The following is a 57201-nucleotide window of genomic DNA, read 5'->3' as shown; positions in this document are numbered from 1 at the left end:
GGTCGGTGCCGCCGCCGATCTTTCGTCCGCCGGGCTGATCCAGGGGGCGGTCATCGGGAACCGGTCGGCCAAGATGGCCGCCGACATCGCGCTGCACGACCTCGTTGCCCGGCGGGCCGGAGTCTCGATAGTCGAGCACCTCAAGTCCCATGCGTCACGCCGCTCAGGTGTTTCCTGCACTTCTCGGGCAATGCAACACCTGAGAAGTGCAGGAGTACCCGGTGAACCGGGTATTCCAACGAGCCTGCTCACCGACATCACCCTCTCCGTAGGCACCCCCGTCGACCTCGCAGAGGCCGCGGCCGCGCGAGCCCGAGACGGCTTCACGACACTCAAGATCAAGGTCGGAACGGACGCGGCAGGCGACGCCGAGCGCGTGCTCGCGGTGCGCGAGGCGGCCCCGGGCTGCGTACTCCGTCTCGACGCCAACACCGGCTGGCGCGCGGACGAGGCGGTGATGGTGCTGACGACCCTGGCCGACCAGGGCGTCGAGCTCGAGTTCGTCGAGCAGCCGGTGGCCCGGCGGGACCTGGAGGCGATGGCGTACGTCCGTCGTCACCAGCCCTACAAGATCCTCGCTGACGAGTCGGTCTTCGACCTCGAGGACCTCGTCGACGTCATCCGCGCCGAAGCGGCCGATGCGGTCAACGTCAAGCTGGCCAAGTGCGGTGGGATCACGCCCGCGATCGAGCTGCTGGAGGTCGCCGGGCGCCACGGCCTCGGGCGGCTCGTCGGCTGCATGATGGAGTCGCACCTCGGCATCGGCGCAGCGGCAGCCCTGGTCGCCGCGACGGGCATCCCCGGCGAGCAGGATCTCGACGCGGGCTGGTGGGCGAGGACCAGCCCCTATGAAGGTGGCGTCGGCTACGACGGCCCCCGCATCCTCTTCCCCCAGGCCGACGGCCTCGGCATCGAAGGAGTCCTCCCATGACCACCGTCAACCAGCCCACCTTCGTCGTCGCCGAGCCCGCGCCCGACGCCGAGCACGAGACCGAGGTCGTCCCCGGTGAGGAGGTCGTCGTCCTGAAGACGCAGGGGGAGTGGGCGTACGTCGTGGTCCCCGCCCACGCCTCCTCGAAGGACGAGCGCGGCTATCCCGGCTGGCTGCCGACGAGCGCCCTCGCCATACCCGTGGACACCCTGCTCGCCAAGGCACGCACCTACCTCGGTGTCCCCTATGTCTGGGGCGGCACCACCGAGGCCGGCATCGACTGCTCGGGGCTGGTCTTCCGAGCCGCAGAGGCCATCGGCGTACGTCTGCCGCGGGACGCCCGCGACCAGGCCGCCGAGCTCGATCCGATCGACCTCGACGACGTCACCGCCGGCGACCTCTACTTCTTCGCGCGCCCGGACGGGCGGGTCATGCATGTCGCCATCGCCACGGCGTCTCCCGACCCAGATGGCACCCGCCCGATGATCCACGCCGACGGCGACAAGATGGTCGTGGTCGAGGAGCCGATGGCTTCAGATCGCCTCGCCACCCTGGTCGGCGCCGCCCGTCTGTGACGGCTGCGTGACTTATCGGCCGGCGCCGGTGAATTTCTCGCGCGCCAGAAGTGACAATTCGGCGTGGTGAGTTAACTTCGAACGTATGACTCGTACTGGGGCACTGAGTCCACAGAGCCGCGATCTCGCGATCGGCACGATGGTCGGTGCGGCGGGAGAGACCGAGCTCGACGTACTCGTCGTCGGCGGAGGTGTGACCGGCGCCGGCGTGGCGCTGGACGCCGTCACCAGAGGCCTTAGCACGGGCCTGGTGGAGCAGCGCGACCTGGCCTCCGGAACGAGCTCGCGCAGCTCGAAGCTCGTCCACGGCGGGCTCCGCTACCTCGAGATGCTCGACTTCGAGCTGGTCCGCGAGGCGCTCCAGGAGCGCGGCCTGCTGCTCAACACCCTGGCCCCGCACCTGGTCCGGCCGGTGCCGTTCCTGTATCCCCTGACCAACCCGGTCTGGGAGCGCGCCTACATCGGCGCGGGCCTCGCGCTCTACGACGGGATGGCGAGCTTCGGCCCGCTCTCCGGGCTCGGCAACTCCGGCCTCCCGCGCCACCGCCACCTGACCCGCCGGGGCGTTGCCAGGATCGCCCCCGACTTCAACACCGACGCGATCACCGGCGCGATCCAGTACTACGACGCCCAGGTCGACGACGCCCGCCTGGTGATGACGATCGCGCGCACCGCCGCCTCCCACGGCGCCCACATCGCGACCCGGGTCCAGGTGACCGGGTTCCTGCGCGAGGGTGAGCGGGTCGTCGGCGTCCGTGCCCGCGACCTCGAGCACGACCAGGATCTGGTCATCCGCGCCAAGACCGTCGTCAACGCCGCCGGCGTGTGGACCGACGACATCCAGGCGATGGTGGGCGGCCGCGGTGCCCTGCACGTCAAGGCGTCCAAGGGCATCCACCTCGTCGTCCCGCGCGACCGGATCCGCTCCGAGTCGGGCTTCATAGTCCGCACCGAGAAGTCGGTCCTCTTCGTGATCCCGTGGGGCCGCCACTGGATCATCGGCACCACCGACACCCCCTGGACCTACGACCTCGCCCACCCGGCGGCCTCCAAGACCGACATCGAGTACGTCCTGGAGCACGTCAACGCGATCCTGCGCGAGCCGCTCGATCTCGAGGACGTCGAGGGCGTGTACGCCGGGCTCCGCCCGCTCCTCACCGGCGAGTCCGACCAGACGGCGGGTCTCAGCCGCGAGCACACCGTGGTCACGCCGCTGCCGGGCCTGGTGCTGATCGCCGGCGGCAAGCTGACGACCTACCGGGTGATGGCCAAGGACGCCGTCGACGCCGCGGCCCACTCGCTCGGCACCACCACCAACATGACCCTGCGCGACTCGATCACCGACAAGGTGCGGCTCGTCGGGGCCGAGGGCTTCGAGACCCGCTCCAACCAGCGCGTTCTGCTCGCTCGTCGGTCCGGCCTGCACGTCGCCCGCATCGACCACCTCCTCGGCCGTCACGGCGGCCTGATCGACGACGTCCTCGACCTCATCCAGCAGCGCCGCCCGCTCGCGCTGCCGTTGGAGGGGGCCGACGACTACCTCGCCGCCGAGGTCGTCTACGCCGTCACCCACGAGGGCGCCCGCCACCTCGACGACGTGCTCGAGCGCCGCACCAGGATCTCGATGGAGACCTTCGACCGCGGCGTACGCGCTGCCCCGGCGGTCGCCAAGATCATGGCCGACGAGCTCGGCTGGGACGAGCAGCGCGCCAAGGAGGAGGTCGACCACTACCTGCGCCGCATCGAGGCCGAGCGCCGCTCCCAGCTCCAGGTCACCGACGAGGAGGCCGACCGCGCCCGGCACGAGGTCGAGGTCTGAGCCTGCGACCCTGCGACGAAGGAGCAGGGTCGCAACGCGAAGAGATCGAGCGAGCGTGCGGCTGAGCTTGCGAAGCCGCATCCGCGGGTCGAGATCGATTCAAGGCGAGCCGAATTGCCGTGGCGGACCAAGCGGTTGACGTAGCACTCTGACGCCATGTTCCTGGTCGCAGATCCCCCCGAGCCGCTGGCCACCGAAGACTTCGTGCTCGCCCCGCTCCGGCCCGAGCTGCTCGACCTGGACACCGAGGCCTACCTGGCCAGCCCGGACGTTATCCGCGACCACAGCTGTGGCCGGTGGCCGCTGGAGGGTTTCGGCACCGAGGACAACCTGCCGCTGGTGATCCGGCACTGGTCCGACCACCAGGCAAAACGCGCCTTCACCTATCTCTTCCTCGACCCCGCGGGCACCTCCTCGCTCGGCTGCCTCTACGTGCAGCCCCTGTTCCCCTACCTGGAGGCGATGGGGGCCGACGCCCAGACCCTGCTCCGGTACGCAGGTGGCTCCACCGCCCGGGTGAGCTACTGGCTCCGCCAGGACCGTGAGCCCGGGCTCGGCGCGTCGGTCGCCGAGCGGCTGGATGAGTGGCTGCGTACGAAATGGCCGTTGGACGCCTATCTCTACCGGGCCACGCCGGCGGAGGAGTGCACCGTGCACGCGCTCGATCGATTGCCCCTGGACCGCGTCGTGATCGACCTTCCGGCCGAGCAGCACGACTATCTGTGGTGGGCCGCGGACGTTCGTATCGTGAGTTAGTGGGACGACTGTCTGGCTTCCGAGACGCCCGTCACATACTCTCGGTACATGAGCGCATCCAACCCGACTTCTTCCGGCGGCCCGATCGTCGAGGGCCCGCTCGATCCCGAGCACGACGCCATGGCGTCCCTGGCCCTCGAGCCTGACTACGTCTCCCGCCTGACCGGCCGCATCGTGGCGACGACGGGGGAGAGCCGAGAGGTCATCAGTCCGCTCAACGGGGCGCCGCTGGCGCACATCCCGCAGTCGAGCGACGACGATGTCGCCGGCGCCTTCGCCAAGGCCTGGGTGGCGCAGGAGAAGTGGGCGGCGACGCCGGTCGCTGAGCGTGAGCGCATCCTGATGAGGCTGCACGACCTCGTCCTCGACCGGCAGGACGAGATCCTCGACCTGATCGTGCTCGAGTCGGGCAAGGCCCGGAAGCACGCCTTCGACGAGCCGCTGCACATCGCGCTGACCGCCCGCTACTACGGGCGCAGGAGCAGCAAGATCCTCGACACCGAGCGCAAGCTCGGCGTCATCCCGGTGCTCACCCGGGTCGAGCTCAACCACGTGCCGAAGGGCGTCGTCGGGATCATCAGCCCCTGGAACTACCCGTTCACGATGGCGCTGTGCGACGGCCTGGCCGCGATCGCCGCCGGCAACGCGGTGGTCATCAAGCCCGACTCCCAGACCATGCTCAGCGCGCTCCTCGGTGCCGAGCTGCTGGAGGAGGCCGGGCTCCCGGAGAACCTGTGGACCGTGGTCTCCGGCCCGGGGTCGAAGGTCGGCACCAGCATCATCCAGCGCGCCGACTACGTCTGCTTCACCGGCTCGACCAACACCGGCAAGATCGTCGCCAAGCAGGCCGCGGAGCGCCTGATCGGCGCCAGCCTCGAGCTCGGCGGCAAGAACCCGATGCTGATCCTGAAGGACGCCGACATCGAGAAGGCGGCCGAGGGCGCGACCCGCGCGGTCTTCTCCAACTCCGGCCAGCTGTGCGTGAGCGTCGAGCGGCTCTTCGTCGACGACCAGGTCTACGACCGGTTCGTGGAGCGCTTCGTCGCCCGCACCCAGGCGATGACCCTCGGCGCCACCCTCGGGTGGGAGAACGACATGGGCACGCTGATCTCGCAGGCCCAGGTCGACACCGCGACCGCCCACGTCGAGGACGCCGTCTCCAAGGGTGCGCGGGTGCTCACCGGCGGCAAGGCCCGCCCCGACCTGGCGCCGTTCTTCTTCGAGCCGACCATCCTCGAGGGCGTCACCCCGGAGATGACCTGCTTCGGCAACGAGACCTTCGGCCCGGTCGTCTCGATCTACCGCTTCCACAGCGAGGAGGAGGCGATCGAGCGCGCCAACGACGGCGAGTACGGCCTCAACGGCTCGATCTACAGCCGCGACACCGCCCGCGCCCGTCGCATCGCCCGCCAGATCAAGTGCGGCACGATCAACATCAACGAGGCCTTCGGCGCCACCTTCGCGAGCATCGATGCCCCGATGGGCGGCATGCGCGAGTCCGGCCAGGGTCGTCGCCAGGGTGTCGAGGGCATCCTGCGCTACACCGAGACCCAGTCGGTCGCCTCTCAGGCCGTCCTACGCTTCGCCCCGCAGTTCGGGATGAGCGACCAGGCGTACGCCAAGTTCATGACCGCCTCGCTGCGCGTGCTGAAGTCGCTGGGCCGGGCATGAGCGGGAGTCACTACGACGTCCTCGTCGTCGGGTCGGGCTTCGGAGGATCGGTCTCCGCGCTGCGGCTGACCGAGAAGGGCTACAAGGTCGGGGTGATCGAGGCCGGTCGCCGGTTCAGCGACGACGAGCTGCCCACCACCTCCTTCGACCTGCGCAAGTACCTCTGGGCGCCGGCGATCGGCTGCTACGGCATCCAGCGCATCGACATGGTCAAGGACGCCGTGATCATGGCCGGTGCCGGGGTCGGCGGCGGGTCGCTGGTCTACGCCAACACCCTCTACGAGCCGCTCGACCCGTTCTACGAGGACCCTTCCTGGAGCCACATCACCGACTGGAAGGACGAGCTCGCTCCCTACTACGAGCAGGCCAAGCGGATGCTCGGCGTCACCCTCTACCCGCACCTGACCCCCGCCGACGAGGTCATGCAGAAGGTCGCGGCCGAGGCCGGGCGCGGTGACACCTTCCACAAGGCGCCGGTCGGCGTCTTCTTCGGAGGCCCTGGCCAGGTGGAAGGGCAGGAGGTCGCGGACCCCTACTTCGGAGGGGAGGGCCCCGACCGGCGTACGTGCACGAACTGCGGCGAGTGCATGACCGGCTGTCGCCACAACGCGAAGAACACCCTGGTCAAGAACTACCTCTACCTGGCCGAGAAGAACGGCGCCGAGGTGCACCCGCTGACCACGGTGACCCGCGTCTACCCCGCCAAGACCGGAACCGGGTACGTCGTCGAGACCCGTTCCACCAAGGCCAAGCTGGGGCTGGGCCGGACGAAGCGGTTCACCGCCGACCAGGTGATCTTCTCGGCGGCCTCGCTCGGCACCCAGAAGCTGCTCCACAAGCTCAAGCGCACCGGCGACCTGCCGCAGATCTCCGACCGTCTCGGCGAGCTGACCCGCACCAACTCGGAGTCGATCCTCGGCGCGATCGCGCCCGACACGGCCATCGACTACACCGAGGGCGTGGCGATCACCTCCTCGTGGCACCCCGACGAGCACACGCACATCGAGCCGGTCCGCTACGGGCACGGCAGCAACGCGATCGCGGCGATGCAGACGGTGCTCACCGAAGGTGGTCCCCGGCGGTTCCAGCGCTGGCTCAAGGAGATGTGGCTGCAGCGGCGGTCGCTGCGTACGTTCTACGACTTCAAGCACTGGTCCGAGCGCACCGTCATCGCGCTGGTCATGCAGGCGCTCGACAACTCGATCACGACCTTCCCGAAGCGCACGATCTTCGGATGGCGGATGTCGTCGAGGCAGGGTCACGGCAAGCCCAACCCGACCTGGATCCCGGCCGGCCTCGACGCCGTGCGGAAGATGGCCGGGGTGATGAGCTCGGGTGAGAAGCCGGGGTATGCGGGCGGCACGATCGGCGAGCCGTTCAACAAGCCGATGACCGCCCACTTCATCGGTGGCTGCACGATCGGCGACTCGGTGGAGACCGGTGTCATCGACCCCTACCAGCGGCTCTACGGCTACCAGGGCCTGCACGTCGTCGACGGCTCCGCGATCTCCGCCAACCTGGGCGTGAACCCGTCGCTGACGATCACCGCGCAGGCCGAGCGGGCGATGGCGTTCTGGCCCAACAAGGACCAGGCCGACCCGCGTCCGGAGCTGGGCGCCGCGTACGCGCGGATACAGCCGGTCCGGCCGGCCGCCCCTGCGGTGCCGGCCACGGCGCCTGCCGCGCTGCAGCTGCCCATCGTTGATGTTCGGTGACCAGACTGTTGCCGTAATGACACCGGCAGCGCACGAACTTTCTGGCAGGAAGTTTTTAGTTGACCCGTAACCGTGGTTAAGAGGGTTCGTTGGAGTGATCAGACCCGGGATTGCTCCCTCCCTAATACATGCCGGGTCTTCAGTCCGGGACAGTGATGCCTCGGGCAATCAGGGCCCGGCCACCTCCCTCCCCGGCCGGGCCCTGGTGCATTTTCAAGCGAGCCGCGTGTCGAGACCTGAGTCGCGGGAGGCAGGTCGGGCCTGAGCAAGGCTGATTCGGCTCGTGGCGCGACCCGTCGTTAGGATTCGTGCATGACGCAGGCTCCTGGGGCGGAAGAGCACGATCTGGTTCTCGTGGTGGACTTCGGCGCGCAGTATGCGCAGCTGATCGCCCGCCGCGTCCGCGAGGCGAAGGTCTACTCCGAGATCGTGCCTCACTCGATGCCGGTCGAGGAGATGCTCGCCAAGAACCCGAAGGCGATCATCCTCTCCGGCGGCCCCTCGAGCGTGTACGCCGAGGGGGCTCCCGCCATCGACAACAGCCTGTTCACCGCGGGCACCCCGGTGTTCGGGATGTGCTACGGGTTCCAGCTGATGGCCCAGGGTCTGGGCGGGACCGTCGATGACAACGGCGCCCGGGAGTACGGCCGCACGCCCGTCACCGTCGGCGTGCCTGGCATCCTGCTCAAGGACATCCCGCCGGCCCACAACGTGTGGATGTCCCACGGCGACTCGGTCTCCGAGGCGCCCGAAGGCTTCACCGTGCTCGCGAGCACCGCGGACACCCCGGTCGCGGCCTTCGAGAACGTCGACAAGCAGCTGGCGGGCGTGCAGTGGCACCCCGAGGTGCTCCACTCCGAGCACGGGCAGCAGGTGCTCGAGCACTTCCTGTGGGACATAGCGCAGTGTCGTCAGACGTGGACGATCGGCAACATCGCCGAGGACCAGATCGAGCGGGTCCGCCAGCAGATCGGCGACCACCGCGCGATCTGCGCCCTCTCCGGCGGCGTCGACTCCGCGGTCGCGGCCGCCATCGTCGCCAAGGCGATCGGTGACCGGCTGACCTGCGTCTACGTCGACCACGGCCTGATGCGGAAGAACGAGTCGGTCGCGATCGAGAAGGCGTTCCGCGAGTCCACCGGCGCCGAGCTGAAGATCGTCGACGCCGAGAAGGAGTTCCTCGACGCGCTCGCCGGGGTCACCGACCCGGAGGAGAAGCGCAAGATCATCGGGCGTGAGTTCATCCGCTGCTTCGAGCGTGCCGAGGTCGAGATCCTGGGTGACTCCGACGAGAAGGTCGCCTTCCTCGTCCAGGGCACCCTCTACCCCGACGTCGTCGAGTCGGGTGGCGGTGCCGGCACCTCCAACATCAAGTCCCACCACAACGTCGGCGGTCTCCCCGAGGACCTCGAGTTCGAGCTGGTCGAGCCGCTGCGAGAGCTCTTCAAGGACGAGGTGCGCGCGGTCGGCTCCCAGCTCGGGCTGCCCGACGAGATCGTCCAGCGCCAGCCGTTCCCCGGCCCCGGTCTGGGCATCCGCATCATCGGCGAGGTCACCAAGGAGCGCCTCGACATCCTCCGCGAGGCCGACGCGATCGCCCGCGAGGAGATGACCCGCGCTGGTCTCGACCGCGACATCTGGCAGATGCCGGTCGTGCTGCTCGCCGACGTCCGCTCGGTCGGCGTCCAGGGCGACGGCCGCACCTACGGCCACCCCGTCGTGCTCCGTCCGGTGACCTCCGAGGACGCCATGACCGCCGACTGGGCCCGACTGCCCTACGACGTCATGGAGCGCATCTCCACCCGGATCACCAACGAGGTGAGCGAGATCAACCGGGTCACCGTCGACATCACCTCGAAGCCGCCGGGCACCATCGAGTGGGAATGAGTCGTCGAGCGGTCTCGGCCGTGGACAATGTCCACCATGACTGAGCCGGACCTCGCTCGACGACTCCTCGACGCCCATGTCGCCCACGAGATGGCGGCGATCCGTGGCGTACGTTTTCTCGATCTCGTCACCGGCGAGATCGACTTCGCGCTGCGCGCTGCCAGTGAGCTGACGCTCGATCAGGTGATGCCGCGCGACCTGATCAAGGAGGTCGCGCTGAAGTACGTCAGCACCTTCCGGCTCCCGGGCGCGATCCCGGAGGTCGCCGGTGCGCTCGCGACGAGACTGAGGGCGCACCCCGCCAACGACACCCAGCTGGGCAAGGTGGTCAGCCGGCCGCGGATCGCCGAGCTGGTCGACGCCCTCGTCGAGATGCGTACGCTGCGCCAGCAGGTCCTGCGCAGCCTGGCCGAGAACTCCGGGATCCAGGCCGGCGTCGGCACCTTGGTGCGCGGCACGGCCCGGGGGGCCGTTGACACCGGTCGTCGGCTCGCCGACAACCTTCCGGGCGGCTCCTTCGGCTTCTCGATCGCCGAGCGTGTTGCGGGCCGGATGGCGGACACGGTGAAGGGTACGCCGGTCGGCGCCGCCGTCGACCAGAGCGCCCGCGAGCTCGCCGAGCGGGGAGCCGGGGCGCTCCTCGGCTATCTGTCCGACACCGCGGCCAGCTCGGTGACCGACGAGGAGGTGCACGACGCGCTGCTGGAGGTCTGGGACGCGCTGGCGACCCGTCCGGTGCGCGAGATCGCCGACCTGGTCGACGACGAGCAGCTGGTCGCGCTCTTCGTCGGGCTCTACCAGGTCTGGCTCGACATCCGGGACTCCGAGTATCTGCAGGCCCTGGTCGACACGGGGGTCGACTTCTTCTTCGACACCTACGGGAGCTTCACCCTCGACCGGCTCCTGGAGGAGTGGGGCCTGGGCCGCGACGACCTGATCGAGGAGGCCCTCCGTTTCGGGCCGCCGGTCATCGAGGCGCTCGCCGAGGCCGGTGTCCTCGAGCAGCTGGTCCGTCGTCGGCTGTCGAGCTTCTACGACTCTCCGGAGGCCCAGGCTCTCCTGGGGTGACGCGAGGCGCGGCATTTTCCCGCCATGGCGGGGATCTGCTGGCTCACCGACGCGGAAGCACGGCCACTTTCCCGCCATGGCGGGAAAGTGCGGCGCCTGCGGGAGTTCACAGTCGCTCGGGAGGGTACCGGGACGGTGAACAAGCTCGAAGGAGGCACGACATGGCCGAGACGATCGTCGACGACAGGCTCTGGGAGAACTTCCACCGTGCGGTGAACATGACCTCGCGCGACCTGCGGCAGTGGCTCGCCGTGCAGGGGGCGGGGGAGACGACCGAGACCGAACCGGACCGGGCCGGCAGTGCGCTCGGTCACCGGGTGGCCGACATCCTGGGCAAGCGCCGCTCCGATCTCACCCCTGACGACGTGGACGTGATGCACCGGGTGGTCGACAAGGTCACCGACCTGCGCGGTGGCGACACCGGCCAGTGGGAGCCGACCGCGGGCGACGCGCACTGGCGGCGCCGGCTGATGAACGTCGGCCACGACCCGCTGAGCTCGTGAGTCTCGTGAGCGCTGCAGAGTGGGTGCCGGAGTCACCGACGCTGTCCGACCTGCGCAGCGCCGTGCAGAAGTGCCGTGGCTGCGAGCTCTACCGCGACACCACCCAGGGCGTGATGGGCCAGGGGCCCACGCCGGCTCCGTTGATGCTCCTCGGTGAGCAGCCGGGTGACCGGGAGGACCGCGAGGGCGAGCCGTTCGTAGGCCCCGCCGGCGGCATCCTCCACGAGGCGCTCGCTGATGCCGGGATCGATCCGGAGGCGGCGTACACGACGAACGTGGTCAAGCACTTCCGCCACCGCCTCTCGGGCAAGCGCCGCATCCATCAGTCGCCCACCAGCAAGCAGGTCGGCGCCTGCGCTCCGTGGCTGGCCGCCGAGCTGGCTCTGGTACGTCCCACCGGCGTCGTCCTGCTCGGCGGCACCGCCGGCAAGGCACTGTTCGGCTCCTCATTCCGCGTCGGTGAGGCCCGCGGCCACCTCCTCGAGTGGCCCGAGGCCATCGCGTCGGCGACCCTCGACCCCTGGGTCCTGGCGACCCCCCACCCCTCCGCCGTTCTTCGGGCGGAGGACGAGCGGCAGGCGACGTACGACGGCCTGGTCGCCGATCTGAAGGTCGCCGCCGCGGCCCTGAAGAAATGACCGCAGAGAAATAGCGAGAGGCGATGTCGAGATCGCCGGTGCACGCTCGACGGATGGGTAAGAGCATCACCACCCACCTCCGAGGAGATCGAGATGAGCACCAACGCACAACGAGCCGGCTGGGTCATCACCGTCCTGGTCACCCTGTTCCTCGGCTTCGACATCGTGACGCACCTGCTGCGGGTCGAGCCGGTCATGGACTTCAACGACAAGATCGGCGCGCCGGGCTGGTTCCCGGTGGTCTGTGGCGTCGTTCTCGGCCTGTCGCTGGTCGCGTACCACGTGCCGGCCACCCGGGCCATGGGAACGGTCCTGATCACCGCCTACCTCGGCGGCGCGGTCACCGTGAACCTGGTCTTCGGGCAGCCCGCCTTCAACACCGTCTTCGCCATCGCCACCGCCGTCCTCGTCTGGGCCGGTGCCTGGCCGCGCGACGCGCGGCTGCGAGCACTTGCTTCCGTGTGAGGAGGGGGAAGGTGGAGACGCCCGTACGCCGGCATGACCGGCTTACCGCGACTGAACTCGGGGCGACCGAGAATGTCGGTGGTCCGGACTACCGTTCCTGTGCGTGAGATGGAGCTACCCGGCGATGGCGGACGGCACGACTGTGCCGTTCCGTCCGTCGGAGCGCCCACATATCTCAGCGTGGATGAGCGCACACATCCTCGAGCGGCACCAAGCCACGTCCGAGTCCGAACGGGAGTGGCCCAGGAAGTCGAAGTTTCCCGCTGACTGGAGCGCAGTTCAGATCATCGCTGCGGTAGACCTCGCACTCGCAGACCCCGACCGTCCGCCGACGCGTCTCGGCGACAAGATTCGCTTCGAGCGGGTCGTCGACGGTCAGCTCGTCCGCGTGCAGGTGCGGGACGATATGGAGCCACCCGAGATCTGGAACGCCTACCCCGTGGACAGTGAGGGCTAGCATGGTTGTCATGAACGTCGAGGACTTCGCCTATGGCGTGCTGATGGAGGCACTGCCGTCCATCCCCGCTGATGTGCTCGAGGTCATCGCGGACGATATCGACGCTGGTGAATACCTGACGTCCTTGATCGAACTGATCGAGCGGGCCCCGGAGACCGTCTCTGTGGCAGTCGTCGATGCGCTGGAGGGCCATCTCGAGACCCTTCCCGAAGGGCCGCACCGCCGGGTTGGTGCCGATGCGGTGGCCCGACTCCGGCACCTCAAGAGCGCCTGACCTCACCGGAGGTCGTCGAGCGTCTATCGCCTAGCCGCGGCGCAGTCGCGTGAACGCTCCGAGCACGGTCTGCTCGGAGAGGATGAGGTAGTCGCGCAGCTCCTCAGCGGCCGCAGGTCCTCCCTGCTCGAGGAAGGTCTCGAGCAGGGAGCGGTTGCGTGTCACGAACGGCGCGTGCAGGGCCTCGGGGTTGTCGATCTCGAGGAACGCGAGCCGCAGCTCGGCGGCGATGTCGCGGAAGAGCCGCTCCAGACGCGGGCTGTCGGCGAGGGCGACGATGGCGTCGTGGAACGCCATGTTGGCGGTGCCGACGGTGCGCCAGTCGCGTGCTTCGAGGCTGGTCTCGCCCAGTTCCACGGCCTCTCGCATCGCGGCCACCGCCGGGTGCAGCGGGGAGCCCGCGGCCAGGGCGGCCGGCTCGACGTAGCGGCGCGCGCGGTAGATGTCGACGACGTCCGCCACGCCGGGGGAGGCGACCGAGACCCCGCGGTGGGGGATGTGCTCGATGAGCCCCTGCTCCGCGAGCACCCGGAACGCCTCGCGGAGCGTGTTGCGCGAGACGCCGAGCTTCTCGGCGAGGGAGATCTCCGACAGCCGGGTGCCGGGCGCGAACTCGCCGTCGATGATCCGCCGGCGCAGGGCGTTCGTCAGGGTGTCCTCGACATCGGGCATGACCGCATCCTAGGGGAGTCGCATCCGCGGACAATCGAAACACGATTTTAACGGACCCGACTATCATTGTTGAACAATCGATGTCATCCTGTACTACACAAAGAATGTGGCCCCGACCACATGGCCCGCAGATGGCAGGAGTCCCCCATGACTGACACGACCAGCGCCGAGCGTGCGAAGAGCTTCGCCCGCTCCCGCCGAGGACCGATCCTCGGCGCCATCTTCCTGATGGCCACCTCGGCCATCGGCCCCGGTTTCATCACCCAGACCGCGACGTTCACCGCCCAGCTCGGTGCGGCGTTCGCGTTCGCGATCCTGGCCTCGATCCTGATCGACTTCGCGCTGCAGATGAACGTGTGGCGCCTGATCACCGTCTCGGGCAAGCGGGCCGGGGACCTGGCCAACGAGGCGGTGCCGTTCTCGGGACACGTGCTCGCGACGCTGATCGTGATCGGCGGCTTGGCGTTCAACATCGGCAACATCGCCGGCGCCGGCCTGGGCCTGAACGCGCTGCTGGGCCTCGACCCGAAGGTCGGCGGACTGCTCTCGGCGCTGCTCGCGATCGGCATCTTCATGTACAAGCGGGCCGGCCGCGTCGTCGACGTGGTCGTGCTCGCACTCGGCCTGCTGATGATCGGCCTCACCCTCTTCGTCGCGATCGCGTCGCAGCCTCCTGTCGGCGACGCGCTGCGCCAGACCTTCGCGCCCGACACCCTCAACTTCGCGACCATCACCACGATCGTGGGCGGCACCGTCGGCGGCTACATCACCTACGCGGGAGCCCACCGCTACCTCGACTCCGGCCTGGTCGGCGCCGAGCACGTGCCGGCCGTCCACCGTGCCTCGATGAGCGGCATCCTCGTCACCGGGATCATGCGCTACGTACTCTTCCTGGCGATCCTCGGCGTCGTGGCCTCCGGTGTCACCCTCGACTTCTCGAGCCAGGCGGCCAACCCGGCCGGTCAGGCCTTCGGCGCCGTGCTCGGCGACGCGGGCATCCGTATCTTCGGTGCGATCTTCTGGGCCGCGGCGATCACGTCGGTCATCGGCGCCGCGTACACCTCGGCCACCTTCATCTCGACCTTCTCCAAGAAGCTGGGATCGGGGTGGCCGCTGCAGGTCGCGACGGTCGCCTTCATCCTGGTCTCCCTCGTCCTCTACCTGCTGATCGGTGCGGCGCCCGCGGCCATCCTGGTCTTCGTCGGCGGCTTCAACGGTCTGATCCTCCCGATCGGCATGACGATCTTCATGTACGTCGGCTGGTTCCGTCAGCGCGACGTCCTGCACGGCTACCGCTACCCGGTGTGGCTGCTGGCCCTGGGGACGCTCGCGACCCTGCTCAGCTGGTACATGGGCATCGTCTCGATCGGCCCGATCTTCGCCTTCATCGGCATTGGAGCGTGAGCACCGTGAACAACAAGGCAACCATCGACCTGAACTCCGACCTCGGCGAGAACGCCCCCGACCGGGTGGTCGCCGACGATGCGGCCATGCTCGGGATCGTCTCGAGCGCCAACGTCGCCTGCGGGTTCCACGCGGGCACCCCCGAAGGGATCCGTGCGACGCTGGCCGATGCCGTCGCCAAGGGCGTCACCATCGGCGCGCACCCGGCATATCGCGACTATGAGGGCTTCGGGCGTCGCGCCATGGACATCGAGTCCGCGACGCTGCAGGCGCACGTGGAGTACCAGCTCGGCGCCCTGATCAGCCTGACCACGGCGGTCGGCGGCGCGGTCCGCTACGTGAAGCCGCACGGCGCGCTCTACAACACGATCGCCCGCGACGAGCGGCAGGCGCGCAGCGTGGTGGCCGCGGTCAAGGCGATCGACCCGTCCCTCGTGCTGCTGGGGCTCGCCGGCGGTGTCGTCCTCGACGTGGCCGAGAAGGCCGGGCTCGTGACGGCCGCCGAGGCCTTCGCCGACCGCGCCTACACGCCGGGCGGCGAGCTGGTCTCGCGCGCCGAGCCGGGCGCGGTCCTGCACGACGCCGAAGCGGTCGCCGCCCGCATGCTGCGGCTCGCGCGCGAAGGTGTCATCGAGGCGATCGACGGCACCGACGTGGCCGTACGCGCCGACTCGATCTGCGTGCACGGCGACAGTGACGGGGCGATCCGGATGGCCGCGGCCATCCGGGAGCTGTTCGAGGCCGAGGGCATGGTCATCGCTCCCTTCGCCGGAGCGTCTGCATGACCGCCAGCGCCACCCAGCTGAAGGAGGCCCGCGCCGCGCGCGCCTCCTACCGGGCGGGCGAGGTCGCGCCCACGAGCGGAGTCGCCCACGGCCTGGTGCAGGCGAACCTCATCTCCGTGCCGGCCGACTGGGCCTTCGAGGTGCTGCTCTTCGCGCAGCGCAACCCGAAGCCGTGTCCGGTGCTCGAGGTGCTCGACCCGGGCGCCTACGAGTCGTCCCTGGCGCCCGGCTCCGACCTGCGCACCGACATCCCGGCGTACCGGATCTGGCGGGATGGCGAGCTGACCGAGGAGGTCACCGATGCGGGCGCTGCCTGGGAGGAGCACCCCGACCTGGTCTCGTTCCTGATCGGCTGCAGCTTCACCTTCGAGGCGGGCCTGGCCGACGCCGGGATCCCGATCCGTCACCAGGAGCTCGGCCGCAACGTGCCGATGTACCGCACCTCGCGGGCGTGCGCGCCGGCCGGACGTCTGCGCGGCGACATGGTGGTCTCGATGCGCCCGATCCCGGCCGACCGGGTCGCCGATGCCGTACGCATCTCCGGGCGCTACCCGGCGGTGCACGGTGCGCCCGTGCACGTCGGTGACCCGGCCTCGCTCGGCATCGCCGACCTGGCCGCTCCCGAGTTCGGCGACCCGCCCGAGGTGCGGAACGGCGAGGTGCCGGTCTTCTGGGCCTGCGGAGTCACGCCGCAGGCGGCGATCATGGCCTCGCGCCCGCCGTTCGCGCTCACCCACGCGCCCGGCCACATGTTCATCACCGACGTACGGGATGCGGAGTATCTGGCGTGAGGCGCGTTCTCATCGCATCGGACCAGGCGCTGCTGGTCGAGGAGGAGGACCTCGAGGGCGCGATGCGGCTGCACGCCGCCCTCGTGGCCGCACCTCCGACCGGCGTCGTCGAGCTGGTGCCCGCGGCCCGGACGGTGCTCGTCCGGTTCGACCCCACGCTCGTCGACGAGGCGACGCTCGCCAAGGAGCTGTCGCACGTCGAGGCCGTCCACGGCGGTCTTCCGACCGCGGGCTCGGTGACGATCGGCGTGCACTACGACGGGCAGGATCTCGATGAGGTCGCCGAGCTGCTCGGGGTCAGCGCCGAGGAGGTCGTCGCGCGCCACGCCGCCGCGACCTGGCGGGTGGCCTTCACCGGCTACGCGCCCGGGTTCGGCTACCTGGTCGGCGACGACCCGCTCTTCGACGTACCGCGCCGCTCCTCGCCGCGCACCCGGATCCCGGCCGGCTCGGTCGGGCTGGCCGGGACGTTCTCCGGCGTCTACCCGAGGGAGAGCCCCGGCGGCTGGCAGCTGATCGGGCGTACGGACGCGCCGATGTGGGACCTGCACCGGGACCCGCCCGCGCTCCTCGCGCCCGGGATGACCGTGCGGTTCGAGCGGGTCGAGCGGGAGTCCGTCATCTCGACAAGCTCGATACAACGCTCGGTCGCCGCGTCGGCCGCACCGGCTGACGCCGCGGAGCACGCCTTCGCCGTCGAGGTCGTACGCCCCGGTCTGCAGCTGGTCGTCGAGGACCTCGGCCGCCCGGGCCATGCCGCGCTCGGCGTCTCCGCATCGGGAACGGCCGACCGCCGCGCCCTGCGGGCCGCGAACCGCGCCGTCGGCAACGCTCCCGGCGCGGCAGGTTTCGAGCTCGCCGGCGGCGGCGCGGTCCTGCGCTTCACCGGCCCTGCGGTCGTCGCGGTGGCCGGCGCGGTCGCCGAGACGACGATCGTACGCAGCGACGGCCCGCCGCTCCCGGTCGAGCACGGCGCCGCCACCGCGCTCGAGGACGGCGAGGAGCTGCGGTTCGGCGCGGTGAGTGCGGGCCTGCGTGCGGTGATCGCCGTGCGCGGCGGCCTGGACCTTCCGGACGCGCTCGGCAGCCTCTCCAGCGACACGCTCGCTGGCCTCGGCCCGGGCGATCTCGGTGGGCGCCCCCTGTGTGCTGGCGACGTCGTCCCGCTGCGAGGTCCCGCGGCAGCACCGTACGCGGTGGAACCCGGCGCCACGCCCGACGACCAGCTGCCCGCTCCCGGTGACACCGTCGTGCTGCGGATCGTGCTCGGCCCGCGTGAGGACTGGTTCACGGCGGCAGGAGTCCGCACCCTCGTCGAGCAGGAGTGGACCGTCACGCCGCGCTCCGACCGCGTCGGCGTACGTCTGGAAGGAGCCGTCCCGCTCGAGCGCGCCGTGTCCGGCGAGCTGCCGAGCGAAGGGGCGGTGACCGGCGCCATCCAGGTGCCGCCCGACGGACAGCCGGTGCTGTTCCTTCCGGACCACCCGCTCACCGGGGGCTATCCGATCATCGGCGCGGTCATCGACCGCGACCTGGACCTGGCCGGGCAGCTGCCGCCCGGGGTCCGCATCCGCTTCCGACCCGTCGCGCCAGATGCGCCGGCGGCCGAGACCCGAGGAGACTGACATGCGCAGGGTGCTCATCGCCAACAGGGGAGAGATCGCCGTCCGCGTCGTGCGGGCGGTCGCCGAGGCCGGCCTGGTGTCGGTCGCCGTCTACGCCGACCAGGACGCCGATGCGCTGCACGTGCGGCTCGCCGACGAGGCGTACGTCCTGGGTGGCTCCACCGCCGCCGACTCCTATCTCAGTATCGAGTGGCTCCTGGCCGCGGCTCAGGCCTCCGGTGCCGACGCGGTGCATCCCGGCTACGGGTTCCTCTCGGAGAGCGCCGAGTTCGCGCGCGCCGTCGAGGCCGCCGGCCTGACCTGGATCGGCCCGAGTCCGGAGAGCATCGACAAGCTCGGCGACAAGATCACCGCGCGCCGGATCGCGCAGAGCGTGGGCGCCCCGCTGGTGGCGGGCACCGACCGGCCGCTGGAGTCCGCCGACGAGGCGGTCGCGTTCGCGCGCGAGCACGGCCTGCCCATCGCCATCAAGGCCGCCTTCGGTGGCGGCGGGCGCGGTCTGAAGGTGGCCCGAGAGCTCGAGGACGTCGCCGACGCCTTCGAGTCCGCCTCGCGTGAGGCGCTGGCCGCCTTCGGCCGCGGGGAGTGCTTCGTCGAGCGGTTCCTCGAGCGTCCGCGGCACATCGAGGCGCAGGTGCTGGGCGACGGCAACGGCCATGTGGTCGTCGTCGGCGACCGGGACTGCTCGCTGCAGCGGCGCAACCAGAAGCTCGTCGAGGAGGCACCCGCCCCGGGCCTGACCGACGAGCAGCGCCGCCGCATCCACGACGCCGCGCGGGACATCTGCGCGGCGGTCTCCTACCGCGGTGCCGGCACCGTCGAGTTCCTGATGGGGGCCGACGGGGTGATCTCGTTCCTCGAGGTGAACACTCGGCTGCAGGTCGAGCACCCGATCACCGAGGCGGTCACCGGGGTCGACCTCGTCGCCGAGCAGCTGAAGATCGCCGCAGGCGAAGGCCTCTCCTTCTCGTCCACCCCGGAGCCCGTCGGGCATGCGATCGAGCTGCGGATCAACGCCGAGGACCCGGGCCGCGGCTTCCTGCCGAGCCCCGGCGTCGTGACCGGCCTGCGCGTCCCCGCCGGGCCCGGAGTGCGCTGGGATGCCGGGATCGAGGCGGGCGACACGGTGCAGAGCGCCTTCGACTCGCTGATCGCCAAGCTGATCGTGGACGCGCCTGACCGCGACACCGCCCTCGTACGTGCCCGCCGCGCGCTCCGCGAGCTCTCGGTCGAGGGGGTCGCGACCGTCATCCCGTTCGATCGGGTGCTGCTCGAGGACCCGGCGTTCTCGACCGACGGGTTCGCGGTGCACACGCAGTGGATCGAGACCACGCTGATGCCCCGCCTCGACGCGCAGCGGCGACCCGAGCGGGCGCCCGAACAGCCGCTCCGGCGGGTGCCGATCGAGATCGATGGTCGCCGGGTGATGCTGGGACTTCCCGACGACCTGCTGCGCGGTCTCGCCGCGGGCGGGTCCGCACCGGTGGGCGGCGCACCGGTAGCGGCCGCCGCCGACCCGTCCGTGCTCGAGGCACCCGTTCCCGGCGTACTCGTCGAATGGCTCGTCGCCGACGGCGAGAAGGTCACCGAGGGTCAGGACGTCGCGGTCCTCGACGCCATGAAGATGGAGACCCGGGTCACCGCACATCGTGCGGGCGTGCTCGCCCGCGGCACCGACGTGGGCGGCACGGTCGCGATCGGTGACGTGCTCGGGAAGATCGAGTAGCTCTAGGCGGTGTGGTCGAGGATCGCCGGGACGGCCGTGTCCCAGGTGTAGGGCGGCGGCGGCTCGTGGCCGACGTCGTCGAGGGTGAGCAGCGTCGCGTCGGGGATCTCGCGGGCGAGGACCTCGCCGTGGCCGACCGGCATCAGCGGGTCGGCGGTGCCGTGGACGACCAGGGTGGGTGCGGCGATGTCGGCGAGCGTTCCCTCGATGCGCTCGCCCTCGGGCGCCGCGTCGTGGTTCTCGAACGTCGGCCGCATGTCCGGCGTACGCTTCACCACCTTCTCGCACACCGCCCGCATCCGCTGCTCGTCGAAGCGCTTCGGGATGAACGCGCGCTGGTCCTCGACCAGCATGGCGACCAGCGCGTCGTGGTCGTCCATGTCGGGCATCGGCCGCTCGGCTGCCGCTGCGAAGAAGTCCGCCATCGCCTCGCCGATCGGCGGCAGCTCGACCCCCTCGAACGCCGACGTGGTCTGGTCGAGCACCACGGTGGCGACCCGCTCGGGATAGAGGACGGCGGCGCACTGGGCGAGCGCGCCGCCCATCGAGATCCCGAACAGGTGGGCGCGGTCGAGGGCGAGGGCGTCGAGAAGACCGGGTACGTCGGCGACCATGTCACGCCAGGTGTAGCCGGGCTTGCCGGCCGGCCAGGTCGTGGAGCGGCCGGTGTCGCGGTGGTCGTAGCGGATGACGTACCTGCCTCCGGCCGCCAGTGCCGCGCAGAAGTCGTCCTCCCAGTAGTCCATCGAAGCGCACTTCCCACCGATCAGCAGGATCGGTGGGTCGGTCGGTGAACCGAACGTCTCCGTGCACAGCTCGATCCCGTTGACCGCCAGCATCTGCTCCATGGCGACCAGCAGATCGCCCTCGGCAGATCGCGTCAAGCGTTATTCGGCGCCGGCGGCGTACGCGTCGATCTCGCCGCGCAGCCGCGCCTTGACGTCGTCGGGTGCGTAGGAGACGTCGACCGCGGCCCGGGCGAGGGTCGCGATGCCGGTCGGGTCGAGGCCGAGGAGGTCGGTCGCGATCTCGTACTCCTGGTTGAGCGTCGTCGCGAACATCGGCGGGTCGTCGGAGTTGATCGTGACCGGCACTCCCGCGTCGACGAACGTCTTCAGCGGGTGCTCCTCGAGCGACGCGACCGCACCGGTGGCGACGTTGGAGGAGGGGCAGACCTCGAGCGGGATCCGGTGCTCGGCGAGGTGGGCGAGCAGGGTCGGGTCGTGGGCCGCCGAGGTGCCGTGGCCGATCCGCTCGGCCTTCAGTACGTTCAGGGCGTCCCAGATCGTCTGCGGACCAGTCGTCTCGCCGGCGTGGGGGACGGAGCGGAGCCCCGCGGCCCGAGCCGCGTCGAAGTGCCGCTCGAACTGCGGCCGGGGAACACCCACCTCCGGCCCGCCGAGCCCGAATCCGACCAGTGCCTCGGGCCCGTGGTCGACGGCGTACGCCAGGGTCGCGTCGGCCGCCGGGATCCCGGACTCACCCGGGATGTCGTAGATCCAGCGCAGCACGATCCCGAAGTCGCGCTCGGCGCCCACCCGGGCGTCCTCGAGCGCCTCGGTGTAGGCCTCGATAGGCATCCCGTTGTGCCCGGTCCCGGGCTCGCGGACGGCCAGGTCGGGACGTACGGAGGTGTAGGGGGTGCAGGTCAGCTCGGCGTAACGGACCTGCTGGGTCTGCGCCAGGTCGCGCGCGATCTCGTAGGTCAGATAGCGGATGTCCTCCGGCGTCCGGACCAGGTCCACGACCGAGAGGTAGACCTCGATGAAGTGCGCGAAGTCGCTGAACGTGAAGTATTCCTTCAGGAGCTCCACGTCCGCAGGCACCGCCCCCGGATGCCGCGCGGCCAGCTCCGCGACGATCCGCGGCGAAGCCGACCCGACGTGGTGGACGTGCAGCTCTGCCTTCGGCAGCCCGGCGATGAAAGTCTTCAGGTCACTCACGCCCCGATCCTCACACGCGGGTTCGCCCTGCCGCGACTCTCTTTCAGCGGCTGTACCAGCCGATGACACCTTGTGAACCCGTTCACCAGGTGTCATCGGCATGTGCAGCGATCGGAGGCTAAGCGGCGTAGGTCACCCGGTCCGGCCACGATCCCGTGGAGGATGCCACTTTGTATGCCTTCACGAGGATCTTCGCCCCCGTGGGGTCGATATCAGAGCCAATTGTCGAGAGTCGTGAACGGATGTCTGACTTGGCGATCGACACCTGGCCGGATCGGCCGTTTCCGGGACTGAGAAACGCGTACGTGACCGATTGGTCGTCCTCGAAGACCTTCGTGCCCTCGATCAAGATGCCCATCAGCCGATGTCGCCGATGAAGCGGGGGCGCGGGTCGGGTGACGGGGTGAGGTCGGCGAGCCAGGATTCGACGGTGGTGGCGATGGACTCGACCGTCTCGGGTGGGATCTGCTGGCCGGGGGTGAACTCGACGACCAGGCGTACGTCGAGGCCTGCGAGCCGCCGGGTCTCGGCAAGTGCGAGAGCGGTGCCCGGTAGGACGACCGTCTCGTACTCGTCCTTCTGCGCGGAGAACGCGGAGATCTCGCGCGCGGTGGTCGTGTAGATGGCGTAGACCGTCCCACTGCTCGCGACCAAGTCCGGGCGGCGGGTGGTCGAGGTGAAGCCAGTGGTCACGGTCACCTGGCCGTCGCGGACAAACCCGGCATCGGCCGGGCAGCCGCGGAACACGACACCCTGGAACGGCGGCAGCTTCTCGAGAGTCTTGAGGAAGGCGTCGGGGTTCGGGGTGCTCACAGTTGTTCCTGCTTCCAGCTAGCGCGGACCCACCACTCCGAGGTGTCATCGCCCGGGGCTGTGATCTCGGTGGAGTCATGGACGGGCCAGAGGACCATCGGGACGTACAGTTTCGTGCGGTCGCCGGGGTCGGTCGAGGTTCGCGGTGGACCGTCGGCCGCGCGCGCCGCGTGTAGACCAAGACCGGCCAGATCGAGAACGGCTGCCATCGGGCCCCCGCCGCGGACCGATCGCTTGCCGAGCACCCGGCCGTCGTAGACCTCACCATTCCGGCGTACTCGGACCCACGCCCCTTTGAGGAGAGGTGATGCCCAGTTGGTCTGCGGCCAGTCGGCGTTGACCTGCTTCTTGACCTCGCTCGCTTCGAACCTCCGACGAGGCTGGTCACGCTCGTTGTCTGTCATTTCGGCTCCCGAAGCTCAAGGACTCGCACGTTCCTGAAAGTCTGGCCCTCAATCTCGATCTGATCCACGATCTCGTTGCGGAGGACGTCGAACTGGTTCCCAGGTTTGAACAGGTACTCCGTTTCGCCCTGAGCTGCGGAGAATGGTCGTACGTCAGTGCCGGAGTGCCCTTCGATCCGCATGATGGTCGGATTGCTGCCCCAATCGTTTATGAAACTTCGAGCGACCTCGATCTTGGTGGAACTGCTGGAGAAAGCAGGGTCGCTGTACTTACCGGTGCTCTCGATCTGCTCCAGGACGAAATCGGGCAGGTTGGTGCCGCGGAAGGTCGTGCCCTCGTAGCTGGGGAGCTTGTCGAGACCCTCGACGGCGTTGTCGATCCGCTGCTGAACCTCAGGACTCGGTCCTTCCGGCGATCGCAGCCCGCCGTTCATCTCCCGATAGCCAGCATCAGTTGTGTAGTCCCACAGACCATGGATCTCATCCTTCGACAGCCCGGGATAACGCTCGTGCATGTCGTCGACCCATCTGAGAACAGCGGGGTCGTCAGGGGCACGCAACAGGTCTTGAGGCGGTGACGGTGCATCGGAGAAGTCGAAGTTGTCTAGCTTGCCGAGGTCCCCAAGACCATCGAGACCGTTGTCGATCTTGCCGACATCGCCGAGACCGTCGAGGTTGTCGAGACCACGCAGACCCTTGGTCATGTCGCCGAGCGCGTCGAGCGCGTCGGCACCGCCCTTGATGCCGCGGGTCGCGACGGTGGCGGTGCCGCCGGAGAAGACCGCGGCGACGGCGTCGGGGACGAGGTGACCGATGGCCTTGGCGGGGTTGTCGGCCCAGGTGTCCCAGTCGAGCAGGCCTTTGCCGAGCTGCTTGCCGAACTCGAGCGGGTCGTCCTGCAGGGCCTGCCACAGGGCCTGGGCGTCCTCGAGCATCATCGACTTCTGGGCGGCGAGCTCCTCGGGCGTGAGGTCGCCGGAGGCGAGCTCGATGATGTCGTGGAGGATCGAGACGTCGTAGATCATCTTGCCGAGGTCCCAGATGGCCTCACCGGCGCCTTCGAAGATCCCGCCGACGAAGGCGAGGCCGGACTCGAACCAGTTGCGCTTCTCGGGAGCGTCCTTGCAGCCGACGCGTACCTCCCGGGCGCAGCGCGAAGCGGCGACCTTCAGGTCGGCTTTCGCGGTCTCGAACATCTCCAGTGCCCCGGAGCGGATCTCGGCGCCGGGGTCGGTGAAGGGGTCCTTGGTATAGGGGTACGTCATCCCGCCGGCCAACGCGTCGGAGCGGGCCCGGTCGAAACGGCTGGAGTATTCGGCGTAGTCGGCCTTGGCCTGGGTCGTGACACCCTCGCCACGTTCGTACTCCGACTTGGCAGTGGCCGCGTTCTGCTGGGCGACCTCCAGCGCGGAGGCGTAGTCGATCAGAGCGTTGCCGGCGGCGCGGAAGCCGGTGCCGGCCTCGTACCACCGGTTCGGCTCGCGGTCGTGCGCGTCGCGGAAGTTGTCGGCGGCGCGGCCGATCCACCCCTGCGTGTCGATCTTGGTGAGGGCGTCGCCGGTCTGGTCGAAGAACTTGCCCTTGTCGGCGCAGGTCTGACCGCGCGAACGGATCTCGCCGGGGTTGCCCTTGATGGTGAAGTCGGGCACCGGCTACTTCCCACCGCCGGTGATGGTGAGATCGGTGGCGGCGGCCTTGGCCTTCGCCATCTCGGCCGTGCCCTTCTCGTTGAGCTCGATGTAGTTCATCGCGATCTTGCCGATCCGGCCGGACATCTCGCCGACGTCCTCGCACAGGTTGTTCATGCCGCGCTCCCAGCGGTCCTTGAACTCCTCGACGGCGCTCCAGACCTCGTCGGAGCCGCACGCGTCCTCGGAGGGCACCAGGTCCTCGACGTCCTTGTCCTTGAACAGCTGCACCGTCTCGGCCAGTCCCTGAGCGGCCTTGGCCAAGGACTCCAGGTCCACCTCGAAGTCGTAGGAGGGCATCCACCAAGGCCTTTCGAGTCTGTACCGGACCGCGTACGTCGGAGGACAATGTAGCCTCACGCTCGCCGGCACATCGAAACAACCTGGGGCGCCTGTGAACATTCAACTGACACTCGGGCAGCAGACGGCTGCGGCCAAGCACGTCGAGGACAGCATCGCCGATCTCGAGAAGCTGCTGACCACACTCTCCGGCAACATCGAGAGCGCGGTCCCGGGGATGATGGGCAGCGCCGCGGGCGGCCTCGTGGAGTCGTTGCAGACCTGGTTCGAGAAGGTCGGCGGGCTGGGGACCCTGATGCAGGAGTACGCCGCCGCACTGCGTGACGTCGACATCCAGCACACCACCACCCAGAACGACATCGTCCAGGAGGCCCACGGTCAGGCCTCGAACCTCGAGCAGCGACTGGGGACCCTCTGATGAGCGACAACAGTCTGATCGTCAAGGAAGCCAGCATCGACGACCTCGAGACGACCTTGAGGACGGCCGCCGAGGACCTGCGCACCTTCTTCACCGACCTGATGGACGAGGTCGACCGGATCACCGCCGGCTGGTCGGCCGAGACGGGCTCGAAGCAGGCCGCGGACCGGGCCGCACGCAGGATGATCGACGCCTCCGGCCGCGCCGCGAGCGTGCTGGAGACCATGGCCACCGCCGTGCACAACTACGGTGAAGAGGCACACGACATCGAGGTCAAGAACGTCGCGATCGTGGGCTAGTCCGGACCAGATCGAAGGCTTGGAGGCAGGCATGCGGGCGATCCACCACTGGGACCTCTGGGTCGACGACTTCGAGACCGCCTCGGGCGAGTGGGGCTGGCTCTTCGGCGAGCTCGGCTGGGAGGCCGGCGAGAAGGGTCACTTCTGGGAGGCACCGGACGGGACGTACGTCTTCATGGAGCACTCCTCGGACCAGCACGGCACCCAGGACCGGCTCAGGCCGGGCGTGAACCACATCGCCTTCACCGTCGAGAGCCGGGAGGTGCTCGACCGGATGCGAGCGGCGTCGACGGAGCACGGCTGGCACGAGATGTACGCCGACCGCTATCCGCACGCCGGCGGCGACGAGCACACCGCGCTCTACCTGGAGAGCTCGGAGGGGTTCGAGGTCGAGATCGTGCTGGAGGTCGAGGACCTCACCGCCTAGCTGTAGTCCTCGTCGCCGTCCTCGTCGTCGATGATGTGCATCGCAGCCTCCTCCGCAGAGGCGCCGGCGCCGTCGATGCCGGCGTCGATCCCGTAGACCTCGGAGTCGGTGTCCTCGCCGCCGCCCTGGTCGGGGTCGACCAGCCGGCCCGCTCGCTTGTTGCCGACCTCGCGACCGTCGGGATCGTCGGCCTCCTCGGCGTCGTCGTACTCGACCGCGTAGGGATCCGGCTCCGGGATCTCCTGGTGCTGACGCTGGTCGATGCACTCGCGGTGCTCCTCCTCCCACGGCGTGTTGCCGTAGTCGGTGGAGTAGTGGTCAGCGGTGACGATGCCGTGGTCGAGCTCGTCGCGCACCTCACCCTCGAGAACGTCCCCGGAGAGTGCGTCCTCGCCGGTGATCTGATCCTCGTCGTCGACGCTGTAGTCGCCGTAGTTCTCGCGCGATTCGCTCACCTGGGTCTCCTCATCGGCCGGGCATTGGGGTCATCGAGGCCCCCTTCGGTAACGTTAACCCGGTCCGGTATGGAGCGGAACCAGACGGACACAGACGACGCGGGGAACGACCGAGGGAGCAGACCAGATGGCGCCTCGCGCCCGATTGGCGGTGGCGGCTGTTGCCGTGCTCGCGGGCTCCTCGATCGCGCTCGGCGTGATGCCCGACTCGACCGGTCCGCTGGGGTCGTTGGGCACGCTGGCGGGCAACGCCTTCGCCCGCATCGCTCCGGAGACCGGAGTGGTGCCGTCGACGCCGACGAAGACCCCCGAGTGGGCGCCCTACTCGACCAAGCCCAACATCTTGATGATCACGGCGGACGACCTCGCCTACGAGGATCTCGAGTTCATGCCCCACACGCGCAGTCTCCTGGCCGAGCAGGGCACGTCGCTGACCGAGGCGATCGCTCCCACGCCGATCTGCGTGCCGGCCCGTGCGTCCCTGTTGACCGGGCAGTACAGCCAGAACCACCACACCGTGACCATCAACGGCGAACGCGGTGGCTACGAGTCGATGGACCACACCGGCACGCTGCCCGAGGCGCTGCAGAACGCCGGCTACGACACCCTCTTCGCCGGCAAGTACCTCAACGGCTACGGCCTGCGCGGGACCGCCAAGGACGTGCCGCCGGGGTGGACCGACTGGCGGGCGACGACCGACATGTCGACCTACAACTTCATCCGGCCGCGGATCAACCACAACGGCAAGCTCACGACCTACCACCGCTACACGACCTACGTCATGCGGGACCAGGCCAACGAGATGATCTCGGCGCCGGAACGCGCCGACAAGCCGTGGTACATGTGGCTCAACTACGTGGCCCCGCACCACGGTGGGCCCGATGAGCCGGAAGACCCGGAGGGCACCAGCACGACCAGGCCGGCGGAGGAGGACAAGCACTCCTTCGACGGTCTCGAGCTGCCGGACACTCCCTACATGTTCCGCACCCCGACCGATGCGCCGCGGATCTCGGCCTCCCGCAAGTACTTCGACGCGCAGGGCCGCGCCGAGCTGCGGATCGCGCACGAGCAGCGGGTCGAGGCCGTCCAGTCGCTCGACCGCGCCGTCGCCAGCCACCTACTCCGGCTTCAGGAGACCGGCCAGCTCGACAACACCATCATCATCTTCACCTCCGACAACGGCTACACCACCGGTGGCCACAACATCAACGGCAAGCTGATGCACTACCGCGAGACGCAGCGGATCCCGGTGATCCTGCGCGGCCCGCGGATCCCGGCCGGACGGTCCCTGGCCACCGGGATCGGCAACCCCGACATCGCCACCACGATCCTGGCGGTCGCCGGCGCCGAGCCGGGACGGACCCAGGACGGCGTCAACTTCATGCCCTGGCTCACCGCGCCCGCTCAGAACCGGGTGATTCCGCTCTCCGCCTGGCGGGTCAACGACGGATACAAGCAGATCTACTCCGGGATCCGCTTCGGCGACTGGACCTACGCCCGCTTCTCCGACGGCAGCGAGGAGCTCTACGACCTGGCCGAGGACCCCTACCAGATCCGCTCGCTCGCGCTGCTCCCCGAGTACGCCGACGAGCTGACCGAGCTGCGCTCGCTGAGCAAGAAGTACGCCGACTGCGCCGGTGACACCTGCCCCAAGGAGTTCTACCCGGCGGACTGATCGGCCGCGTCGGGGCCATCGGCCGCGCAGCGGAAGCCGAGGTTGCCGGCGGTCGAGTCGGGCGGGCTGCTGGAGCGCGCCGAGAGCCGGTAGCGGTGGCAGTAGGAGTCGTGGCAGAGGTAGGAGCCGCCGCGCATGACCCGGGTCAGGCCCTCGGCCGGGCCCCGCGGGTCCGAAGAGGAGCCGGAGTCGACGAGGTCGCCGTAGTAGGTCGGCGAGAACCAGTCCGCACACCACTCCCAGATGTTGCCGATCATCTGGAACAGGCCGAACCCGTTGGGGTCGTACGTCCGCACCGGCGCGGTGGTGACGAACCCGTCGTCCGCGGTGTTGGTGTCTGGAAAGACTCCCTGCCAGACGTTGGCGTGATGGGTGCCGTCCTGCTCCAGGTCGTCGCCCCACGGGAACCTCGAGCCGGCGAGCCCGCCGCGGGCGGCGTACTCCCACTCGGCCTCGGTCGGCAGCCTTGTCCCGGCCCAGTCGCAGTAGGCGAGCGCGTCGTCGTGGGAGACGTGCACGACCGGGTGGTTGCCGCGGCGGCCGACGTTGGAGCCGGGGCCCTCGGGTGTGCGCCAGGAGGCGCCACGCACCCCGAGCCACCAGGGCGCCTCGGGGGAGCGGCCCAGCACGTCGCGGGGGTCGCCCTCGAAGGCCAGGTGGAAGACGGCGGAGAAGCCCTCCCGCTCGGCGGTGGTGACGTGACCGGTCGCCTTCACGAACCGGGCGAACTCCTCGTTGGTCACCGCGGTCGCGTCGAGCCGGAAGCCGGGCAGCTCGACCTGGTGCACCGGGCCCTCGCCGTCGGCCTGGTATCCCTCGTCGAAGGAGTCCCCGGCGGCGTACGTCCCGCCGGGGAGGTCGACGAGGGTCCGGCGGCGCTTGCGGGGCAGGGCCGGCGGGCGCAGAGCCGGGTCGGGGCTGGGTCCGCGGGTCGCGCCGAAGGTCAGGTCGGAGGGCACGCCCACCACCCTACGAGCCGAGCCTTTTGGCTCAGTGGGGGTAGGTCGCCTTCAGGCTGCCCGCGCTGGCCACGACCTTGCCCTTCTTGCCGGTGACCAGGATGCCGGGAGCTCGTGCCTTGCCCGCGTCGTCGGCCTTGACCGTGGCGCTGCAGCTGGGCTTCTTGCGCGGGCACTTGAAATCGCCCGACATCCGGTAGGTGACGGTCAGGCTCTGGTTGTCCGCCAGCCCCTCGATGTACGCCGCCATGTAGGCGCACCTGGGCATGTTCTTCGGGCAGGCGTGCTTGTAGGGGCGCCACTGGATCGTGGCGGCCTGCGCCTTGCCGCAGATCTTGGCCGGCTCGCCGGTGCGGACCGTGCCCCACGCGTACGTCACCTTGGTGGTCGCCTCCACGCAGGCCTCGGTGCCGCCCTTGGCGACCGGCAGGGTGTAGGTGAGCTCCGGGTCCTCGCCGGCGGTCGGCTGCGCGGCGCCGTCGTCGATGGAGGCGACGCCGGAGGTGACCGCCGGTGCGGTGACCTTCAGCGTGACCTCGCGGTAGCCCGCGGCCGCGGCGCCGGTCGGCGTCTCGGGGGTGCGGGCGTAGCAGCTGTCCAGGTCGGTGATCGCCGCGACGTTCTTGGCGGCGAGGTCCTCGTCGCTCAGCCGCAGGTTGGTGACCGCGAGGACGCCGGCGATCGCCGGGCGGCCGACCTCGCGCAGGCACCGCGGGTCCTCGAGCGTCCAGGCGCCGGCGACCTGCTTGCTCCAGGCGTTGGCGCCGCCGTCGGCGCAGTCGAGCAGCTCCGCGTACCACTGCGCGCCCAGCGCGGACGGCCACTCGCCGGTGTAGCTGAAGCCGCTGCCGTTCTTGGTGACCACTCCGGCGGTGGCGAGGCCGGCGCTGCCCTTGTCCTTGACGACCGTTTCCGCGGCGCACCGGATCTGCGCGGGGTCGGCCCACGACGGGGTGTCGCCGGCGAGGCTGAGGGTGCGCGCCACCGCCTTCTCGTCACCGCGCATCGGACCGATCTGACCGGTGAAGTAGGCCCACGCCGAGGTCCCGAGGAAGGCGACCGCTACCAGCACCCCGACGATCACGAGCCAGCGCAGCACCCGGCGTACGGGCCGGGTCCGGTCGCGCCGCCGCCGCGGCATCGGGGGCAGCCCGAGCCGCCGCCGGCGGGCCTCCTCGGCCGCCGCGTAGGCGAGCTCGGTGGGCTTCGGTTGTTGTTGAGCGGTACTGCCGGTGGGGTCGGACATCTCACTCCCTCGAGAACAGTTCAGCGAGGATCGTAGAGGGTAGTCCTTTCCGATACCGCCCGGCCTATGCCGGCACCGATGTCTTCGAGCTCGGACACAGTTTTTGCCGAGCCGTGCTCGGAGCCGGCCATGCGGGAGATGGTCTCCTCCATCAGGGTGCCGCCGAGGTCGTTGGCGCCGGCCTGGAGCATCGCCCGGGTGCCGTCGACACCGAGCTTGACCCAGCTGGTCTGGATGTTGTCGATGCGGCCGTGGAGCATGATCCTGGCCAGCGCGTGCACGGCGAGGTTGTCGCGCATCGTCGGGCCGGGGCGGGCCGCGCCGGCGAGATAGATCGGTGCGCTGGTGTGGACGAAGGGGAGGGGCACGAACTCGGTGAAGCCGGCGTTTCCGTGCTCGCGGGCCTGGTCCTGGATGCCGGCGAGGACGCGGAGGTGGCCGACCCAGTGCCGCGGGTTGTCGACGTGGCCGTACATCATCGTGGACGTCGTGGGGATGCCGACGCGGTGGGCGGTCGAGACGATCTCGATCCAGGTCTTCGCGGGCAGCTTGCCCTTGGTCAGCACCCAGCGAACCTCGTCGTCGAGGATCTCTGCTGCCGTGCCCGGGAGCGAGCCGAGTCCGGCCTCGCGGACCTTGATCAGGAAGTCCTCGATGGAGAGCCCGGTGCGGGCGGTGCCGTTGACGATCTCCATCGGGCTGAACGCGTGCACGTGCATCTCCGGGACGCGCTGCTTCACGGCCTGGACGAGGTCGAAGTAGGCGGTCGAGGGGAGCTCGGGGTCGATGCCGCCCTGCATGCAGACCTCGGTGGCGCCGAGGTTCCAGGCCTCCTCGGCGCGGTCGGCGACCTGGTCCAGATCGAGGGAGTACGCATCCGCGTCCGTCCGGCGCTGGGCGAAGGCGCAGAACCGGCAGCCGACGTAGCAGACGTTGGTGAAGTTGATGTTGCGGTTGACCACGTACGTCACGGTGTCGCCGTTGACCTCCTTGCGCAGGTCGTCGGCGAGCCTGGTGACCTGGCGCAGCAGGTCGCCCTCGGCGGTCATCAGGGTCAGCGCGTGCTCGTCGGAGAGGTTGCCAGGGTTTTTCTCGGCAGCTTTGAGCGCCGCAAACCCCTCGCTGGACCCGGTGGTCGAGCTTGTCGAGACCACCCCGGAGGAGGCAGTTTCCACCGCAGCCTCCCGAACCGCCTCCCAGTCTCCGTAGACCGTCTCGAAGTCGTCGCGGCGGTCGTTGGTGCGGCCCTCGGTGTCGACGGAGGCGTGCAGGTCGACCCGGCCGGCGGCGGTGAAGCCACCGTCGGGCTCCTGCCACGGGCGGCCTTCGGGACGGACACCGTCGCGGGCCAGCCCGTCCTCGTCGGCGAGCGCCTCGACGTGGGAGAGGACGCGAGGGTCGATCCAGGCCTGGCCGTCGCTCAGGGTGCCGGTGACGTACTCCGGGTGGACGGTCAGCCGCGGCTTCAGCTGGAAGCCGGCCTCGGCGGTGACCTGGCGAAGCGCGTCCAGCGAGGGCCAGGGACGCTCGGGGTTGACGTGGTCGGGGGTGAGCGGGGAGACGCCGCCCCAGTCGTCGATCCCGGCACCGAGCAGCGCCCGGCACTCGTCGAGGTCGACCAGGTTGGGCGGGGCCTGGACCCGGGCCTTGGGTCCGAGCACGATCCGGGAGACGGCGATCGCGGCCAGATACTCGTCCAGGCCCAGGTCGTCGACGTGGCGCATCGCGGTCGACGGCTTGGCCCGGAAGTTCTGCACGATGATCTCCTGCAGCCCGGCGTACGCCTTGTGGACCTTGCGCAGCGCGAAGATCGTCTCCGCGCGCTCGGTGAGCGTCTCGCCGATGCCGACCAGGAGGCCGGAGGTGAACGGGATCGAGAGCCGTCCCGCGTCCTCGAGGACCCGCAGCCGCACCGCCGGGTCCTTGTCGGGCGAACCGTAGTGGGCCTCGCCCTTGGTCTCGAACAGCCGCCGCGACGTGGTCTCGAGCATCATCCCCATCGACGGCGAGACCGGCTTGAGCCGGTTCATCTCCTCCCACGACATCACGCCCGGGTTGAGGTGGGGGAGCAGGCCGGTCTCCTCGAGCACCCGGATCGCCATCGCCCGCACGTAGTCGAGGGTCGACTCGTAGCCACGGCTCTCCAGCCACTCCCGGGCCTCCGGCCACCGGTCCTCGGGCCGGTCGCCCAAGGTGAACAGGGCCTCCAGGCAGCCCAGCTTCGCGCCCTCGGCGGCGATCTCGAGGATCTCGTCGGGGCTCAGGTAGGGCTCCCGCCCCTCGCGCGCCGCCTGCCCCGGCGTCTCCACGAACGTGCAGTAGTGACACCGGTCCCGGCACAGCTTGGTGACCGGGATGAAGACCTTCGGGGAGTAGGTCACCGTCTCGGGTCGTCCGGCCGCGACCAGGCCGGCGTCGCGTACCTTCGCCGCGGCGGCGGTCAGCCGGTCGAGGTCGTCGCCCCGGGCCGCGAGGAGCGCCGAAGCCTCCGCCACGTCGAGGGCTGCGCCGCGTTCGGCCCGGGCCAGGGCCCGGCGGATCTGCTGAGGTGTCGGCTGCTCGCTCATCACGAGCAGCCTAGTAGGCGTCGCCCAGTTGTCGAACTAGTTGTCGATCTGGGCGCTCGCCCCGGGGGCGGTGGCGACGAACTTGGCGGTCCAGTCCTTCGGGCCCGACCAGTCGACGATGGCGCCCTTGCCCTCGCCGTCGGGGGTGCCCGGCCAGGCGCACTTCGCGCCCTTTCCGTCGGAGCACTTGCCGCCGTTGAGGGTGAGCTTCACGTTGAACGTCTTGCCGGGCTGGAACCCCTCGAAGGTCAGCCGCCAGGTGTTGCACTCGACCTTCTGCTTCGTATAGATCGGGTCGGTGCACTTGTCCTGCTTGATCCACTCGAGCTTCTTCGGCTCCGCCTTGCCGCAGGCGTCGGCGTCGGTGGCCTTCTCGGTGCCCCAGGCGAAGGTGACGGTGGTCTTGACCGCGATGCAGCCCTCGACGCCACCCTCGGTGACGGGCAGTTCGTAGGTGGAGCCCTTGAGCTCCTCGTAGCTGCTGCTGCCCGTCTTGGCGATCCCGATCACCGACTGCCCACCGGGAGCGGTCGGCTCCTGCACGTCGAAGTCGACCTGCATGTAGGCGGGCTTGGGGGTCACCTTGGCACCGAGCGCGTCGGCCTTGACGTAGCACTCGTCGAGAGCCTTGACCGCCTTCTCCTTGGCAGGCCCGGCCGCGCCGGGGTCGCCGTCCTTGAGGAGGTCCCCGACGGCGAGGAGGCCGGCCATGGAGGTCTTGTCGACCTCCTTCTCCATGCAGCGGGTGTCGCCGACCTTCCAGTTGTCGCCGATCTCGGTCGCCCAGGACTCGGTGCAGTCGAGCAGGCCCTGGGTGAACTTCATCGCGTCGTCGGCGGGCCACTCACCGGTATAGGTCCACTCGTCGCCGGCGTCGACGACGCCGTGGGAGCGCAGCTCGGCCGCGGGCACCTTGCCGACCAGGCTCTCGGCCGCGCAGGTCATCTGGTCCTCGCTGGCCCAACCCGGCTTGGGTACGCCGCTGGCGATCGCCTCGGCGGCCTTGCCGTCGTCGCCGTGGAGGCCGAAGATGCCGAAGCCCTGGGTGAAGATGCCGGCACCGAGGAGCAGGGCCGCGGCGACGCCGCCGCCGACCATGGCGTAGAGCTTCTTCTTGTCGCCACCGTCGCCGCCCTGGCCGGCGTTGGAGTGGTGCGACGGCAGCCACTCGGGCTGGCCGCCGCCGGTGCCGCCGGTGGCGGCGGCCGCAGAGGCGGCCGCCACAGCCGCGGGCAGGCCCTTGCCGCTGTGCACGACGGTGGAGTCGGTCTCGTTGGCGAGCGGTGCCGGGGTCGGAGTGCCCTCGCCCGGGCGCTTGACGATCGTCGGCTGGGCCTCGGCCTCGGGCACCGGAGTGCCGCCGCCGGAGGTGCCGCTCGCGGTCGTGTCGTAGCTGGCGCCGGGACGGGAACCGAGGTCGGCGGCTGCGGCGCCGGCACCGCCGATGACGCCGCCGCCCAGACCGGCCTCCTCGAGCCGGTCGGCGGCCTTGTCGAGGGCCTTGGAGAGCTCGGCGGCGGTCTGGAAGCGGTTCTCCGGCTTCTTGGCCAGCGCCCGCTGGATGATCGGGTTGATCAGGTCGGCGCCCGGCGTCGCGGCAGGCAGCCGCGGCACCGGGCTGTTGATGTGGGCGCTCATCAGCTCGAAGTCGGTGCCGGTGTAGGGAGCCTTGCCGGTGAGGCAGGCCCACAGCAGACAGCCGGCGGCGTAGATGTCGCCCGCCGCGGTCGCCTGCTCACCCATGTGACGCTCGGGCGACATGTAGGGCAGCGAGCCCACCACCGAGCCGGCGCGGGTCACGTTGGAGTCGCCCTCGGTCGCGATGCCGAAGTCGGTCAGATAGGGGACGAGCTCGCCCTCCTGGCGCTCCCACAGGAGCACGTTGGACGGCTTCACGTCGCGGTGGACCACGCCGGCGCGGTGGGCGTCGAAGAGCGCGTCGCTGACGTCGCCGACCAGGCGCAGCGCCTGGACCGTCTCCAGCGCGCCCTGGGTCTTCAGCCAGCCGTGCAGGTCGCCGTCGGGGACGTACTCGGTGACGAGGTAGACCGTCCCCTCGACCTCGCCGTATTCGATGATCTGCACGATGTTGCGCGAACGCAGCTTGGCCAGGATGTTGGCTTCCCGCTCGAAGCGGGTGATGAAGTCCTTGTCGACCGTGAGCGAGGGCAGCACCAGCTTGAGCGCCACCTTGCGCCGCAGTGCCGGGTCCTTCGCCTGGTAGACGACACCCATGCCACCTTGACCCAGGACCCGCTCGATCACGTAGCGACCGAACTGTTCGCCTTCCTGGGGGAACGCAACCATCTTTAGAACCTCGCCCTGATTTTTTTACCCGAATGACCTCTGCCGAAACCCTAGCGTCCCGTCAACGATCGTCGCGCCCCAACGCCACGGGCGAGACCAATTGTTAAGGCGTTAGTTAGGAAGTACGGCGGTGAGCCCGTCGACCTCCGCAGTGAACCGGTCCTTCCAGCCCTTGGGTGCGGTCCAGTTGGTCCAGGTGCCGCTCGGCTTGGTCACGAACGCGGTGTCCGAGCAGGAACCCGATGCGGACTGGCAGTTGCCGCCGTTGAGCTTCAGCTTGATCGTGACGCTGGACAGGAGCTCGTAGCCCTCGTAGTGGAGCGTCCAGGAGCTGCACGGGGCGAACTTCGGCTGCGCGCAGGACTTGTCCTTGGTCCACCACAGCCGGCGGTCCTTCGCCTTGCCGCAGGCCTCGGTCTCGCTGGTCTTCGTGGTGCCCCAGGGGTAGCTGATCGACGCCTCGAAGGTGGCGCAGCCCTCCTGGCCGCCCTCGCGCACGGGGATGTTGACCTTCCCGCCCGACACCGGGGTCCACTCGGTGGCATCGGCGGACTTCGCCCGCAGGACCACCTCGCTGCCCTCGACGGACGGGCCCTTGACGGAGAAGTCGACACCGAGCACGGCTGGGGTGGCCGTCGCGGTCGGCGCGGTGAGCTCGTCGCTCGTGTAGCACTCGTCCAGCGCCGAGACTGCCTTGTCGGCCTGCTTCTGGACGCCGGCGTCCTCGACCTCCATGACCTGGGTGGTGATCAGGCCGGCCATCGCGGACTCGTCGACGTCGCCCAGGCAGCCGGTGTCGGTCAGCGCCCACTCGTTGCCGATCGCCTTGCTCCAGTCGCCGGCGCAGGAGAGCAGACCCTCGGCGTACGTCGTCGCCTGCTGCCCGCGCCAGGCGCCGGTGTAGGTGACGGTCTCGCCGCTGGTCTGGATCAGCCCGGCCTTGCGCAGAGCGTCGCTGCGCTCGTCCTTGACCAGCTGCTCGGCGGCGCACTTCGCGTCGCCCTCGGAGGCCCAGGCCGGCTTCGGCGCGTCTGCGGCGATGGCGGTCACCGCCTTCTTGTCCTCGGCACTGAGCGGACCGAAGCCCAGGCGCCCGGTGAAGAACGCCCATGCCCCGGTGCCGAGCAGCGCGACCAGCACCACCGCGCCCGCGGCGCCCAGACCGATCAGCAGCCCCTTGTTGCTCTTCTTCGGCTGGTGGTGCGGCGGCAGCCCGTAGGTCGAGCCGTACGCCACCGGTGGTTGTCCCGGCGGCGGACCGTAGCCGCTCGCCGGTGCCGCGGGCATCGCCATCGTGGGTGGCGGCGGGGGCGGTGCTGCCGGTGGCTGAGCGGTCGGCGGCGCGGTCGGCGGCGCGGTCGGCGGCGCGGTCGGCGGCTGCGCCGGGGGAGGAGAGGACGGCGGAGGCGCCGTCGGGGGCGCCATCGCCGGGGGTCCGGCCGGCGGAGGCGGCGGAGGCGGTGGGGTGGGGCGCGCGCTGGGGATCCGGGTCGCGTCCGGGTCGACCGGGTTGACCGGCTCAGACGCCGGCGGCGGGGTGGGCCGCGGCGTGCCGGGTCTCGTCTTGTCCTGGTCGTCTGGCCCCATGTCGTACGCCCCGCATGTCAGTGAAGTGGAGCGACCGGGCCGAGCGACCCGAGTCGTAGGGCACATCGTAAAGACACTTCGCGGAATCCGCAGCCGAGCCTTCAGTAACGGCGAGGATCGCGGCGGCCTCGGAGGTCACCGGGAGGTCTCGGGCCAGTCGCACCTGTGGGTGAACGAAAGTTCATTCGCGGATCCATGGGTGAATGAAAGTTCGTTCGCGGGTTTGGCGGTGAACGAAAGTTCGTTCGCGCGCGGGCGAGTCGGCTCGGCCACCAGATGACGTCGCCGAGGTCGAGGTTGAGGGCGGTGACCAGGATGGAGCGGACGACGAGGGTGTCGAGGAGCACGCCGAGGGCGATCGCCAGGCCGATCTCGATGAAGCTCACGTGCGGCAGCGTGGTGAGCACCGCGAACGTCGCGGCCAGGACGATGCCGGCGCTGGTGATGACCCCGCCGGTCGCCGAGAGCGCGACCAGCGAGGCGCGCCGGGTGTCGCCGTGCCCACTGGCCTCTCCAGCAAGGGCCTCCTCGCGGACCCGGTGCATCAGGAAGATGTTGTAGTCGATGCCCAGCGCGACCAGGAACACGAAGACGAACAGCGGGAACTCGCGCCCCTGCCCGGCGAAGCCCATCGCCTCGAAGACGACCGCGGAGAGACCGAGCGCGGCGCCGAAGCTGAGCACGACGGTGGCCATCAGCAGCAGCGGGGAGAGGACCGAGCGCAGCAGGATCATCAAGATGATCAGCACCAGGCCCAGCACCAGCGGCATCACCACCTTGGTGTCCCGGTCGGTCGCTGCGGCCATGTCGAGCTGGATCGCGGCGGTGCCGGTGGCCAGTGCGTCGGCACCCTCGACGGTGTGGACCACGCTGCGTACGTCCTCGACGGTGTCGAAAGACGCCTTCGACATCGGGTCGGTGGACAGCGGGACCGCGGTCAGCGCGACCTCGTGGGTGCCGTCGGTCACCGGGGTCACGCCCTCGTAGCCGGCCTTCGCCAGCGCCTCGACGACGTCCTTCTCGCTGCCCCGGGCCGAGACGACCTGGATCGGGTTGGACGGGTCGCCGAGATCGTGCTCCTCGAGCACCCGGTCGCCGATCAGCGACGGGAAGTCCTTGGTGTAGGTCTCCGAGCTGTCCAGCGTGGTGATGTTGAGCATCGAGAGCCCGCCGCAGCAGGCCAGCAGCACCGCGGCGGTGCCGATCCAGACCGCTCGCGGCCGCTTCTGGATCCACCCGCCGAGCCGGGTCCAGACGCCGCCGTGCTTCTCGCCGGTGGTGCCGTACGCCGGCTTGACCGGCCAGAACACCCAGCGGCCCGTGATCACCAGCAGTGCCGGGAGCAGGGTCAGCATCACGACCAGCCCGGCGACGATGCCGATCGCGCAGACCGGGCCGAGGCTGGCGGTGGACCCCATGGTGGCGACCATCAGGCCGAGCATGCCGACGGTGACCGTGCCCGCCGAGGCGATGATCGCGGGCGCCGAGCCGCGCAGCGCCGCCGCCATCGCGCGGTGCCGGTCCTGGTGCCGGCCGAGCTCCTCGCGATATCTGGCGATGAGCAGCAGCGCGTAGTCGGTGCCGGCGCCGAAGACGAGCACGTCGAGGATGGCCCGGTTCATCTGGTTGAGGGTCAGCCCGGCGTACTTCGCGCAGAGGTAGACGACGCCCATCGACACGACCAGCGCGACCAGCACCGAGACGAGCGGGAGGAACCAGAGCACCGGGCTGCGGTAGGTGATCAGCAGGATCACGATGACCACGCCGGCAGCGGCGTAGAGCAGCGCGCCGCCGATCCCGGCACCCGCCTCCATCTGATCGGCGGTGGAGCCACCGGCACCGCCGATGTAGACGTCGACGCCGTCGATCTCGGTCATCTCGACCAGGTCGTCGCGCAGGTCGAGCAGCGCGGTCGGGTCCTCGTCGGCGTAGTTGACCACGAGCGAGACGGTGGCGACCTCGCCGTCGGCGGAGACCAGGCCGTGCTTCTGGCCCTTCTTCTCCCCGGTCGGGTAGGCGATCGCCGGCATCACCGGTGATCGAGCCTGTCGAGATCCATCCTCTTGCGACTGAGGATTCGCTTGGCTCGTCACCCCGTCCAGCGATGCGATCTCCGGGATCTGGAGCACGATCGCGGTGTAGTCGGCCTTCGTCAGACCACCCTCACGGTGGTAGACGATCGTCGTGGTCAGATCGTCGGGATCCTGCACCTTGGCGAGCTCGTCGATCGCCTGGGTCGACTCCGCGTCGGCCGGGAGCCAGTCGGAGTTGTCGTGGGACTCGACATCGCCGAGCTTGCCGGTCAGCGGACCCATCAGGACCAGCATCACCAGCCAGAAGCCGAGCACGACCCACTTCGTGACGGGTCCGGTGATGCTGGTCGCGAGTTGGGCGCCGATCCGCTCAGACATGCGTCCATGCAACCAATGCCCGTGGGGGCAAGGTCACAGGGGGACGGCCGGGCCGGCCGTGGGGGTAAGCGAGGTCACAGCCGGCCGGGAGGTCAGACCAGCCACTCCTTGACCTGGGCGATCGACGCGAGACCGTCGGTGCCGGCGGCGGGAGTGACCTGGAGGCTGGTCACGCCGGCCTCCTTGAACGCCGCGATCCGCTCCTTCACGAACGACTCCGGTCCGACCAGGTTGCCCGCCTCGAGCCAGGCCTCGGGGACCTCGGCCTCGGCGTCGCGCTTGTGACCGTCGAGGTAGAGGTCCTGGATCTTCTTGGCCGCGTCGCCGAAGCCGTACTTCACGGCCATGTCGTTGTAGAAGTTCTTGCCGCGGGCACCCATGCCGCCGACGTACAGCGCGAGCAGGCCGCGCATCGTGTCGCGATGGCGCTTGGCCTCGTCGGGATCGTCGGTGATGGCGAGCAGGCCGCCGGCGGAGATCTCCAAGGGCTTGAGGTCGGGCGAGCGCTTGGCCAGGCCCTTGTCGATCGCCTCGCCCCAGACGTCGCGGGCCTTGTCGGGCAGGAACTGGAACGGGAGCCAGCCGTCGGCGACCTCGGCGGTCATGGCGACGTTGTTGTCGCCCAGCGCGGCCACCCAGATCGGGGTGTCGGCGCGCTCGGGCCGGTTGAGCAGCTTGAGGGGCTTGCCGAGGCCGGTGCCCTGGTCGGCCGGCAGCGGGATCTTGTAGAGCCCGTCGCTCTGCAGCCGCTCACCGCGCAGCCCGGCGCGCAGGAGCCCGATGATCTCGCGGGTGCGGGCCAACGGCTTGTCGTACGCCACCCCGTGGAAGCCCTCGATGACCTGGGGCCCGCTCGCGCCGAGGCCCAGGATCGCGCGCCCGCCGGAGACGTTGTCGAGGCCGGCCGCGGTCTGGAGCAGCGCTCCCGGCGTACGGCTGTAGATGTTGAGGATGCCCGCGCCGAGCTCGACCGTCTCGGTCTTCGCGGCCAGGTAGCCGAGCAGCGAGACCGCGTCGAAGCCGTACGGCTCGGCGACCCAGAGCTGGTCGAGCCCTGCTTTCTCCAGGCCGACGACCTGGTCTGCGGTGTCACGCGGGTTGCCGAAGTAGGTCAAGGGCATCGCAAGCTTCATGCCGAGGAGGCTACCGTGACCGTGTGACGGAGATCAGGTTCGGATACAAGGCGTCCAACGAGCAGTTCGCACCGACGGAGCTGCTGAACTACGGCGTGATGGCGGAGGAGCAGGGTTTCGACTCGGTCTTCATCTCCGACCATCTCCAGCCCTGGCGGCACGACGGCGGACACGCGCCGTTCGCGATGACCTGGCTGGGCGCGCTCGGCGCGCGCACGGAGCGGATCGTGATGGGCACCTCGGTGCTCACCCCGACGTTCCGCTACCACCCGGCGATCGTGGCGCAGTCGTTCGCGACCCTGGGCTCGCTCTTCCCCGACCGTGTCGTGCTCGGGATGGGCACCGGTGAGGCGATGAACGAGGCGCCGCTGGGTGTGGAGTGGCCCGAGGGCAAGGTGCGCTTCGCGCGGTTCCGCGAGGCCGTGCGCGTCATCAAGAAGCTCTGGACCGAGGACCGGGTCACCTTCGACGGTGACTACTACCAGCTCGACCGGGCGACCATCTACGACAAGCCCTCCACGCCGGTGCCGATCTACCTGGCGGGTTCGGGCCCGGCGGCGACGAAGTACGCCGGCCGTGCCGGTGACGGCTACATCACCACCTCCGGCAAGGGCGCCGAGCTCTACACCGACACCCTGCTTCCGGCCGTACGCACCGGGATCGAGCTCTCCGGCCGCAAGCCGGACGACGTCGACATGATGATCGAGGTCAAGGTCTCCTTCGACCACGACCTGGAGCAGGCGATGGAGGCCACCCGCTTCTGGGGCGCCCTCGGCCTCAGCCCCGAGCAGAAGCACTCCGTCGAGGACCCGGTAGAGATGCAGCGTCTCGCCGACGCGCTCCCGACCGAGGCGACCGCCAAGCGGTTCATCGTCTCGACCGATCCGGACGAGCACGTCGCCCGGATCAAGGAATACCTCGACATGGGCTTCACCCACCTGGTCTTCCACGCTCCGGGTCCGGACCAGGCGAAGTTCCTCGAGCTCTACGGTGAGGAGATCCTCCCCAAGCTCCGGGCTCTCGTCTGAGCCCTGACCCTGGGCCCCGGGCAAGGCCAGGGCCCCGGCTGGGAATCAGAGCCGGGGCCCTGGGAGGACCGCCCCACATACCTACTACGCCGCCCATTTAACTTGCGTTGCACCTGTTTGAGACCGGTTGCGAATTCCGTTTCCGGTGTGGGTGTCAGGCTCTACGCTCCCAGCCATGAGCGTGATGACCGACCCGTTCGTGGAGGCCGCCGAGAAGCACCGGCGCGAGCTGCGGGTGCACTGCTACCGGATGGTCGCGAGCTTCGACGAGGCCGAGGACCTGGTGCAGGAGACCCTGGTCAAGGCGTGGGAGCGCCGCGACCAGCTGACCGACCCCGAGGCGATGCGAGCGTGGCTCTACCGGATCGCGACCAACACCTGCCTCGATTTCCTGCGCCGCAACGAGCGCCGGCCGAGGACGTACGCCCCGCTGCCCGGGTTCGACCACGGCACCGGTGAGCCCCCGGAGCTGCTGGAGTGGCTCCAGCCGTTCCCGGACTCCCTGCTCGAGCCGGAGCGCCCGGAGGAGGAGGCGGTCGCGCGGGAGACGATCGAGCTGGTCTTCCTCACCGCGATCCAGCACCTGACCCCGCAGCAGCGCGCCGTGTTCGTCTTCCGCGAGGTGCTCGGCTGGTCGGCCGCCGACACCGCGGCCGCGCTCTCGGTCAGTGTCCCCACGGTCAACTCCCTGCTGCAGCGGGCCAAGCCGGCGCTGCGCCGTCATCTGCCCGAGGACCGGTCGGCCTGGCGCACCGAGGGGCCCACCGAGGAGGAGCGCAAGGTCATCGATGCCTACATCGCGGCAGGGGCGAGCAACTGGCGCGAGGGGATCGCCGACCTGCTGACCAGCGACGCGGTGCTGACGATGCCGCCGAACCCGTTCTGGTTCACCACCCGGCAGTCGCTGATGGACTTCGTGCTGCCCAGTCTGGACCCGTCCTCACCGACCTACTTCGGCGAATGGCGCTTCCTTCCGGCGAGCGCGAACCGGATGCCCGCGGTCGCCGGCTACGTACGCCGCCCGGGGACCACGATCTACCGGCCGCAGGTGCTCGACGTGCTCCGGGTGGTCGACGGCCGGGTCGCCCAGATCACCACGTTCGAGCCGCATCTCTTCCCCGCCTTCGGGCTCCCGCAGGCGCTGACCTGAGCACCGATCGAAAAAAGTTCTGGGGCACCCGATGAGTGGACGAGGTGGCGTACGTCCTAACGGGCAGATCACGCACACCGGGTGTGTGAGGACAGCTCAGGAGACATCGTGAACGCACAGCTTCAGAACCGCACCGCCATCGTCTGGGGCGGCGCGGGCGACATCGGCTCGACCACCGCGAAGGCCTTCGCCGACGCGGGCGCCAAGGTCTATCTGGCGGGTCGCACCGAGGCGACGCTCGCGGCCAGAGCCGAGGAGGTCGGCGCTGCCGGATACGGCGTGGTCGACATCCTCGACGAGGACGCCGTGGTCGCCTTCGTGGAGCGGGTCGTCGCCGAGACCGGCTCGCTCGACATCTCGTTCAACGTCGCCGACCGAGGCGACATCCAGGGTCAGGCGCTGCTGGAGATCTCGGCCGCCGACTACAACCAACCGGTCCTGCGTGGCATCACCGGCTCCTTCCACACCGCTCGCGCGGCCGCCCGGCAGATGGTGACGCAGGGCCGCGGCGTCGTGCTGGCCCTCGACTCCGGCTCCGCGCGTGGCTCGGCGCCGGGCATGGGCGGGACCAGCGCCGCCGACGGCGCGCTCGACGCGCTGGTGCGGGACCTGGCCGCGGAGGTCGGGCCCTCCGGCGTACGCGTCGTGGGGATCTGGACCGCCGGGATCACCGAGACCTTCACCGCGGAGAAGTTCGAGCGGGTCGTCGGGACGAGGCTCCCGGAGGAGGCGCTCGCCGGGATCCTGGCCAACCTCGACGAGCTGCGGATGACCAAGCGTTCGCCGCGGCTGAAGGAGGTCGCCGACACCGCGACCTTCCTCGCCTCCGACGGCGCCGGCGCGATCACCGGCACCTGGCTCAACGTGACCAGCGGGATGTACCCGAGCTAAGAGCTGGCGCGGACCGGGTTATGGTTCCCGGCATGTCTTGGACCAGGGGTGAGCCGCTCACCGACGTACATCGGGAGCGGCTCATCGCCGCGGGGCTCGCGCCGGAGGTGCTCGTCGGGCTGGAGCTGAGCGAGATCACCGGGCCGCTGCCCGAGTGGTGGCACGAGGGCGGCAACGCGCTCTACCTGCGCGACGGCTTCCGGCTCGACGAGCGGCTGATCGACCTGCTCGGGTTCTACCCGTTCTCCGACGCGCTGATCGTGGTCGCGACCGACATCACCTCGATGCAGGCGCTGCTGGTCGGTGGTGACCGGCCGACGATCTTCATCGGCCCGGACACCAGCATGGTCTGGGGCGAGATCTACTGCGGCGGCGACTCGTCGGTGATCCTCTCCGGCGGCCTCGTCGCCACCTCGCGCGCGCAGATCGACGCCCGCAACGGCGGTTCGATCGTCACCGCCCCCGACCAGCTCTGGGCCGCCAACGTCTACGTCGCCACCGACGACATGCACCGCCTCGAGGACGGCGAGACGGGGCAGCGGATCAATCCGTACGGCGCCCACATCCGCCTCGGCGAGCACGTCTGGCTCGGTCGCGACGCGATCGTCACCGGTCATGTGGAGATCGGCGACGGCGCTGTCGTCGGGATGCGGAGCATGGTCCGCAACCAGAAGGTCGAGCCGCGTACGGCCGTGGCCGGTGTCCCGGCCCGGCTGATCCGCGAGAACGTCGTCTGGTCCGGCGAGGACACGCCCTGAAGGTGCCGTACCGAACGGCCTGCCGCTCGTAACGTCCCATTCACATTGCGCCCGCCGCGGCGTCGCTGCCGCCACGCACGCTGGGTGTCATGGCATCGGCCTCCCGCCCCCTTGTGATCGGCCATCGCGGAGCACCCGGCTACCTGCCGGAGCACTCCTTGGAGTCCTACCGCCTGGCGCTGCGCCAGGGCGTGGACGCGCTCGAGACCGACGTGGTGATGACACGTGACGGGGTCATGGTGCTCCGGCACGAGAACGAGCTCACCCGCACCACGGACGTCGCCTCTCGCCCGGAGTTCGCGGAGCGGCGTACGACCAAGGTCATCAGCGGCAAGAAGTGGACCGGCTGGTTCACCGAGGACTTCACCTTCGCCGAGCTGCTCACCCTCGGCGCGCCGACCACGAGCCAGCCGATCATCACGCTCGACACGCTGCTGCTGCTCGTCGCCGACGAGTCGCAGCGGCGCGGCCGGCGGATCGGGCTGCACGTGGAGGTCAAGCACCCGACGTACTTCGCCTCCATCGGCCTGCCCGTCACCGACACCCTCCTCCAGACCCTCGCCGACCACGGCGTCGATGCCTGGAACAGCCTTCCGGGTCTGCCGACGCAGCGGCTGTGGCTGCAGAGCTTCGACGAGGCGTGGGTGCGTGAGATGAGCACCCGCACGGATCTGCCCCTGGTGCAGCTGGTCGACAAGAAGTGGGGTGCGGTCGACTGCGCGGAGATCGCGACGTACGCCCAGGCCATCGGCCCGAAGAAGTCGATGGTGCGCAAGAAGGGGCAGCCGCCGACCGGCCTGGCCGATGAGGCCCACCGGCACGGCCTGAAGGTCTTCGTGTGGACCCTGAAAGCAGGTCGCGACCAGGCGAATCGCCTCTTCGAGGCAGGGGTCGACGGGGTGTTCGCCGACTACCCGAACCGGCCGATCGCGGCTTTGGCAGACGTCACAGCCGCGCAGACCGCCTGAGGCTGGCGCGCCCCCGTAGGGTGTGGGGCATGCCGCCCCTCAACGCGGACCGCGCGGTCCTGATCGCTGCTCGCGAGGTGCTGCTCCGGGACCCCCGCGCGACGATGGCCGCGGTCGCCGAGGAGGCGGGGATGGGTGTGGCCGGCCTCTACCGCCGCTACGCCAACAAGCAGGCGCTGCTGCGCGCGGTCGCCGCCGACAACTACCGCCGCTACATCGCCTTCGCGGAGGCGGCGCTGAGCGACACCGATGACCCCTGGCACGCCTTCACCGGCTTCCTGCGCCAGGTGCTCGACGACGGCCTCCCGCGCCTCACCCTCGCCCTGCGCGGCGAGGTCGATCTCGATCAGGACCTGCGTGACCTGGACAGACTCGCCGTCGACACCACCAACCGGCTCCTGCGCGGCGCCCGCGGCAGCGGCATCCTCCGCCCCGACGTCACCCGGGCCGACATCGCCGTCATCCTCGAGCAGATCGACCGCATCGACGTCGGGGACGACGTACGCAGCGCCGCCCTGCGCCGCCGCTATCTCGCCCTCGTCTGCGACGGCCTGCGCGCCGACGCGGCCAGCCGCCGCCTCCCCGGCCCGCCTCCGCACGAGGCCGAGCTGATCGGGCGTTGGGCGGGGGAGATCTCCAGCGTCTCCTGAGGCGTCACCCCGGTCGGGCGAGACGTCACCGCACTGCCGACTCGGTCGGCGCGAGTGACGCTTCGGCCGACGTACCTGACGCCTCGGCGGGCTGAGGTCAGTTCTTCCTGAGCAACGCCGCGAGCAGCCCGATGGAGCCGCCGACGATCCAGGGGAGCGGGAGCAGCCAGCGGAGGTCCTCGATGCTGCGGATGGTCACGGTGCCGCTGACGACCAGCGCCCACACGACGACGAAGACGAGGAAGACGAGGCCCATGACGAGGTGGCCGATGTTGACCGGGTGCCGGCCGGTGGGCTTCGGCTCGCCGGCGCTGTCCTCGAAGCGAGGCGGGGCGTAGTCGTGGCTCATGGGGTCCTCCTCTCGGCCGTGCCGACGAAGCGTACGGCTCTGGGGTCGCTCTCCTCGTAGATGTTGATCGCCCCGAGGTCGGCGGTCGCGGTCAGGTGCAGGTCGGCGTCGTCGGTGAGGCCGGGCTCGCTGCCTTCCTCCCCGGCGACATGGGTGCGGGCCAGGACGAACCCGCCGAGGCCGCTGCGGGTCTCGTCGAAGACCTGGGCCTCGCCCAGCGCCCCGAGGGTCGCCTCCGCGGCGACGGTGGCGTCGTCGGGGACGATCACGGTGATCTCGCCGAACGAGCTGGTGATGTCGAGGTCGTGGCCGTCGAGCGTCTTCGGGTCGATGGCGCTCAGGTCGACGACGATCGCGCCCGCGTCGACCACGTAGGAGGTCTCCAGGGCCGCGACGCTGCGGGGGTGGATCTCGATGCTGCTGCCGGTCTCGAGGTTCGACATGTCGATCATCGTGAGCGGCAGCGCGGCCAGGGAGACCAGCCCGAGGAAGATCAGCCCGCCCGCTCGGCCCCAGAACGCGCCCAGCACGAGGAAGCCACCGAAGACGGCCAGCAGCGCGGCCGGGTAGGCGCTGGCCGGGACCTGCGCCCAGCCGGCGACGTCGACGAGGCCGAGGACACCGACCTCGATCGCGGCGACCGCTACGGCCCGGCCGAACAGCAGCGGCGGGCGCCGGCGTCCGGCCGGCCGGATCGGCGCGTTCGGGTCGTAGGTGCCAGGCGCCCACGGCGCCGGAAGATAGCGCGTCGGAGCCGCAGGAGCACGGGCGGCCACGTCACCGGTCGTCGGTGCGACGGGCAGTGTCCCGCCCTGCTTGCGACGGCCCCACTTGCCACGGTTGGCGTACCAGAGTGCGACCACCGCGAGCACGGCGAGCCAGAACCAGGGGACGCTGGTGTCGCCGAACGCGTCACCGAGCAGCGAGATCGCCGCGATGCCGCCGGCGATCCAGAGCAGGAGGTTGCGGGCCGGAGGCCCGACCGGGATCAGCCCGTCCTCGGCGGTCTCCTCGGGCACCAGCAGCCAGGCCGCGACGTACACGATGCCGCCGGAGCCCCCGAAGAACACCGACACCACCAGCATCACCCGCACCAGGAGCGGGTCGACGTCGAAGTGGCGTGCGATCCCACCCGCGACGCCGGCGATGTGCCTTCCCTCCGGGGAGGCATGGGTCGTACGCCGCAGGCCACTGAGGTTGCGCAGCTGCTCGCCGGTGGGGCGGGTGCGCGCCTCGGAGACAGGCGATGGCGGCTCCGGGGTTGGAGGCAGCGGCGCCTCGGGCGGGATCGTCACACCCCTACTCTGACCCCTCGGCCCGCCGCAGACCATCAGGGACGGCCCTGAGTTCTCGAAGAGCCAGGATCAGGGTGAATCCTCATGGCACGCATCCGCTGTAGGTGTGACGATGGTTGTCATCATGACGACAACCCATGCGACGGCGGAGCTGCCGGCACCGCCCCCGGAGCCGGCCGTACGCCGCGCCTACCGCGACACCGACGCGTCGGTGATCGGCGGCGTGGCCGCCGGGCTGGCCGAGCACCTCGGCCTGCCGGTACTGGCCGTGCGTGCGTTCTTCGTGGTGACGGCGGTGTTCAGCGGCTTCGGCGTGGTCCTCTACGCCGCCCTGTGGATCTTCATCCCCGCCGCGCCCCACATCGAGCAGTCCACGCCGGGCGGCGAGAGCGCTACCCGCGGCGGTCGCCGCCCGTCCTCGCGCCCCGGAGGCGTCGACAAGGGCCCGGCGATCGCGCTGCTCGCGCTCGGGTTCGGTGCCATCGTGCTCTTCGACACGGTCCTCGGCGCCGGTGCGCTGATCTGGCCGGCGATGCTCGGCGTGGCCGGTGTCGCGCTGCTGTGGCGTCAGGCCGACGCCGCCCAGCGCGAGCGCTGGATCGATGGCACCGGACACCTCGACCTGGTGCGGATGGTCTTCGGCAAGGGCGGCTGGCGGGCCTACGTCCGTGTCGGTGTCGGCGTCGGGCTCATGCTCTTCGCGGTGATCCTCGCGGGCGGCCAGCTCGATCTCGGCAACGCGACCGCGCTGGTCATCGCCGGCCTGATCGTGCTCGGCGCCGGCTTCCTCGTCGCCGGACCCTGGGTGCGTCAGCTCGCCAGCGATCTCGGCAGCGAGCGCGAGGAGCGGATCCGGAGCCAGGAGCGCGCCGACATGGCCGCCCATCTGCACGACTCCGTTCTCCAGACGCTCGCGCTGATCCAGCGCAACTCCGGCGACCCCGCGATGGTGCAGAAACTCGCACGCGCCCAGGAGCGAGACCTGCGCGAGTGGCTCTTCTCGACCCCGGCCGAGGCCGACGAGACCTTCGCCGCGGCGCTGAAAGCGGCCACCGCCGAGGTCGAGGACGCCCACGGCGTGACCGTCGACGTGGTGGTCGTCGGCGACGGGCCATTTGACGAGACGGTGAGGCCGATCGTCGCTGCTACCCGCGAGGCCGTGACCAACGCCGCCAAGCACGCCGGCACGGGACGGGTCGACGTCTACGCCGAGGCGACCGAGGAGGCCTTCGAGGTCTTCGTCCGCGACCGTGGCGCCGGCTTCGTCCTGGACGAGGTCTCCGCGGACCGACATGGCGTACGAGACAGCATCATCGACCGGATGTCGCGCCACGGCGGCTCGGCTGTGGTGAGATCGTCACCGGGTGAAGGCACCGAGGTGCGGCTGAAGCAGCCTCGCACGAAGGAGGCCGGCTATGAAGGAGAACGGACATGAGTGAGGTCAAGGTCGTCATCGTCGACGACCACGCGATGTTCCGCACCGGCGTACGCGCCGAGCTGAGCCGGTCGCCGGTCATCCGGATCGTCGGGGAGGCCGAGGACGTCGACACCGCGGTCAAGGCGATCGCCGAGGGCAAGCCCGACGTGGTGCTGCTCGACGTGCACCTCCCCGGTGGTGGCGGCGTCGAGGTGATGCGCAAGGCACCGGCCGTCGACGGCTCGCCGCGCTATCTCGCGCTGTCGGTCTCCGACGCCGCGGAAGACGTCATCGGCACCATCCGCGGGGGTGCCCGCGGCTATGTCACCAAGACCATCACCGGCGCCGAGCTGGTCGCCGCGATCCAGCGGGTGTCCGGGGGAGACGCGGTCTTCTCGCCGCGCCTGGCCGGCTTCGTGCTCGATGCCTTCGCCGGCACCATCGCCATCGCCGACATCGACGAGGACCTCGACCGTCTGACCGAACGAGAGCGCGAGGTGATGCGCCTCATCGCCCGCGGCTACTCCTACAAGGAGGTCGCCGGAGAGCTGTTCATCTCGATCAAGACGGTCGAGACCCACATGTCCAACGTGCTGCGCAAGCTGCAGCTGTCGAGCCGTCACGAGCTCACCCGCTGGGCCAACGACCGCCGCCTGCTCTAGGGGTCCCGGTCACGCGGGCTCGGGCGGCCTGGCCTCCATCAGGTGGGCGAGCTCGTCGGTCTCCGCGTCGGTCAGCGTCGTGAACCCGTCGCCGCGCAGGATCTGCAGCGTGCCGTCGGAGATGTCCAGGAACAGCCCCACGAGACGTACGTCCCGGCCGGCCAGCAGCTCCCCGAGCCGATCGATCATCACCGCGACGTTGACCTGGGAGACCTGGTCGACCTCGCTCCGGCCGGCCGCGGCAGCGGCGAGACCGACCGGATGCCCGGTCTGCCACTCCTGGATCGCGGGTGTGGCATGGCGCAGCCAGTCACCGACCGGACCCGCGGGCACCTCACCGGCGCGGGTGCTCTCCAGCGCTGAGGTGATCGCACCGCAGCGCGAGTGGCCGCAGACGACGACGGTGTTGATGCCGAGATCGTCGACACCGAACAGCATCGGCGCCGCGACGGAGCTGTCCGTGCTGCTCGGTTCGGGCACGAGGTTGCCCATGGTGCGGACCGTCAGCAGGTCGCCCGGGCCGCTGGACGTGATCAGGTTGGGTACGACCCGCGAGTCGACGCAGGTCAGGAACACCGCCTGCGGCTCCTGGCCGTCGGCCAGCCCCTCGTAGACCGGCCGCAGCGGCGCCGCGTGCCGGCGGTGGTACTCCCGGACGCCGAGGGCCAGCGGATGGTGCGGGTCGGTGTGGTCGGCGCGTACGTCCTGCCAGGCGCCCCACGGAAGCAGCCCTCGCGGGCTGATCGGCGGTGCCTTCAGCGCCCGTTCCTGATGCGGTGCCTCGACGCCGTGCGGCCCGGAGTGCTCCACGAGCACCGTGCCGCCGGCGGCCTCGTAGCGGGCTCGCCAGTGGTCGAGCTGGTCGCGTCCGGCCGGGTCGAGGTAGTCGACGAGGAGGTCGAGCTCGACGAGCTGGCCCTCCGGGATCGCGTCGAGCCTGCTGACCAGCGTCGGCGTCGCCAGGAACGAGAGGCTGCCGTGCACCTCGACCAGCCACTTCTCGCGGCCGTCGGCTGCCTGGCCGGCCGGGCGTACGTCGATCCGCACATGGACGAGCCGCCACAGCACCAGGACCAGAGCGGCGACCAGGCCGATCATGACGCCCTCGATGAGGTTGAGCGCGAGCACACCGGTGATGGTCAGCGCGTAGATCCAGAGCTCGCCTCGGGCGTGCGCCTGGGAGATGTCGGCGGGCCTGACCAGGCCGGTGCCCATCATGATCAGCAGGCCGGCCAGGGCCGCGAGCGGGATCTGCTCGACGAGCCCGACCAGGACGAGGGCGAAGAGCAGCACCCAGACGCCGTGCAGGATCGCGGAGGCACGCGTGCGGGCCCCTGCCGCGACGTTGGTCGAGCTGCGCACGATGACGCCGGTGACGGGGAGACCGCCCAGGGCGCCGGAGGCGGTGTTGGCCAGTCCCTGACCGACGAGCTCGCGGTTGAGGTTGCTGCGTTGGCCGCCGTGCAGCTTGTCGACGGCGACCGCGGAGAGCAGGCTCTCCACGCTCGCGACCAGCGCGACGGTCAGCACCGCGCCGGCGATGGCGAGCGGGGTGCCCTCCGGCAGCGCGACCGAGCCGATCTCGTCGAGCAGGTCACCACCGAGCTCGACCCGCTCGGCGCCCGGTAGCCACGCGGCCGCGAGGAGGGTGAGCGCGACGACGGCCACCAGCTGGCCGGGCACCGCGCGGATCCGCTGCGGGAGCCGTGGCCAGACGAGCAGGATGGCGATCACCCCGAGCCCGGCCAGGATGGCGTGGATGTTGGGCTCCTGCGCGTTGCCGATGATGTGCTTGACGTTCTCGAACGCGCTGGACTGCGACCGGCCGCCGAGGGCGACGTTGAGCTGGCCGAGCACGATCGAGATCCCGATCGCCGCGAGCATCGCGCTGACGACGGTGGGCGAGATCGCCAGCGCGTAGCGTCCCAGCCGGGTGGCACCGAGCACGACCTGGAGCATCCCTGCCATCACGGTGATGGCGCAGGTTGCCTCCCATCCGAACTCGGCGACCGTCTCGGCCACGACGACCGTCATGCCGGCAGCCGGGCCGCTGACCTGCAGCGGGGAGCCGCCGAACAGACCGGCGACGATGCCGCCCGCCGCGGCGGCGATCAGGCCTGCGGCGACAGGTGCACCGGAGGCGACGGCGATGCCGAGCGAGAGCGGCACGGCGACGAGGAAGACGACCAGCGAGGCCGGTACGTCGAAGCGAATGATCTGGCGGAGCTGATCGAGTGGTCTGGACCCGCCGGTGGGCAGGGTCGGGCGAGGTGATGACACGTCAGAATCCTCCTTGCGGAGCCGAGAGCGATGGTGGCGGTCACGGTGAGAGTAGGCAGACGCACCGGAATTCCCCAAGGCGAATGTGATCAAATTCGTGTGATCGTTCGAAAACGCGTCGATGCGGTACCGCTTGATGGGCTCCGAGGCGCGGGCTCTAGTCTTTGCCCATGGAGATCGTGCGGCACATCCTGCTCGTCATTCACCTGCTCGGCTTCGCGGCGCTCTTCGGCGGCCTGCTGGTGCAGATCAAGGCCCCGGACAAGGTGGCCAACGGACTCATGCGCGACGGCTCCGGCACCGCGTTCCTCGCCGGTCTGCTGCTCGTCGGCGTCCTCGAGATGGGCGACGGTCCGGTCGACCACGCCAAGGTCGGCGTGAAGCTCGTGATCGGCCTGGTGGTCCTCGGCCTGGTCATGTCCCAGCTGCGCAAGCCCAAGATCTCCGACGGCCTCTACTGGACGATCTTCGGCCTCACGGTCATCAACGTCTGCGTGGCCGTCTTCTGGTCCTCCGCGCACGTCGCTTCCTGACCCTCCTCGAGGGCCCGCCGACCCACGACTTGTCGGTGCTACGCCCTAGGCTGGAGGCAGCATGAGTAAGCCTGACCAGACCCCACTCGCTTCCATCCCGGGCCTCGAGGCCTTCGCCTCGGTGCAGCCGGCCGACGAGCCACGTACGCAACGGCGTGGACCGAGCGCCGAGGAGCTCCTCGACGGGCTCAACGAGCCCCAGAAGGCGGCGGTGCAGCACCAGGGTGCGCCCCTGCTGGTCGTCGCGGGCGCGGGGTCGGGGAAGACCCGCGTGCTGACCAGGCGGATCGCGTGGCTGATCTCCCAGCGTGGCGCCCATCCCGGCAGCATCCTGGCGATCACCTTCACCAACAAGGCCGCCGCCGAGATGAAGGAGCGCGTCGAGGCCCTGGTCGGCAAGCGCGCCCGGATCATGTGGGTCTCCACGTTCCACAGCGCCTGCGTGCGGATCCTCCGCAAGGAGATCGACAAAGTCGGGCTGAAGTCCAACTTCTCGATCTACGACGCCCAGGACCAGAAGCGGCTGATGCAGCTGGTGCTCAGCGATCTCGACCTGGACCCGCGCCACTACCAGCCCGGCCAGGTGCTCAACTGGGTCAGCGACCAGAAGAACGAGCTGCGTGACGTCGAGGCGGCCGAGAAGGACGCCCGCAACCACCTCGAGCAGACCTACGTCGCGGCCTACAAGGAGTATCAGAAGCGCCTGCGGCAGGCGAACGCCCTCGACTTCGACGACCTGATCATGTCGACCGTCGAGCTCTTCCGGGCCTATCCGGAGGTGCGGGAGGTCTACCGGCGCCGGTTCCGACACGTGCTGGTCGACGAATACCAGGACACCAACCACGCCCAGTACGCCCTGGTCCACGAGCTCTGTGCGGATCGCATGGACGACACCGCCCTGACCGACTCCTACGCCGACGAGGCGCCACGCAGCGACCCGGCCGAGCTGATGGTGGTCGGTGACGCCGACCAGTCGATCTACGCCTTCCGCGGCGCCAACATCCGCAACATCCTCGACTTCGAGCAGGACTTCCCCGACGCGACCACGATCCTGCTGGAGCAGAACTACCGCTCCACGCAGACGATCCTCACCGCCGCCAACGCGGTCATCAAGAACAACAAGGGCCGCAAGGAGAAGGCGTTGTGGAGCGACGCCGGCAACGGTGAGCGCATCGTCGGCTACGTCGCCGACGACGAGCGCGACGAGGCCCGGTTCGTCTCCGACGAGATCGACAAGCTCGTCGACGGCGGGCTCAAGGCCGCCGACGTCGCCGTCTTCTACCGCACCAACGCCCAGTCGCGCGTCTTCGAGGAGGTGTTCATCCGCACCGGCCAGCCCTACAAGGTCGTCGGCGGAGTGCGCTTCTACGAACGCAAGGAGGTGCGCGACGCGCTGGCCTACCTGCGCACCCTGGCCAACCCCGACGACCAGGTGTCGTTGCGTCGGATCCTCAACACCCCGAAGCGCGGTATCGGCGACCGCGCCGTGGCCTGCGTCAACGCGCTGGCCGAGCGCGATGGGCTGACCTTCTGGGAGGCGCTGCAGAAGGCCGAGGACGCCCCCGGCATGGCCACCCGCAGCCTGACCAACATCAAGGCCTTCGTCGCGATGGTCGAGGAGCTGCTGCAGATGGTCGACGCCGGCGAGCGAGCCGACGTGATCCTGGAGACGGTGCTCGACCGTTCGGGCTATCTCGCCTCGCTGGAGGAGTCCGACGACCCGCAGGACGAGACCCGGGTGGAGAACCTCGCCGAGCTGGTCGCCGTGGCCCGCGAGTTCTCCGACGACCCCGTCGCCGCCCCGAGCGCCGACCCGGCCGACGTCGACGCCGGCACGGTCGAGCCCGGTCTCGCCGACTTCCTGGAGCGGGTCGCGCTGGTTGCCGACACCGACCAGATCCCCGACGACGAGGACGGCGTGGTCACCCTGATGACCCTCCACACCGCCAAGGGCCTCGAGTTTCCCGCGGTCTTCCTCACCGGTATGGAGGACGGCGTCTTCCCGCACTCCCGGGCCCTCGGTGACGGCACCGAGCTCGAGGAGGAGCGCCGGCTGGCCTACGTCGGCATCACCCGCGCCGAGAAGCGGCTCTTCATCTCGCGGGCCGTCGTCCGGTCCGCGTGGGGCGCGCCCTCGCACAACCCGGGCAGCCGGTTCCTCGACGAGCTTCCGGTCGACCTGGTCGACTGGCGGCGTACGGAGAAGGAGATGTCCTCCTGGGGCCGGCCCAACTTCGCCGGGGACAGCTGGGGCGGTGGTCAACGTCTCGGCCAGCCCACGGCCGCCGGGCGCCGCAACTTCTCCTCGGCCGCCCTGCGCGCGGATGCCGCGGCCAAGTCGAAGCCCGCCCGCGCGGTGCCCTCGCTCGACCCGGGCGACCGGGTCACCCACGACTCCTTCGGCCTCGGCACCGTCGTCACCATCGAGGGCTCCGGCGACAAGCAGGTCGCGAGCATCGACTTCGGGGATACGGGGGTGAAGCGGTTGCTTCTCCGCTATGCCCCGGTCGAGAAGCTGTGACTCGGGGCGGCTGAGGGCTCACGTGGCGCCAGTCGCATAGGCGGCTGTCTCCTCGGGGTACGCCGAGTCGGCGCAACGGCACGCCTCGCTCGCTTCGCTTCGCTCCAAGGCATGCAGTTGCGCCGACTCGGCTCTGTGTCAGCTGGGGTCTACACCATGCTCGTTGAGCGCGGCGTCCGGGTCGACGGCGTCACCACCACCGGGGCGGACCTCGACGTGGAGGTGGTTGCCGGTGGAGTTACCGGTCGAGCCGACGTAGCCGATGACCTCGCCGGGGGAGACCGTCTGGCCGACGGAGACGCCGTAGTCGCTCTGGTGGCAGTACCAGATCTCGGTGCCGTCATCGAGGGTGATGATCGTCCGGTTGCCGTACGCCCCGCCCCAGGCGGTCTCGGTGACCGTGCCGCGGGCGATGGCGTGGATCGGGGTGCCGTAGGGCGCAGCGAAGTCCAGACCCGTGTGAGTGCTGGACCAGTTGGCGCCCGAGGAGCCGAAGGTGCCGGTGATGCGGTAGACGCCCGCCGGGATCGGGAGCTCCCACAGGTTGGACTTGAGGAACTTGTCCTGCTTGTCCGCCTGGACGTCGACGCCCTGGAGCGCCTTCTCCCGGTCGCTCGCCGCGGTGTCGGCCTCGGAGCGCTCGTCGTTACGGGTCACGGTCGCGGAGCGGTCACCGACGACGACCATGTCGCTGTCGCCACCGAGCGCGGTGGCTCCGACGAGGCGTACGTCATCGGCGGCGACCATCGTCGGACCGCCGGTCAGCGCGATGCCACCGATGGCGGCGGCTAGGGCGGCGGCACCTGCAGTCATCGGGACCGTCGGGCGGCCACCGGCCGCGGCCGCTGCGGCGCGGCGGGTGCGCGGCCGGGGGGGACCACCGATGCCGACCATCGTGCCGGTGGTCTCGACCGCGGGCAGGTCGTGGAGCTCGGGCCGGTAGGTCGCGATCTCGCTGATGCTCGGCAGGTCGATGCTGCCCGTCTCGGCGCGGAAGTAGGACTCGGCCTGGTGGGCCTCGTGGCCGTAGTCGCCGGTGTAGTCGTCCTGGTAGAACGACTCGGCGGCCTGCGGCGCCTCGTAGTAGGGCGCGTCCGCGGTGTAGGTCTCGGTCGGAAGGTCGATCGCCATCGAGTCGAAGTCGATCTGCTGCGGCAGCGACACCGGCGGGGCCGGGAACGAGGTGGTGTCGATCTTGAAGGAGGTCGGCGGCGCGTCGAACGCCTCCTGGAACCCGCGGGGCTCCCTGACCTCGGGCTCGTAGGCCGGAGCCGGGGCCATCGGCGGAGCCGGGATCTGGCGGGCCTGACGCACGGCGCGGACCTTGCCGGTCAGCGGCGAGAACGTGTTGGCCATCCGCAGCGGCTTCGGGGTGTGCGTCGGCTCGGGCGCCTGGAAGGACGGCTCCGGCGCGACGGGCGCCGCCGGGGCCGAAGGCGCGACGGGGGCAACAGGTGCCACCGGCTCGGGACGGGCCGGCGCGGGAGCTGCCGGAATGCCGCGCGGCGGAGTCTTGGTCGAGACCGGCTTGCTCAGCGCGGCCTTCATGGGCGCCGGCTTCGTCGGCTGGGTCAGGAACTTGGTGAGCTCGGAGGTCGTCATGCCTCCGACGCCGAGGTCCTCGAGCACCTCGGGAGTCACCTTGTCCGGGTCGATGCCCATCGAGGAGAGCAGATCGGCCAGGACCGGGTCGATCTGGGCGGCCCGGCGCTGCGTCGGCACGATCGGCCGGGGCGCGGACTGGACCGGGGGCGGCGTCGGGAACGACGCCGGGAAGGAGGGGCCACCGTCGCCCTCGACGAGAGCGCGGAGCTCACCCGTCGAGATGCGGCCGTCGGTGCTGTCCTTCTCGAAGGGAGTCTCGTTGCGGGGAGACCCGACGACGGGCATCTTGCCGGTCTGCTCGAGGACCACGCGGTTGGGCCGGGCCTTGGCGACCGGCTCTTCAGAAGTCTCAGGGGCGGGGGTCGGTGTCGCGGTCCCGACGGCGGGGGACGGCGCGGCGCGTCGCTTCCCGACGTAGGAGGTCGATCCGGTCGCTCGCGGAGCAGGCCTGGAAGCAGGGCTGTCGGTCGCCGGCGCTGCGCGCCGCTTCCCGACGTAGCTGCTGCTCGTGGTTGCTCCGGGGGAAGGGGTGACCGAACGCGGACTGTCACTTGTGACGTCGGCTCGGTGGTTGCCCATCAGTTCATATCTCCGCTGTTCGGGGTCAGACGGCGAGCCATGACTGTAACGGACCGGAGGGCGCGGTCAAGAAATGTGGCACGCCCGTTTCGCTGATTTCACCTTCGGCGAACACCGAATC

The 57201-nt window shown here is 70.0% G+C and carries 51 protein-coding genes and 1 pseudogene (1 of these 52 cut by a window edge); 33 read left to right on the top strand and 19 right to left on the bottom strand.

Going from position 1 to position 57201, the window contains the following annotated elements:
* The 13 genes from OG984_RS16155 to OG984_RS16095 form a co-directional block, all read left to right on the top strand.
* On the top strand, window positions 1-931 hold the 3' portion of the coding sequence (locus OG984_RS16155; RefSeq protein ID WP_328527314.1) for a dipeptide epimerase. Its footprint begins 224 nt before the window's first position; the window shows 931 of its 1155 coding nt (coding positions 225-1155); its start codon lies off the left edge, out of view; the stop codon is at window positions 929-931.
* Complete coding sequence (locus tag OG984_RS16150) at window positions 928-1506, top strand: C40 family peptidase (protein WP_328527313.1); 579 nt, start codon at window positions 928-930, stop codon at window positions 1504-1506. The genes OG984_RS16155 and OG984_RS16150 overlap by 4 nt, the downstream gene beginning before the upstream one ends.
* Before the next feature lie 85 nt (window positions 1507-1591).
* Complete coding sequence (locus OG984_RS16145; RefSeq protein WP_328527312.1) at window positions 1592-3325, top strand: glycerol-3-phosphate dehydrogenase/oxidase; 1734 nt, start codon at window positions 1592-1594, stop codon at window positions 3323-3325.
* Window positions 3326-3481: 156 nt separating this feature from the next.
* Window positions 3482-4081 carry a hypothetical protein gene (locus OG984_RS16140; RefSeq protein ID WP_328527311.1) on the top strand — a complete coding sequence of 200 codons (600 nt, stop codon included), beginning with the start codon at window positions 3482-3484 and terminating at the stop codon, window positions 4079-4081.
* Between the two features lie 48 nt (window positions 4082-4129).
* On the top strand, window positions 4130-5752 hold the full coding sequence (locus OG984_RS16135) for a succinic semialdehyde dehydrogenase (protein ID WP_328527310.1): 1623 nt from the start codon (window positions 4130-4132) through the stop codon (window positions 5750-5752).
* Window positions 5749-7467, top strand: coding sequence for a GMC family oxidoreductase (locus OG984_RS16130; RefSeq protein ID WP_328527309.1), 1719 nt, complete (start codon window positions 5749-5751; stop codon window positions 7465-7467). The genes OG984_RS16135 and OG984_RS16130 overlap by 4 nt, the downstream gene beginning before the upstream one ends.
* A 312-nt stretch (window positions 7468-7779) precedes the next feature.
* A complete protein-coding gene (gene guaA, locus OG984_RS16125; RefSeq protein ID WP_328527308.1) occupies window positions 7780-9354 on the top strand; it encodes a glutamine-hydrolyzing GMP synthase in 1575 nt (524 codons plus the stop codon).
* Window positions 9355-9390: 36 nt separating this feature from the next.
* Complete coding sequence (locus OG984_RS16120) at window positions 9391-10422, top strand: hypothetical protein (protein WP_328527307.1); 1032 nt, start codon at window positions 9391-9393, stop codon at window positions 10420-10422.
* 161 nt (window positions 10423-10583) lie between these two features.
* Window positions 10584-10925, top strand: coding sequence for a DUF3140 domain-containing protein (locus OG984_RS16115; RefSeq protein WP_328527306.1), 342 nt, complete (start codon window positions 10584-10586; stop codon window positions 10923-10925).
* Window positions 10926-10930: 5 nt separating this feature from the next.
* Window positions 10931-11563, top strand: coding sequence for a UdgX family uracil-DNA binding protein (locus OG984_RS16110; RefSeq protein WP_328527305.1), 633 nt, complete (start codon window positions 10931-10933; stop codon window positions 11561-11563).
* A gap of 93 nt (window positions 11564-11656) precedes the next feature.
* Window positions 11657-12028: a DoxX family protein gene (locus OG984_RS16105; protein ID WP_328527304.1), complete on the top strand. Its 372-nt coding sequence runs from the start codon at window positions 11657-11659 to the stop codon at window positions 12026-12028.
* Between the two features lie 184 nt (window positions 12029-12212).
* Complete coding sequence (locus OG984_RS16100; protein WP_328527303.1) at window positions 12213-12485, top strand: EndoU domain-containing protein; 273 nt, start codon at window positions 12213-12215, stop codon at window positions 12483-12485.
* A 10-nt stretch (window positions 12486-12495) separates the two neighbouring features.
* Window positions 12496-12759: a hypothetical protein gene (locus tag OG984_RS16095; RefSeq protein ID WP_328527302.1), complete on the top strand. Its 264-nt coding sequence runs from the start codon at window positions 12496-12498 to the stop codon at window positions 12757-12759.
* A 30-nt stretch (window positions 12760-12789) separates the two neighbouring features.
* On the opposite strand, the gene OG984_RS16090 is transcribed toward OG984_RS16095, so the two are convergent.
* Entirely contained in the window at window positions 12790-13431 is a 642-nt protein-coding gene (locus tag OG984_RS16090) for a GntR family transcriptional regulator (protein WP_328527301.1), read from the bottom strand.
* A gap of 147 nt (window positions 13432-13578) precedes the next feature.
* Here OG984_RS16090 and OG984_RS16085 point away from each other — a divergent pair, with 147 nt between their 5' ends.
* The 6 genes and pseudogenes from OG984_RS16085 (at window position 13579) to OG984_RS16060 (ending at window position 19762) form a co-directional block, all read left to right on the top strand.
* Window positions 13579-14835, top strand: coding sequence for an NRAMP family divalent metal transporter (locus OG984_RS16085; RefSeq protein WP_328527300.1), 1257 nt, complete (start codon window positions 13579-13581; stop codon window positions 14833-14835).
* A gap of 5 nt (window positions 14836-14840) precedes the next feature.
* Window positions 14841-15620, top strand: a complete 780-nt coding sequence (locus tag OG984_RS16080; protein WP_328527299.1) for a LamB/YcsF family protein — start codon at window positions 14841-14843, stop codon at window positions 15618-15620.
* Window positions 15617-16411 (top strand): putative hydro-lyase, encoded by a 795-nt coding sequence (locus OG984_RS16075; RefSeq protein ID WP_328527298.1) that lies wholly within the window; start codon window positions 15617-15619, stop codon window positions 16409-16411. The genes OG984_RS16080 and OG984_RS16075 overlap by 4 nt, the downstream gene beginning before the upstream one ends.
* Window positions 16408-17019, top strand: a pseudogene (locus OG984_RS16070) (5-oxoprolinase subunit B family protein); the annotation flags it as partial. The gene OG984_RS16075 and the pseudogene OG984_RS16070, both read left to right, overlap by 4 nt.
* Window positions 16993-18036: a biotin-dependent carboxyltransferase family protein gene (locus OG984_RS16065; RefSeq protein WP_328532364.1), complete on the top strand. Its 1044-nt coding sequence runs from the start codon at window positions 16993-16995 to the stop codon at window positions 18034-18036. The pseudogene OG984_RS16070 and the gene OG984_RS16065, both read left to right, overlap by 27 nt.
* Before the next feature lies 1 nt (window position 18037).
* Window positions 18038-19762 (top strand): acetyl/propionyl/methylcrotonyl-CoA carboxylase subunit alpha, encoded by a 1725-nt coding sequence (locus OG984_RS16060; RefSeq protein ID WP_328527297.1) that lies wholly within the window; start codon window positions 18038-18040, stop codon window positions 19760-19762.
* Between the two features lie 2 nt (window positions 19763-19764).
* On the opposite strand, the gene OG984_RS16055 is transcribed toward OG984_RS16060, so the two are convergent.
* The 6 genes from OG984_RS16055 to OG984_RS16030 all read right to left on the bottom strand — a co-directional run bounded on the left by OG984_RS16055 (window position 19765) and on the right by OG984_RS16030 (window position 24910).
* Window positions 19765-20646 carry an alpha/beta fold hydrolase gene (locus OG984_RS16055; RefSeq protein WP_328527296.1) on the bottom strand — a complete coding sequence of 294 codons (882 nt, stop codon included), beginning with the start codon at window positions 20644-20646 and terminating at the stop codon, window positions 19765-19767.
* A gap of 3 nt (window positions 20647-20649) precedes the next feature.
* Window positions 20650-21705 (bottom strand): adenosine deaminase, encoded by a 1056-nt coding sequence (locus OG984_RS16050; protein ID WP_328527295.1) that lies wholly within the window; start codon window positions 21703-21705, stop codon window positions 20650-20652.
* 357 nt (window positions 21706-22062) lie between these two features.
* Complete coding sequence (locus tag OG984_RS16045) at window positions 22063-22518, bottom strand: hypothetical protein (protein WP_328527294.1); 456 nt, start codon at window positions 22516-22518, stop codon at window positions 22063-22065.
* The gene (locus OG984_RS16040; RefSeq protein WP_328527293.1) at window positions 22515-22922 is read right to left on the bottom strand and encodes a hypothetical protein; all 408 of its coding nucleotides are present in this window, start codon (window positions 22920-22922) and stop codon (window positions 22515-22517) included. Before OG984_RS16040 ends, OG984_RS16045 begins: the two co-directional genes overlap by 4 nt.
* Window positions 22919-24571: a putative T7SS-secreted protein gene (locus OG984_RS16035; RefSeq protein WP_328527292.1), complete on the bottom strand. Its 1653-nt coding sequence runs from the start codon at window positions 24569-24571 to the stop codon at window positions 22919-22921. The genes OG984_RS16040 and OG984_RS16035 overlap by 4 nt, the downstream gene beginning before the upstream one ends.
* A 3-nt stretch (window positions 24572-24574) precedes the next feature.
* Window positions 24575-24910: a hypothetical protein gene (locus OG984_RS16030; protein ID WP_328527291.1), complete on the bottom strand. Its 336-nt coding sequence runs from the start codon at window positions 24908-24910 to the stop codon at window positions 24575-24577.
* A 94-nt stretch (window positions 24911-25004) separates the two neighbouring features.
* Here OG984_RS16030 and OG984_RS16025 point away from each other — a divergent pair, with 94 nt between their 5' ends.
* The 3 genes from OG984_RS16025 to OG984_RS16015 are packed head-to-tail and all read left to right on the top strand — an operon-like array spanning window position 25005 to window position 26054.
* Window positions 25005-25328, top strand: a complete 324-nt coding sequence (locus tag OG984_RS16025) for a hypothetical protein (RefSeq protein WP_328527290.1) — start codon at window positions 25005-25007, stop codon at window positions 25326-25328.
* Complete coding sequence (locus OG984_RS16020; RefSeq protein WP_008364101.1) at window positions 25328-25627, top strand: hypothetical protein; 300 nt, start codon at window positions 25328-25330, stop codon at window positions 25625-25627. Before OG984_RS16025 ends, OG984_RS16020 begins: the two co-directional genes overlap by 1 nt.
* 31 nt (window positions 25628-25658) lie before the next feature.
* On the top strand, window positions 25659-26054 hold the full coding sequence (locus tag OG984_RS16015) for a VOC family protein (RefSeq protein WP_328527289.1): 396 nt from the start codon (window positions 25659-25661) through the stop codon (window positions 26052-26054).
* Here the strand turns inward: OG984_RS16015 and OG984_RS16010 are convergent.
* A complete protein-coding gene (locus OG984_RS16010) occupies window positions 26051-26509 on the bottom strand; it encodes a DUF5709 domain-containing protein (RefSeq protein ID WP_328527288.1) in 459 nt (152 codons plus the stop codon). The genes OG984_RS16015 and OG984_RS16010 overlap by 4 nt on opposite strands.
* 127 nt (window positions 26510-26636) lie before the next feature.
* On the opposite strand from OG984_RS16010, the gene OG984_RS16005 reads away from it, so the two are divergent.
* A complete protein-coding gene (locus tag OG984_RS16005) occupies window positions 26637-28184 on the top strand; it encodes a sulfatase-like hydrolase/transferase (RefSeq protein WP_328527287.1) in 1548 nt (515 codons plus the stop codon).
* Here the strand turns inward: OG984_RS16005 and OG984_RS16000 are convergent.
* The 7 genes from OG984_RS16000 to OG984_RS15970 form a co-directional block, all read right to left on the bottom strand.
* Complete coding sequence (locus tag OG984_RS16000) at window positions 28169-29143, bottom strand: formylglycine-generating enzyme family protein (protein WP_328527286.1); 975 nt, start codon at window positions 29141-29143, stop codon at window positions 28169-28171. The two genes, OG984_RS16005 and OG984_RS16000, sit on opposite strands and share 16 nt — an antisense overlap.
* A gap of 31 nt (window positions 29144-29174) precedes the next feature.
* Window positions 29175-30389 carry a hypothetical protein gene (locus tag OG984_RS15995; RefSeq protein WP_328527285.1) on the bottom strand — a complete coding sequence of 405 codons (1215 nt, stop codon included), beginning with the start codon at window positions 30387-30389 and terminating at the stop codon, window positions 29175-29177.
* A 20-nt stretch (window positions 30390-30409) separates the two neighbouring features.
* A complete protein-coding gene (locus OG984_RS15990) occupies window positions 30410-32956 on the bottom strand; it encodes a bifunctional FO biosynthesis protein CofGH (protein WP_328527284.1) in 2547 nt (848 codons plus the stop codon).
* Between the two features lie 36 nt (window positions 32957-32992).
* Window positions 32993-35263, bottom strand: a complete 2271-nt coding sequence (locus OG984_RS15985; protein ID WP_328527283.1) for a serine/threonine protein kinase — start codon at window positions 35261-35263, stop codon at window positions 32993-32995.
* A 111-nt stretch (window positions 35264-35374) separates the two neighbouring features.
* Window positions 35375-36850, bottom strand: a complete 1476-nt coding sequence (locus tag OG984_RS15980) for a hypothetical protein (protein ID WP_328527282.1) — start codon at window positions 36848-36850, stop codon at window positions 35375-35377.
* A 101-nt stretch (window positions 36851-36951) separates the two neighbouring features.
* Complete coding sequence (locus OG984_RS15975) at window positions 36952-39261, bottom strand: MMPL family transporter (protein WP_328527281.1); 2310 nt, start codon at window positions 39259-39261, stop codon at window positions 36952-36954.
* Window positions 39262-39353: 92 nt separating this feature from the next.
* The gene (locus OG984_RS15970) at window positions 39354-40394 is read right to left on the bottom strand and encodes an LLM class F420-dependent oxidoreductase (RefSeq protein ID WP_008364088.1); all 1041 of its coding nucleotides are present in this window, start codon (window positions 40392-40394) and stop codon (window positions 39354-39356) included.
* 23 nt (window positions 40395-40417) lie between these two features.
* On the opposite strand from OG984_RS15970, the gene fgd reads away from it, so the two are divergent.
* The 6 genes from fgd (at window position 40418) to OG984_RS15940 (ending at window position 45839) form a co-directional block, all read left to right on the top strand.
* Complete coding sequence (gene fgd, locus OG984_RS15965) at window positions 40418-41422, top strand: glucose-6-phosphate dehydrogenase (coenzyme-F420) (RefSeq protein ID WP_328527280.1); 1005 nt, start codon at window positions 40418-40420, stop codon at window positions 41420-41422.
* A 175-nt stretch (window positions 41423-41597) separates the two neighbouring features.
* The gene (locus tag OG984_RS15960; protein WP_328527279.1) at window positions 41598-42572 is read left to right on the top strand and encodes an RNA polymerase subunit sigma-70; all 975 of its coding nucleotides are present in this window, start codon (window positions 41598-41600) and stop codon (window positions 42570-42572) included.
* A 108-nt stretch (window positions 42573-42680) separates the two neighbouring features.
* Window positions 42681-43463 (top strand): SDR family NAD(P)-dependent oxidoreductase, encoded by a 783-nt coding sequence (locus OG984_RS15955; protein WP_328527278.1) that lies wholly within the window; start codon window positions 42681-42683, stop codon window positions 43461-43463.
* Between the two features lie 32 nt (window positions 43464-43495).
* On the top strand, window positions 43496-44221 hold the full coding sequence (locus OG984_RS15950; protein ID WP_328527277.1) for an acyltransferase: 726 nt from the start codon (window positions 43496-43498) through the stop codon (window positions 44219-44221).
* Window positions 44222-44310: 89 nt separating this feature from the next.
* Entirely contained in the window at window positions 44311-45189 is an 879-nt protein-coding gene (locus OG984_RS15945) for a glycerophosphodiester phosphodiesterase family protein (protein ID WP_328527276.1), read from the top strand.
* 29 nt (window positions 45190-45218) lie between these two features.
* Window positions 45219-45839, top strand: a complete 621-nt coding sequence (locus tag OG984_RS15940; RefSeq protein ID WP_328527275.1) for a TetR/AcrR family transcriptional regulator — start codon at window positions 45219-45221, stop codon at window positions 45837-45839.
* Between the two features lie 97 nt (window positions 45840-45936).
* Here the strand turns inward: OG984_RS15940 and OG984_RS15935 are convergent, their stop codons facing one another.
* The gene (locus OG984_RS15935; RefSeq protein ID WP_328527274.1) at window positions 45937-46188 is read right to left on the bottom strand and encodes a hypothetical protein; all 252 of its coding nucleotides are present in this window, start codon (window positions 46186-46188) and stop codon (window positions 45937-45939) included.
* A complete protein-coding gene (locus OG984_RS15930) occupies window positions 46185-47483 on the bottom strand; it encodes a PspC domain-containing protein (RefSeq protein WP_328527273.1) in 1299 nt (432 codons plus the stop codon). Before OG984_RS15930 ends, OG984_RS15935 begins: the two co-directional genes overlap by 4 nt.
* Before the next feature lie 124 nt (window positions 47484-47607).
* On the opposite strand from OG984_RS15930, the gene OG984_RS15925 reads away from it, so the two are divergent.
* Entirely contained in the window at window positions 47608-48918 is a 1311-nt protein-coding gene (locus OG984_RS15925) for a PspC domain-containing protein (RefSeq protein ID WP_328527272.1), read from the top strand.
* Window positions 48915-49562 (top strand): LuxR C-terminal-related transcriptional regulator, encoded by a 648-nt coding sequence (locus OG984_RS15920; protein WP_091052906.1) that lies wholly within the window; start codon window positions 48915-48917, stop codon window positions 49560-49562. Before OG984_RS15925 ends, OG984_RS15920 begins: the two co-directional genes overlap by 4 nt.
* 9 nt (window positions 49563-49571) lie before the next feature.
* On the opposite strand, the gene OG984_RS15915 is transcribed toward OG984_RS15920, so the two are convergent.
* Entirely contained in the window at window positions 49572-51842 is a 2271-nt protein-coding gene (locus OG984_RS15915; protein WP_328527271.1) for a bifunctional SulP family inorganic anion transporter/carbonic anhydrase, read from the bottom strand.
* 170 nt (window positions 51843-52012) lie between these two features.
* Here OG984_RS15915 and OG984_RS15910 point away from each other — a divergent pair, with 170 nt between their 5' ends.
* On the top strand, window positions 52013-52375 hold the full coding sequence (locus OG984_RS15910; RefSeq protein ID WP_196875478.1) for a hypothetical protein: 363 nt from the start codon (window positions 52013-52015) through the stop codon (window positions 52373-52375).
* A gap of 61 nt (window positions 52376-52436) precedes the next feature.
* A complete protein-coding gene (gene pcrA, locus OG984_RS15905) occupies window positions 52437-54896 on the top strand; it encodes a DNA helicase PcrA (RefSeq protein ID WP_328527270.1) in 2460 nt (819 codons plus the stop codon).
* Window positions 54897-55034: 138 nt separating this feature from the next.
* On the opposite strand, the gene OG984_RS15900 is transcribed toward pcrA, so the two are convergent.
* Entirely contained in the window at window positions 55035-56810 is a 1776-nt protein-coding gene (locus tag OG984_RS15900) for a M23 family metallopeptidase (RefSeq protein WP_328527269.1), read from the bottom strand.
* Between the last annotated feature and the right edge of the window lie 391 nt (window positions 56811-57201).

The sequence above is a fragment of the Nocardioides sp. NBC_00368 genome (genome assembly GCF_036090055.1).
GTDB lineage: Bacteria > Actinomycetota > Actinomycetes > Propionibacteriales > Nocardioidaceae > Nocardioides.
This window is presented reverse-complemented; position numbering and strand designations above follow the sequence as displayed.

What these genes read in the sequence shown, in the direction of transcription:
- OG984_RS16150 (WP_328527313.1), top strand. Translation starts at nt 928, where the DNA reads ATGACCACCGTCAACCAGCCCACCTTCGTCGTCGCCGAGCCCGCGCCC.
- OG984_RS16145 (WP_328527312.1), top strand. Translation starts at nt 1,592, where the DNA reads ATGACTCGTACTGGGGCACTGAGTCCACAGAGCCGCGATCTCGCGATC.
- OG984_RS16140 (WP_328527311.1), top strand. Translation starts at nt 3,482, where the DNA reads ATGTTCCTGGTCGCAGATCCCCCCGAGCCGCTGGCCACCGAAGACTTC.
- OG984_RS16135 (WP_328527310.1), top strand. Translation starts at nt 4,130, where the DNA reads ATGAGCGCATCCAACCCGACTTCTTCCGGCGGCCCGATCGTCGAGGGC.
- OG984_RS16130 (WP_328527309.1), top strand. Translation starts at nt 5,749, where the DNA reads ATGAGCGGGAGTCACTACGACGTCCTCGTCGTCGGGTCGGGCTTCGGA.
- guaA (WP_328527308.1), top strand. Translation starts at nt 7,780, where the DNA reads ATGACGCAGGCTCCTGGGGCGGAAGAGCACGATCTGGTTCTCGTGGTG.
- OG984_RS16120 (WP_328527307.1), top strand. Translation starts at nt 9,391, where the DNA reads ATGACTGAGCCGGACCTCGCTCGACGACTCCTCGACGCCCATGTCGCC.
- OG984_RS16115 (WP_328527306.1), top strand. Translation starts at nt 10,584, where the DNA reads ATGGCCGAGACGATCGTCGACGACAGGCTCTGGGAGAACTTCCACCGT.
- OG984_RS16105 (WP_328527304.1), top strand. Translation starts at nt 11,657, where the DNA reads ATGAGCACCAACGCACAACGAGCCGGCTGGGTCATCACCGTCCTGGTC.
- OG984_RS16100 (WP_328527303.1), top strand. Translation starts at nt 12,213, where the DNA reads ATGAGCGCACACATCCTCGAGCGGCACCAAGCCACGTCCGAGTCCGAA.
- OG984_RS16095 (WP_328527302.1), top strand. Translation starts at nt 12,496, where the DNA reads ATGAACGTCGAGGACTTCGCCTATGGCGTGCTGATGGAGGCACTGCCG.
- OG984_RS16090 (WP_328527301.1), bottom strand. Translation starts at nt 13,431, where the DNA reads ATGCCCGATGTCGAGGACACCCTGACGAACGCCCTGCGCCGGCGGATC.
- OG984_RS16085 (WP_328527300.1), top strand. Translation starts at nt 13,579, where the DNA reads ATGACTGACACGACCAGCGCCGAGCGTGCGAAGAGCTTCGCCCGCTCC.
- OG984_RS16075 (WP_328527298.1), top strand. Translation starts at nt 15,617, where the DNA reads ATGACCGCCAGCGCCACCCAGCTGAAGGAGGCCCGCGCCGCGCGCGCC.
- OG984_RS16065 (WP_328532364.1), top strand. Translation starts at nt 16,993, where the DNA reads ATGACCGTGCGGTTCGAGCGGGTCGAGCGGGAGTCCGTCATCTCGACA.
- OG984_RS16060 (WP_328527297.1), top strand. Translation starts at nt 18,038, where the DNA reads ATGCGCAGGGTGCTCATCGCCAACAGGGGAGAGATCGCCGTCCGCGTC.
- OG984_RS16040 (WP_328527293.1), bottom strand. Translation starts at nt 22,922, where the DNA reads ATGACAGACAACGAGCGTGACCAGCCTCGTCGGAGGTTCGAAGCGAGC.
- OG984_RS16030 (WP_328527291.1), bottom strand. Translation starts at nt 24,910, where the DNA reads ATGCCCTCCTACGACTTCGAGGTGGACCTGGAGTCCTTGGCCAAGGCC.
- OG984_RS16020 (WP_008364101.1), top strand. Translation starts at nt 25,328, where the DNA reads ATGAGCGACAACAGTCTGATCGTCAAGGAAGCCAGCATCGACGACCTC.
- OG984_RS16015 (WP_328527289.1), top strand. Translation starts at nt 25,659, where the DNA reads ATGCGGGCGATCCACCACTGGGACCTCTGGGTCGACGACTTCGAGACC.
- OG984_RS16005 (WP_328527287.1), top strand. Translation starts at nt 26,637, where the DNA reads ATGGCGCCTCGCGCCCGATTGGCGGTGGCGGCTGTTGCCGTGCTCGCG.
- OG984_RS15995 (WP_328527285.1), bottom strand. Translation starts at nt 30,389, where the DNA reads ATGTCCGACCCCACCGGCAGTACCGCTCAACAACAACCGAAGCCCACC.
- OG984_RS15990 (WP_328527284.1), bottom strand. Translation starts at nt 32,956, where the DNA reads ATGAGCGAGCAGCCGACACCTCAGCAGATCCGCCGGGCCCTGGCCCGG.
- OG984_RS15985 (WP_328527283.1), bottom strand. Translation starts at nt 35,263, where the DNA reads ATGGTTGCGTTCCCCCAGGAAGGCGAACAGTTCGGTCGCTACGTGATC.
- OG984_RS15980 (WP_328527282.1), bottom strand. Translation starts at nt 36,850, where the DNA reads ATGGGGCCAGACGACCAGGACAAGACGAGACCCGGCACGCCGCGGCCC.
- OG984_RS15975 (WP_328527281.1), bottom strand. Translation starts at nt 39,261, where the DNA reads ATGTCTGAGCGGATCGGCGCCCAACTCGCGACCAGCATCACCGGACCC.
- OG984_RS15970 (WP_008364088.1), bottom strand. Translation starts at nt 40,394, where the DNA reads ATGAAGCTTGCGATGCCCTTGACCTACTTCGGCAACCCGCGTGACACC.
- OG984_RS15960 (WP_328527279.1), top strand. Translation starts at nt 41,598, where the DNA reads ATGAGCGTGATGACCGACCCGTTCGTGGAGGCCGCCGAGAAGCACCGG.
- OG984_RS15950 (WP_328527277.1), top strand. Translation starts at nt 43,496, where the DNA reads ATGTCTTGGACCAGGGGTGAGCCGCTCACCGACGTACATCGGGAGCGG.
- OG984_RS15945 (WP_328527276.1), top strand. Translation starts at nt 44,311, where the DNA reads ATGGCATCGGCCTCCCGCCCCCTTGTGATCGGCCATCGCGGAGCACCC.
- OG984_RS15940 (WP_328527275.1), top strand. Translation starts at nt 45,219, where the DNA reads ATGCCGCCCCTCAACGCGGACCGCGCGGTCCTGATCGCTGCTCGCGAG.
- OG984_RS15935 (WP_328527274.1), bottom strand. Translation starts at nt 46,188, where the DNA reads ATGAGCCACGACTACGCCCCGCCTCGCTTCGAGGACAGCGCCGGCGAG.
- OG984_RS15925 (WP_328527272.1), top strand. Translation starts at nt 47,608, where the DNA reads ATGACGACAACCCATGCGACGGCGGAGCTGCCGGCACCGCCCCCGGAG.
- OG984_RS15920 (WP_091052906.1), top strand. Translation starts at nt 48,915, where the DNA reads ATGAGTGAGGTCAAGGTCGTCATCGTCGACGACCACGCGATGTTCCGC.
- OG984_RS15910 (WP_196875478.1), top strand. Translation starts at nt 52,013, where the DNA reads ATGGAGATCGTGCGGCACATCCTGCTCGTCATTCACCTGCTCGGCTTC.
- pcrA (WP_328527270.1), top strand. Translation starts at nt 52,437, where the DNA reads ATGAGTAAGCCTGACCAGACCCCACTCGCTTCCATCCCGGGCCTCGAG.